The organism is Bradyrhizobium sp. BRP56, from assembly GCF_020194035.1.
Classification (GTDB): domain Bacteria; phylum Pseudomonadota; class Alphaproteobacteria; order Rhizobiales; family Xanthobacteraceae; genus Bradyrhizobium; species Bradyrhizobium australafricanum.
Genome location: NZ_JADYVV010000011.1, coordinates 111,166 through 156,275, shown reverse-complemented (window position 1 = coordinate 156,275; position 45,110 = coordinate 111,166). Strand labels below are relative to the sequence as shown.

General features: G+C 64.7%; 46 protein-coding genes, 1 tRNA gene, 1 pseudogene and 2 riboswitches (1 of these 50 running past the window's edge). Of the genes and pseudogenes, 21 read left to right on the top strand and 27 right to left on the bottom strand.

From position 1 onward, the window contains the following. Positions 1 to 112 precede the first annotated feature (112 nt). The gene (locus I6F38_RS10890; protein WP_225160296.1) at positions 113 to 1,531 is read right to left on the bottom strand and encodes a circularly permuted type 2 ATP-grasp protein; all 1,419 of its coding nucleotides are present in this window, start codon (positions 1,529 to 1,531) and stop codon (positions 113 to 115) included. 225 nt (positions 1,532 to 1,756) lie between these two features. Here I6F38_RS10890 and I6F38_RS10885 point away from each other — a divergent pair, with 225 nt between their 5' ends. From I6F38_RS10885 to I6F38_RS10875, 3 genes are all read left to right on the top strand, one after another. Further along, entirely contained in the window at positions 1,757 to 2,509 is a 753-nt protein-coding gene (locus tag I6F38_RS10885; RefSeq protein WP_028342907.1) for a molybdopterin-binding protein, read from the top strand. Positions 2,510 to 2,515: 6 nt separating this feature from the next. After that, entirely contained in the window at positions 2,516 to 3,043 is a 528-nt protein-coding gene (gene gpt / locus I6F38_RS10880; RefSeq protein ID WP_057019092.1) for a xanthine phosphoribosyltransferase, read from the top strand. A 153-nt stretch (positions 3,044 to 3,196) separates the two neighbouring features. Further along, positions 3,197 to 3,820, top strand: coding sequence for a hypothetical protein (locus I6F38_RS10875; protein ID WP_225160295.1), 624 nt, complete (start codon positions 3,197 to 3,199; stop codon positions 3,818 to 3,820). Between the two features lie 16 nt (positions 3,821 to 3,836). Here the strand turns inward: I6F38_RS10875 and I6F38_RS10870 are convergent, their stop codons facing one another. Continuing rightward, entirely contained in the window at positions 3,837 to 4,859 is a 1,023-nt protein-coding gene (locus I6F38_RS10870) for a methionine synthase (protein ID WP_225160294.1), read from the bottom strand. 99 nt (positions 4,860 to 4,958) lie between these two features. Here I6F38_RS10870 and I6F38_RS10865 point away from each other — a divergent pair, with 99 nt between their 5' ends. The 4 genes from I6F38_RS10865 (at position 4,959) to I6F38_RS10850 (ending at position 8,453) form a co-directional block, all read left to right on the top strand. Then, positions 4,959 to 5,663 carry a glutathione binding-like protein gene (locus I6F38_RS10865; RefSeq protein WP_225160293.1) on the top strand — a complete coding sequence of 235 codons (705 nt, stop codon included), beginning with the start codon at positions 4,959 to 4,961 and terminating at the stop codon, positions 5,661 to 5,663. 99 nt (positions 5,664 to 5,762) lie between these two features. After that, positions 5,763 to 6,374: a 2-hydroxychromene-2-carboxylate isomerase gene (locus tag I6F38_RS10860; RefSeq protein ID WP_168856778.1), complete on the top strand. Its 612-nt coding sequence runs from the start codon at positions 5,763 to 5,765 to the stop codon at positions 6,372 to 6,374. After that, complete coding sequence (locus I6F38_RS10855) at positions 6,374 to 7,351, top strand: NADPH:quinone oxidoreductase family protein (protein ID WP_225160292.1); 978 nt, start codon at positions 6,374 to 6,376, stop codon at positions 7,349 to 7,351. The genes I6F38_RS10860 and I6F38_RS10855 overlap by 1 nt, the downstream gene beginning before the upstream one ends. Before the next feature lie 175 nt (positions 7,352 to 7,526). Continuing rightward, a complete protein-coding gene (locus I6F38_RS10850) occupies positions 7,527 to 8,453 on the top strand; it encodes a 2-dehydropantoate 2-reductase (RefSeq protein WP_225160291.1) in 927 nt (308 codons plus the stop codon). On the opposite strand, the gene I6F38_RS10845 is transcribed toward I6F38_RS10850, so the two are convergent. The 10 genes from I6F38_RS10845 to I6F38_RS10800 all read right to left on the bottom strand — a co-directional run bounded on the left by I6F38_RS10845 (position 8,450) and on the right by I6F38_RS10800 (position 21,132). Then, the gene (locus I6F38_RS10845; RefSeq protein ID WP_225160290.1) at positions 8,450 to 9,136 is read right to left on the bottom strand and encodes an alpha/beta fold hydrolase; all 687 of its coding nucleotides are present in this window, start codon (positions 9,134 to 9,136) and stop codon (positions 8,450 to 8,452) included. The genes I6F38_RS10850 and I6F38_RS10845 overlap by 4 nt on opposite strands. Continuing rightward, entirely contained in the window at positions 9,133 to 10,023 is an 891-nt protein-coding gene (locus I6F38_RS10840; protein WP_018272348.1) for a crotonase/enoyl-CoA hydratase family protein, read from the bottom strand. Before I6F38_RS10840 ends, I6F38_RS10845 begins: the two co-directional genes overlap by 4 nt. A 122-nt stretch (positions 10,024 to 10,145) precedes the next feature. Then, positions 10,146 to 11,564: an amidase gene (locus tag I6F38_RS10835; RefSeq protein ID WP_225160289.1), complete on the bottom strand. Its 1,419-nt coding sequence runs from the start codon at positions 11,562 to 11,564 to the stop codon at positions 10,146 to 10,148. Next, positions 11,557 to 12,729, bottom strand: coding sequence for a M20 aminoacylase family protein (locus I6F38_RS10830; RefSeq protein ID WP_016846360.1), 1,173 nt, complete (start codon positions 12,727 to 12,729; stop codon positions 11,557 to 11,559). Before I6F38_RS10830 ends, I6F38_RS10835 begins: the two co-directional genes overlap by 8 nt. Before the next feature lie 6 nt (positions 12,730 to 12,735). Continuing rightward, positions 12,736 to 14,256: a M81 family metallopeptidase gene (locus tag I6F38_RS10825; protein WP_225160288.1), complete on the bottom strand. Its 1,521-nt coding sequence runs from the start codon at positions 14,254 to 14,256 to the stop codon at positions 12,736 to 12,738. A gap of 221 nt (positions 14,257 to 14,477) precedes the next feature. After that, the gene (locus I6F38_RS10820) at positions 14,478 to 16,127 is read right to left on the bottom strand and encodes an ABC transporter ATP-binding protein (protein WP_225160287.1); all 1,650 of its coding nucleotides are present in this window, start codon (positions 16,125 to 16,127) and stop codon (positions 14,478 to 14,480) included. Positions 16,128 to 16,268: 141 nt separating this feature from the next. Further along, positions 16,269 to 17,156: an ABC transporter permease gene (locus I6F38_RS10815; protein ID WP_225160286.1), complete on the bottom strand. Its 888-nt coding sequence runs from the start codon at positions 17,154 to 17,156 to the stop codon at positions 16,269 to 16,271. Between the two features lie 3 nt (positions 17,157 to 17,159). Continuing rightward, positions 17,160 to 18,101: an ABC transporter permease gene (locus I6F38_RS10810; RefSeq protein WP_028336105.1), complete on the bottom strand. Its 942-nt coding sequence runs from the start codon at positions 18,099 to 18,101 to the stop codon at positions 17,160 to 17,162. Positions 18,102 to 18,261: 160 nt separating this feature from the next. Further along, positions 18,262 to 19,620: a D-amino acid dehydrogenase gene (locus tag I6F38_RS10805; protein ID WP_225160285.1), complete on the bottom strand. Its 1,359-nt coding sequence runs from the start codon at positions 19,618 to 19,620 to the stop codon at positions 18,262 to 18,264. Positions 19,621 to 19,685: 65 nt separating this feature from the next. After that, a riboswitch (glycine riboswitch) is annotated at positions 19,686 to 19,800 on the bottom strand. Between the two features lie 3 nt (positions 19,801 to 19,803). Continuing rightward, a riboswitch (glycine riboswitch) is annotated at positions 19,804 to 19,910 on the bottom strand. A 91-nt stretch (positions 19,911 to 20,001) separates the two neighbouring features. Then, positions 20,002 to 21,132: a M20/M25/M40 family metallo-hydrolase gene (locus tag I6F38_RS10800; RefSeq protein WP_225160284.1), complete on the bottom strand. Its 1,131-nt coding sequence runs from the start codon at positions 21,130 to 21,132 to the stop codon at positions 20,002 to 20,004. 265 nt (positions 21,133 to 21,397) lie between these two features. Between I6F38_RS10800 and I6F38_RS10795 the strand changes: the two genes are divergently transcribed. Then, positions 21,398 to 23,017 (top strand): ABC transporter substrate-binding protein, encoded by a 1,620-nt coding sequence (locus tag I6F38_RS10795; protein WP_225160283.1) that lies wholly within the window; start codon positions 21,398 to 21,400, stop codon positions 23,015 to 23,017. Between the two features lie 276 nt (positions 23,018 to 23,293). Here I6F38_RS10795 and I6F38_RS10790 read toward each other — a convergent pair whose 3' ends face one another. Next, positions 23,294 to 23,596 (bottom strand): hypothetical protein, encoded by a 303-nt coding sequence (locus I6F38_RS10790; protein WP_225160282.1) that lies wholly within the window; start codon positions 23,594 to 23,596, stop codon positions 23,294 to 23,296. A gap of 194 nt (positions 23,597 to 23,790) precedes the next feature. Further along, positions 23,791 to 23,877: transfer RNA gene (locus I6F38_RS10785), tRNA-Leu, on the bottom strand. Between the two features lie 224 nt (positions 23,878 to 24,101). Between I6F38_RS10785 and I6F38_RS10780 the strand changes: the two genes are divergently transcribed. Next, on the top strand, positions 24,102 to 24,536 hold the full coding sequence (locus I6F38_RS10780; RefSeq protein WP_069279973.1) for a twin-arginine translocation pathway signal: 435 nt from the start codon (positions 24,102 to 24,104) through the stop codon (positions 24,534 to 24,536). A gap of 38 nt (positions 24,537 to 24,574) precedes the next feature. Here the strand turns inward: I6F38_RS10780 and I6F38_RS10775 are convergent, their stop codons facing one another. Next, positions 24,575 to 25,777, bottom strand: a complete 1,203-nt coding sequence (locus I6F38_RS10775; protein WP_225160281.1) for an FAD-dependent monooxygenase — start codon at positions 25,775 to 25,777, stop codon at positions 24,575 to 24,577. 7 nt (positions 25,778 to 25,784) lie between these two features. After that, positions 25,785 to 26,030 carry a zinc-finger domain-containing protein gene (locus I6F38_RS10770; RefSeq protein WP_018272338.1) on the bottom strand — a complete coding sequence of 82 codons (246 nt, stop codon included), beginning with the start codon at positions 26,028 to 26,030 and terminating at the stop codon, positions 25,785 to 25,787. A 234-nt stretch (positions 26,031 to 26,264) separates the two neighbouring features. Between I6F38_RS10770 and I6F38_RS10765 the strand changes: the two genes are divergently transcribed. Further along, entirely contained in the window at positions 26,265 to 27,398 is a 1,134-nt protein-coding gene (locus I6F38_RS10765) for a hypothetical protein (RefSeq protein ID WP_225160280.1), read from the top strand. A 57-nt stretch (positions 27,399 to 27,455) separates the two neighbouring features. Further along, a complete protein-coding gene (locus I6F38_RS10760) occupies positions 27,456 to 28,208 on the top strand; it encodes an alpha/beta fold hydrolase (protein WP_225160306.1) in 753 nt (250 codons plus the stop codon). 27 nt (positions 28,209 to 28,235) lie between these two features. On the opposite strand, the pseudogene I6F38_RS10755 reads toward I6F38_RS10760, so the two are convergent. Further along, a pseudogene (locus I6F38_RS10755) lies at positions 28,236 to 29,603 on the bottom strand (hypothetical protein); the annotation flags it as partial. Between the two features lie 182 nt (positions 29,604 to 29,785). On the opposite strand from I6F38_RS10755, the gene cysE reads away from it, so the two are divergent. Both cysE and I6F38_RS10745 read left to right on the top strand, forming a co-directional pair. After that, positions 29,786 to 30,613, top strand: a complete 828-nt coding sequence (gene cysE, locus I6F38_RS10750; protein WP_092089661.1) for a serine O-acetyltransferase — start codon at positions 29,786 to 29,788, stop codon at positions 30,611 to 30,613. 150 nt (positions 30,614 to 30,763) lie between these two features. Beyond that, on the top strand, positions 30,764 to 30,976 hold the full coding sequence (locus tag I6F38_RS10745) for a DUF3126 family protein (protein ID WP_021077729.1): 213 nt from the start codon (positions 30,764 to 30,766) through the stop codon (positions 30,974 to 30,976). A gap of 118 nt (positions 30,977 to 31,094) precedes the next feature. Here I6F38_RS10745 and I6F38_RS10740 read toward each other — a convergent pair whose 3' ends face one another. Next, positions 31,095 to 31,805: a hypothetical protein gene (locus tag I6F38_RS10740; protein ID WP_225160279.1), complete on the bottom strand. Its 711-nt coding sequence runs from the start codon at positions 31,803 to 31,805 to the stop codon at positions 31,095 to 31,097. A 219-nt stretch (positions 31,806 to 32,024) separates the two neighbouring features. On the opposite strand from I6F38_RS10740, the gene I6F38_RS10735 reads away from it, so the two are divergent. After that, a complete protein-coding gene (locus I6F38_RS10735; RefSeq protein WP_028336117.1) occupies positions 32,025 to 32,354 on the top strand; it encodes a hypothetical protein in 330 nt (109 codons plus the stop codon). A 192-nt stretch (positions 32,355 to 32,546) separates the two neighbouring features. Beyond that, positions 32,547 to 33,077: a gamma carbonic anhydrase family protein gene (locus I6F38_RS10730; protein ID WP_028336118.1), complete on the top strand. Its 531-nt coding sequence runs from the start codon at positions 32,547 to 32,549 to the stop codon at positions 33,075 to 33,077. Between the two features lie 4 nt (positions 33,078 to 33,081). On the opposite strand, the gene I6F38_RS10725 is transcribed toward I6F38_RS10730, so the two are convergent. Next, positions 33,082 to 33,336 (bottom strand): hypothetical protein, encoded by a 255-nt coding sequence (locus I6F38_RS10725; RefSeq protein WP_018272329.1) that lies wholly within the window; start codon positions 33,334 to 33,336, stop codon positions 33,082 to 33,084. Between the two features lie 87 nt (positions 33,337 to 33,423). On the opposite strand from I6F38_RS10725, the gene I6F38_RS10720 reads away from it, so the two are divergent. From I6F38_RS10720 to I6F38_RS10710, 3 genes are all read left to right on the top strand, one after another. Beyond that, on the top strand, positions 33,424 to 33,747 hold the full coding sequence (locus I6F38_RS10720; RefSeq protein WP_225160278.1) for a hypothetical protein: 324 nt from the start codon (positions 33,424 to 33,426) through the stop codon (positions 33,745 to 33,747). Positions 33,748 to 33,902: 155 nt separating this feature from the next. Beyond that, positions 33,903 to 34,415, top strand: coding sequence for a hypothetical protein (locus tag I6F38_RS10715; protein WP_225160277.1), 513 nt, complete (start codon positions 33,903 to 33,905; stop codon positions 34,413 to 34,415). Positions 34,416 to 34,623: 208 nt separating this feature from the next. Beyond that, positions 34,624 to 34,773, top strand: a complete 150-nt coding sequence (locus I6F38_RS10710) for a hypothetical protein (protein WP_225160276.1) — start codon at positions 34,624 to 34,626, stop codon at positions 34,771 to 34,773. A 459-nt stretch (positions 34,774 to 35,232) separates the two neighbouring features. Here the strand turns inward: I6F38_RS10710 and I6F38_RS10705 are convergent, their stop codons facing one another. From I6F38_RS10705 to I6F38_RS10695, 3 genes are all read right to left on the bottom strand, one after another. Beyond that, positions 35,233 to 35,724 (bottom strand): hypothetical protein, encoded by a 492-nt coding sequence (locus I6F38_RS10705; RefSeq protein WP_225160275.1) that lies wholly within the window; start codon positions 35,722 to 35,724, stop codon positions 35,233 to 35,235. A 178-nt stretch (positions 35,725 to 35,902) separates the two neighbouring features. Further along, positions 35,903 to 36,433, bottom strand: coding sequence for a bifunctional 3-hydroxydecanoyl-ACP dehydratase/trans-2-decenoyl-ACP isomerase (gene fabA, locus I6F38_RS10700; RefSeq protein ID WP_225160305.1), 531 nt, complete (start codon positions 36,431 to 36,433; stop codon positions 35,903 to 35,905). Between the two features lie 33 nt (positions 36,434 to 36,466). Next, on the bottom strand, positions 36,467 to 37,096 hold the full coding sequence (locus I6F38_RS10695; RefSeq protein WP_225160274.1) for a TetR/AcrR family transcriptional regulator: 630 nt from the start codon (positions 37,094 to 37,096) through the stop codon (positions 36,467 to 36,469). A 99-nt stretch (positions 37,097 to 37,195) separates the two neighbouring features. Here I6F38_RS10695 and I6F38_RS10690 point away from each other — a divergent pair, with 99 nt between their 5' ends. Then, positions 37,196 to 37,606: a hypothetical protein gene (locus I6F38_RS10690; protein WP_225160273.1), complete on the top strand. Its 411-nt coding sequence runs from the start codon at positions 37,196 to 37,198 to the stop codon at positions 37,604 to 37,606. 289 nt (positions 37,607 to 37,895) lie between these two features. Here the strand turns inward: I6F38_RS10690 and I6F38_RS10685 are convergent, their stop codons facing one another. The 5 genes from I6F38_RS10685 to I6F38_RS10665 all read right to left on the bottom strand — a co-directional run bounded on the left by I6F38_RS10685 (position 37,896) and on the right by I6F38_RS10665 (position 43,002). Further along, on the bottom strand, positions 37,896 to 38,510 hold the full coding sequence (locus I6F38_RS10685; protein ID WP_225160272.1) for a transglutaminase-like cysteine peptidase: 615 nt from the start codon (positions 38,508 to 38,510) through the stop codon (positions 37,896 to 37,898). Between the two features lie 333 nt (positions 38,511 to 38,843). Continuing rightward, positions 38,844 to 39,461 (bottom strand): PilZ domain-containing protein, encoded by a 618-nt coding sequence (locus I6F38_RS10680; protein WP_028336124.1) that lies wholly within the window; start codon positions 39,459 to 39,461, stop codon positions 38,844 to 38,846. A gap of 149 nt (positions 39,462 to 39,610) precedes the next feature. Next, positions 39,611 to 41,164 carry an FAD-dependent oxidoreductase gene (locus I6F38_RS10675; RefSeq protein WP_225160271.1) on the bottom strand — a complete coding sequence of 518 codons (1,554 nt, stop codon included), beginning with the start codon at positions 41,162 to 41,164 and terminating at the stop codon, positions 39,611 to 39,613. A gap of 273 nt (positions 41,165 to 41,437) precedes the next feature. Continuing rightward, on the bottom strand, positions 41,438 to 42,397 hold the full coding sequence (locus tag I6F38_RS10670) for an acyl-CoA desaturase (RefSeq protein ID WP_225160270.1): 960 nt from the start codon (positions 42,395 to 42,397) through the stop codon (positions 41,438 to 41,440). 161 nt (positions 42,398 to 42,558) lie between these two features. Continuing rightward, the gene (locus tag I6F38_RS10665) at positions 42,559 to 43,002 is read right to left on the bottom strand and encodes a hypothetical protein (RefSeq protein ID WP_225160269.1); all 444 of its coding nucleotides are present in this window, start codon (positions 43,000 to 43,002) and stop codon (positions 42,559 to 42,561) included. A gap of 321 nt (positions 43,003 to 43,323) precedes the next feature. Between I6F38_RS10665 and I6F38_RS10660 the strand changes: the two genes are divergently transcribed. Together I6F38_RS10660 and I6F38_RS10655 are read left to right on the top strand one after the other, a co-directional pair. Next, positions 43,324 to 44,475, top strand: a complete 1,152-nt coding sequence (locus I6F38_RS10660) for a zinc-binding dehydrogenase (RefSeq protein ID WP_225160268.1) — start codon at positions 43,324 to 43,326, stop codon at positions 44,473 to 44,475. 119 nt (positions 44,476 to 44,594) lie between these two features. Further along, positions 44,595 to 45,110, top strand: the start of a protein-coding gene (locus I6F38_RS10655) for a cyclic nucleotide-binding and patatin-like phospholipase domain-containing protein (RefSeq protein ID WP_225160267.1). Its footprint extends 1,428 nt past the window's final position; the window shows 516 of its 1,944 coding nt (coding positions 1-516); it begins with the start codon at positions 44,595 to 44,597; its stop codon lies off the right edge, out of view.

Below are 45,110 nucleotides of genomic sequence, written 5' to 3'. Positions count from 1 at the left end.
GCGCAGCGGCGGGTGGGGGTCTTCTCTCCATTCGGCGTATGCGGCCGACCCCCACCCCGACCCTCCCCCTTGCAGGGGGAGGGAGGGCTCGCGCAGCGCGTTTGGCTTCAAATCACTCACTCAGTATCCAGGTGTCTTTGGTGCCGCCGCCCTGGCTCGAATTGACGACGAGCGAGCCTTCCTTCAGCGCGACGCGGGTCAGCCCGCCGGGCACGATGGTGGTGTGGCTGGAGCCGGTCAGCACGAACGGGCGGAGGTCGACATGGCGCGGCGCCAGCCCCTTGTCGGTGCAGGTCGGGCAGGTCGACAGCGCCAGCGTCGGCTGGGCGATGAAGCCTTCCGGCTCGCGCTTGAGCTTGTCGCGGAATGCCTCGATCGTCGCCTTGGTTGCGGCAGGGCCGATCAGCATGCCGTAGCCGCCCGAGCCGTGCACCTCCTTGACGACGAGGTCGGCGAGGTTGTCGAGCACATAGGACAGATCCTGCGGTTCGCGGCAGCGCCAGGTCTGCACGTTCTTCAGGATCGGCTCCTCGCTGAGATAGAATTTTACAATGTCCGGCATGTAGGAATAGATCGCCTTGTCGTCGGCGATGCCGGTGCCGACCGCATTGGCGAGCGTGATGTTGCCGGCGGCGTAAGCAGACATCAGTCCGGGGACGCCGAGCGCGGAGTCCGGCCGGAAGGTGAGGGGATCGAGGAAATCGTCGTCGACGCGGCGGTAGATCACGTCGACCCGCTTCAGCCCCTCGGTGGTGCGCATGAACACCTCGTCGTTCTTGACGATGAGGTCGCGCCCCTCGACCAGCTCGATGCCGAGCTTGTCGGCGAGGAAGGAGTGCTCGTAATAGGCCGAGTTGTAGACGCCGGGCGTCATCAGCGCGACTGTCGGCTCGGCGGAGGCGCTGTGCGGCGCGACCGACCGCAGCGCCGACAGCAGCTCGTCCGGATAACGCTCCACCGGCGCGACGCGGTGCCGCGCGAACAGGTCCGGAAACAACCGCATCATGATCTCGCGGTTTTCCAGCATGTAGGACACGCCGGATGGCGTGCGCGCATTGTCCTCCAGCACGATGAAATTGTCGGGATCGGTACGGATGATGTCGATGCCGGCGATGTGGACGTAGATGTCGTGCGGCACGTCCTGGCCGTTCATCTCCGGCCGGAACACCGGGTTCTGGAAGATCAGGTCCTCGGGGATGACATTGGCGCGCAGGATGTCGCGGCCGTGATAGATGTCCTTCAAGAACATGTTGAGCGCGAGCACGCGCTGCTTGAGGCCCTTCTCCAGCAGCATCCACTCGGTCGCCGACATGATGCGGGGGATGACGTCGAACGGGATCAGCCGCTCCTGGGCCTCGGCATCGCCATAGACCGCGAAGGTGATGCCGATCCGGCGGAACAAGAGCTCCGCTTCCTGGCGTCGATATTCGAGCGCATCCGGCGGCGTCTCTTTGAGCCAGCGGGAGAGCTCCTGGTAGGCCGGGCGGAGATCCTCGCCGAGGCCATTCATCTCATCGAACGCGACTGCCATATAGCCCGACTGCCCTCCCAAGCCATGTGACACAGTGCATGACTTGATGGGATGGTAGCAAGGGCCGGGCCAGCGCGATATGCATTGGCTTGCGGCATTTGCTATGGGTGAGGTGGAAGGCCTGCCCGAAAAACCGGCTGAGGTCTGCTTAATTCGGCGGCAAAACCCCGTGACATCAAGGCATTGGATCGGCAATGTCAGGGGATCAAGTTAGGGAATGAGACCATGAGCGAGATCGTCACGGCGGGGATATTGGTGATCGGCGACGAGATCCTGTCCGGCCGGACCAAGGACAAGAACATCGGCTTCATCGCCGAATACCTGACCAACATCGGCATCGACCTGAAGGAGGTCCGCGTCGTCGCCGATGACGAGGCCGACATCGTCTCCGCCCTTGATGCGCTGCGGCATAGGTACACCTACGTGTTCACCACCGGCGGCATCGGGCCGACCCATGACGACATCACCGCCGACAGCGTGGCGAAGGCGTTCGGGGTCGATATCCATCATCACCCCGAGGTGGTGGCGCGGTTCAGGGAGCGCTGGAGCGAGCAGGACCTCAACGAGGCGCGGCTGCGGATGGCCCGGGTGCCTGACGGCGCCGAGCTGATCCAGAGCGCGACCATCCTGGCGCCGGGCTTCAAGCTCGGCAATGTCATCGTGATGGCCGGCATCCCCACCATCATGCAGGCGATGATGGACATCGTGGCGCCGACCCTGAAATCCGGCGTGCGGATGTTGTCGGACTCGGTCAGGGCCGACGCGCGGGAAGGCGACATCGGCGGCCCGCTGCGGGCGATCGCGGAAGCCAATCCCGACACCATCATCGGCAGCTATCCGTTCCAGGACGAGAACCAGAAGCCGAACACCAATCTCGTGGTCCGCTCGCGCGATCCGGAAAAGCTCGCCGCGGCGATGATCGCGGTGAAGGAGATGCTGAAGCAAGTGCAGGCCGCGCAGAAGAAGCCGGCGGGTTGAGACGATATGGCTGAACGAAATTCCGAACCGAGTGCACAGGAGCGAGCCGGCAGGCCGTTTCCGGTCTCGTGGGATCAATTCCATCGGGACTGCCGGGCGCTGACCTGGCGGCTCAATGAGGTCGGCCCGTTCCAAGCGGTGATCGCGATCACTCGCGGCGGGCTGGTGCCCGCGGCGATCGTGGCGCGCGAGCTCGGCTTGCGGGTGATCGACACCGTCTGCGTCGCCAGCTACGACCACGACAAGCAGGGCGATCTGAAAGTGCTCAAGGGCATTTCGGAGCAGACTGCCAAGCTCGGCGGCGGCACCGGCAAGGGGCTGTTGATCGTCGACGACCTCGTCGATACCGGCAAGACCGGCAGGCTGGTGCGCCAATTGCTGCCCGATGCGCATTTCGCGACCGTGTACGCCAAGCCCAAGGGCCGGCCGCTGGTCGACACCTACATCACCGAGGTGTCGCAGGACACCTGGATCTACTTTCCCTGGGACACCGCACTGTCGTTCCAGCCGCCGATCCGCGACGGGGCGGCGTGAGGAGTCACCTCGCCCCGCTTGCGGGGAGAGGTCGATCGCGGAGCGATCGGGTGAGGGGGAGTCACCGCGAGTTCATCTCTCACTATCTTTGCGGACAAGCCCCTCACCCCAACCCTCTCCCCGCAAGAGCGGGGCGAGGGGGAAGTAAGAAACATGCCCCTGCAAAACCGCGTCACGCCCACCGGCGACATCGTCGCCTCAGACCATCGCGGCACCTTCACCGGCAATCGCGGCATCATCCACGATCCCGCGACGCGCACGCTGCTGAACAAGCGCTGGTCGAGCCCGGCGTGGCTCACCTGCGTCTGCGAGTTCAGGGGACGGCGGCGCGAGGTGATGAGCCGGCAGAGCTGGACCGAGCTGTTCTTCCTCGATGAGGCCACCGCGTTCGCGGCCGGACACCGGCCCTGCTTCTACTGCCGCCGTGACGACGCCAAGCGATTTCGCGGCTGCTGGGAGCAGGGCAACGGCGTGAGCGATCTCAGCGCCAAGGCGATGGATGCGGTGCTGCACGCCGAGCGGCTCGACCGCGGCAAGAAGCGGCTGCATCCGCCGCCGACGCGATTGCGCGACTTGCCCGACGGGACGATGCTGCAGGCGAGCGGGGAGAGCTACCTCGTCGCCGACGGCGCCACGTTGCGCTGGTCGTTCGCCGGTTACAGCCGGGCCGACGTACCCGAGCCGGCCATGCTGCTGACGCCGCCATCGACGTTGCGCGCCTTCCAGGCCGGCTACCGGCCGGTGTTGCATCCGAGCGCGATGGCCGTTCTGGGTTGATCTGCCGGCGCAGTCGTTACGCCAGCCGCTGCCGCGCCAGCTTGGCCCCGGCGCCCAGCGCGATCAGCTTGGCTTCGGCGATGTCCCGCCGCATCGGCGCCATGCCGCAATTGGTGGTCGCGATGATGTTGCCCTTCGGCACGTGCTTCGCGACCGCCTCGATCACCTTGACGACGTCCTCGGCGGTCTCGATCTCGTCGCTGGCGACGTCGATCGCGCCGGCCTGCACGATCTTGCCGGGGAGCGCCGCCAGCAGTTCGATCGGCACCTTCGAGTTGCGGCATTCGATCGCGACCTGCTGGATCGTGCTCTTGTCGATGACGGGGAAGGTCTCCTCGTATTGCCGCCACTCGCCGCCAAGCGTCTGCTTCCAGTCGGTGTTGGCCTTGATGCCGTAGCCGTAGCAGATGTGCACGGCGGTGGCGCAGGTCAGGCCTTCGGCGGCACGCTCCAGCGCCTTGATGCCCCAGTCGCGCACTTGGTCCATGTAGACGTTGAAGGCGGGCTCGTCGAACTGGATCATGTCGACGCCGTCGGCCTGCAATGCCTTGGCTTCCTGGTTCAACAGCTCCGCGAAAGCGAAGGCCATCTTCACGCGGTCGCCGTAATATTTGTCGGCGATGGTATCGATGATCGTCATCGGGCCGGGCATGGTGAATTTCAGCCGGTTCCTGGTGTGCGCGCGGGCCGCACGGGCCTCGCTCTCGTGGACGCGTCCCTTGAGCTGCAGCGGTGCGACCACCTGCGGCACCATCGCTTTGTAGCGGTCCTTGCGGATGCCCATCTCGACCTTGTGCGCGAAATCGATGCCCTCGATCCGCTCCAGGAAGCCGTGCACGAAATGCTGGCGCGCCTGCTCGCCCTCGGTGACGATGTCGACGCCGGCATCTTCCTGCAGCTTGACCGCGAGCACCGTGGCATCGCGCTTGGCGCGGGCGAGTTCGGCGCCCTCCGACTTCCAGGGTGCCCACAACATGTTCGGCTCCGCCAGCCATTCCGGCTTCGGCAGCGAGCCAGCGATCGTGGTTGGAAACAGCATGGGTGCCTCCCGTTGGGTTCTGATTGAGGGCCTGTGTGCCATGTCCTAAGGTGGAGGTACAGAACAACAAAAGTCTTTGTGATGGGGAATAGAACGCCGATGATCGATCTGCACTACGCGCCGACGCCGAACGGCTGGAAGATCTCGATCATGCTGGAGGAACTGGGGCTGCCCTACAAGGTGATCCCGGTGAACATCCGCGCCGGCGAGCAGTTTCAGCCCGAATTCCTGGCGATCAGCCCGAACAACCGGATCCCCGCCATCGTCGACCATGCGCCCGCCGACGGCGGCGGGCCGTTCTCGGTGTTCGAGACCGGCGCGATCCTGATCTATCTCGCCGACAAGGCCGGCCGTTTCCTGTCGCGGGAGTTGCGTGCGCGGTCGAACGTCATCCAGTGGGTGATGTGGCAGATGGGCGGCCTCGGGCCGATGCTCGGCCAGCACGGCCATTTCGCGCTGTACGCGGCCGAGAAGATTCCCTACGCGATCGAGCGCTACCGCGACGAGACCGCGCGGCTCTACGGCGTGCTCGACCGCCAGCTCGGCAGGACCGGCGCCTATATCGCCGGCGACGACTATTCGATCGCCGACATCGCCTGCTTCCCCTGGACCATGACCCACAAGGCGCAGGGTTTTACCCTCGACGATTTCCCGAACATCAAGCGCTGGTACGCCACCGTGCGCGCCCGGCCGCAGGTGCAGGCGGGGCTTGCGATCGGAAAATTCGTCAAGGAGCCGTTTGACGAGGAATCACGCAAGAACATGTTCGGCCAGCGTGCGAAGGAATTGGTCGAGAAGAAATGATGCCCGTTATTCCGCGGCGCGACACAGTCGCGAGCCCTGCGCCTTGCGGTGCATCCCGGAATGACGAGAATGAATGTGGAAAAGACAAAGGGAAACGCCATGATCGAATTCTTCTTCGACTGCTCCAGCCCGTGGACCTATCTCGCCTGGCACAACATCCAGCCGCTCGCGAAGGAGTTCGACGCTCCGATCACCTGGCGGCCGATCCTGGTCGGCGGCATCTTCAACACCGTCAACCCGTCGGTCTACGCACAGCGCGAGAAGCCGGTGCCGCTGAAGGCGCGCTACATGAAGAAGGATCTCACCGACTGGGCGCGCTCGGCCGGCCTTGCGATCAAGATGCCGCCGACCGTGTTCCCGGTGAACAGCGTCAAGGCGATGCGCGGCTGCATCCTTCTCGGCAACGAGAAGATGGTGCCGTTCGCCCGCGCGGTGTTCGAGGCCTATTGGGGTGACGACAAGGACATTTCGCAGGATGCGGTGCTGACCGAGATCTGCACTAAACTCGGGATCGATCCGGCGCAATTCCTTGCCGGCATCGGCGACCAGGCGATCAAGGATCAACTCAAGGCCAACACCGAGGAGGTGATGGCGCGCGGCGGCTTCGGCTCGCCGACGATCTATCTCGACAAGACCGACATGTATTTCGGCAACGACCGCTTGCCGCTGATCCGCGAGGCGCTGGCACGTCTCAAGGCGCGGGCCGCCTGATGCCGAAAGCCGTCGTTTGCCGCGAGCTCGGGCCGCCCGAGCGCCTGCATCTCGAGAACTTTGCCTCGGTGCCCTTGCAGCCGGGCCAGGTGCGGGTTGCGATCCGCGCCGCCGGGATCAACTTTCCCGACATCCTGATGGCCGCGGGCGAGTACCAGCTCAAGCCGCCGCTGCCGTTCACGCCGGGTTCGGAAGCCGCCGGCGATGTCGTCGAGGTCAATGACGCTACCGGTGTCGCCATCGGCGATAAGGTGATCGTCAAGATGCGCTTCGGCGCCTATTGCGACGAGACGGTTGCAACGCCGTCGCAGCTCGTACCCGTGCCGTCGACCTTCGACTACGCGGAAGGCGCGACCTTCCTGGCCGCGCACGGCACCGCCTATCATGCGCTGATCGATCGCGGGCAGATCAAGCCGGGCGAGGTGCTGCTGGTGCATGGCGCCGGCGGCGGCGTCGGGCTTGCCGCGGTCGAGATCGGCAAGCTGCTCGGCGCCACCGTGATCGCCGCGGCTTCGAGCGAGGAGAAGCTTGCGATCGCCAAGGCGCGCGGCGCGGACCATCTCGTGCTCTATGCGCGCGAGCCGTTTCGCGATGCAGTCAAGCGCCTCACCGACGGCCGCGGTGCCGATGTCGTGTTCGATCCCGTCGGCGGCGAGGTGTTCGAGAACTCGATGCGCTGCATCAACTGGGGCGCGCGGATTCTCGTCGTCGGCTTCACCGGCGGCATCGGTCTTGCCCGCACCAATCTGTTGATGATCAAGGGCGCGAGCGTGCTCGGCGTTCGCGCCGGCGAGGCGGTGCGCAAGGATCCCGCGCTCGGCGAGGTCAGGTTCAAGGCGCTGAGCGAATGGGCCGAGGCCGGCCGGGTGCGGCCGAATATCTCGCACCGGCTGCCGCTGGAAGACTATGCGAAAGCGATGCGGCTGTTGATCGAGCGCAAGGCGATCGGGCGTGTGGCGCTGCTGACGAGGCCGTGAAGCCATAGATCCGTCGGGCAGGCGGCTTGCCAGCGTCCGCCATGAACCGATAGCAGACCAAATTCTGCAGTGCAGCCAAATGACGCGATGGGCCCGGCGTTCAAGGAATCGAACCCAGGTCCGTCGCGTGATATCCTTTGCCGGCTGAGTGTCGTTGCAGGGGGGAGGATATGACATGCGTATCGCTGTGATGGCGGCCGGTGCCCTCGGCGGTTATTTCGGAGCACGTATGGCCGCGGCAGGGCACGACGTGTTCTTTATCGCACGCGGCTCCAACCTCGAGGCGATCAGGAAAAACGGTCTCAAGGTCGAGAGTGTGCTCGGCAATCTTCATTTGCCCGAACCCAACGTGACCGATGATCCAGCCACGGTCGGCCCGGTCGATATCGTACTGTTCGCGGTCAAGCTTTGGGACAGCGAGACGGCAGCCAGGTTGTCTCTCCCCCTGGTCGGACCGCGCACCCGGGTGATCCCGCTGCAAAACGGGGTCGATAGCGCGGAGAGGATCGCCCCGATTCTCGGCGCCGACAATGTGGTCGCCGGAAGTGCCTACATTGCTACAGTGCTGTCCGCGCCTGGCGTCGTCACCCACACGAGCCAGTTCGCGCGCATGGTCTGCGGCAGAACCGACGGTAAGCCCGATGAGGGCCTCAAAGCCTTTGCCGACGCCGCTCATGCGGCCGGCATCGACATCTCGGTGTCCGACGGGATTGACCGCGAGCGCTGGCAGAAATTTGTATTCCTCGTCGGACTATCAGGCGCGACCGCAACGACTCGCCAGCCGCTAGGGCCGATCCTGGCCGACCCGGATACGCGAGCGTTCTTTTACAGCTTGATGAGCGAGGTGGTGGCGGTCGGCCGTGCCAGGGGCGTTCCCATTCCGGAGAATTTTGCCGAGGACAGAATGAAATTCGCGGAAGCCTCGCCGCCCACCTTCAAGGCTTCCATGCTGCACGATCTCGAACGCGGCAACCGGCTCGAACTCGACTGGCTCGCCGGAAAGGTGGTGGAGTTCGCCCGCCCGCTTGGCATTCCTACGCCAGCCAACAATGCGGTCTATGCCATGCTCAAGCTGCACAGGATGGGTAACGCCCGCGCCTAGTCCACCCAACGATTTGTGCTGAATTTCCCCTCTTGCAAGAACGCGATGGTCTGCGCGATCGCTTCCTTGTTGCGCACCAGCCAGGGATGCGAGGTGCGGATCACGATGTGATCGGCCATGCCCTCGAGCCCGGTGTTGGCGACCGACACCCGGCCGTCATGCGGCCGCGGCAGGGCCATGGAGGTGATCGGATAGACCGAACGGTTGCCGGCAATGATGCCGGCGGAATAATCGATCGGCGGCAGCAGCGCGCTGGTCGCGGCATCGCGGCGGGTGACGAGCTGCTGGCCGGCCGGACCGAAATAGGCGCGATAAGCTGCGAGGTTCTTCAGGCGGTCGGCGATCTCGCTGCCGCCGTTCGGTGTACCCAGCATTACGACGCGGCCGAGCCGCGCCGGGCGATGCCTCGCCAGATAGACGCGCGCCAGAAGACCGCCCATGGAATGGCAGACGAAGTTCACGGAGCCGTCGAGGCTCTGCGCGAACCGATCGAGCGAGGGGTGGATGTCCTCAGCCAGCACGTCGAGTGGCTTGCGCCGGCTGTCATAGTCGAGATTGAGGGTGGCAAAGCCGGCCGCCCTCAGCGCCAGCTCCATCCTGCGAAACGAGCGCGCCGTCCTGCTGATGCCATGCAACAGGACGACGCCGTCAAGTGTGGACGCCGCTTGACGCCATTCGTTCACTTATAGTCGCGCTCTTGCCACCACGGGAAATAGTCGGGCATGTCCGACGACACCTTATTCTTGAACTGCGCGGGGCGCTTTTCCAGGAACGACACCACGCCTTCCTTGACGTCGTCAGAGCGGCCGCGGGCATAGATGCCGCGGCTGTCGACCTTGTGCGCCTCCATCGGATCGTCGGCGCCCATCATGCGCCACATCATCTGGCGGATCAGCGCCACCGACACCGGCGCGGTCTTGGCTGCGAACTCCTTGGCGAGCGCACGCGCGGTGGGCAGCAGATCGTCCGGCGGCACCACCTTGCTGACGAGCCGGCCGGCGAGCGCTTCCTGCGCCGGGAAGACGCGGCCGGAATAGCACCATTCCAGCGCCTGCGAGATGCCGACGATGCGCGGCAGGAACCAGCTCGATGCGGCTTCCGGCACGATGCCGCGCTGGGAGAACACGAAGCCGAAGCGTGCGGCGTCGGAGGCGATGCGGATATCCATCGCAAGCTGCATGGTGACGCCGATGCCGACCGCCGGGCCGTTCACTGCAGCGATCACCGGCTTCAGGCACTTGAAGATCCGCAGCGTCACTTGCCCGCCGCCGTCACGCACCTGCGGATCGCTGTAGTCGACGCTGCCGTCGGCATTGCGCTTGACCGGACCGCGCCGCGCATCGCGGTCAAACGTGTTGGCGCCGGATGATAGATCGGCGCCGGCGCAGAATCCGCGGCCCGCACCTGTCACGATGATGGCCCTGACGTCGTCGTCCTTGTCGGCTTTGTCGAACGCGTCGATCAGCTCCTGCTGCATCGTGGCGTTGAAGGCGTTGAGCTTGTCGGGCCGGTTCAGCGTGATGGTCAGGATCTGCTCGGCGACCTCGTACTTGATCGTCTCATACGCCATGGGGATGATTTCCTTCCTTTTATTTGTCATTGCCGGGCTCGACCCGGCAATCCATCTCTTCTTTATGAAGAAGATGGATGCGCGGGTCGAGCCCGCGCATGACAATTTGGAAGGCCGAGGCGCTACTTCTTCGGCGGCGCGGGCCACGGCTTCTGCGGGCCGCGCAGGCCTTCGAACGCCTTGCCCATGCCGAGCACGCCGATGTCGTCGAAGCGGCGGCCGATGATCTGGACGCCGATCGGAAAGCCCTTCTTGTCGTAGCCGGCGTTGATCGACAGCGCCGGGTTCTCCGACATATTCCACGGCACGGTAAAGCAGATGTGCTCGAACGGCTTTGCGGGGTCATTGAGCGGCGCTGCGAACTCGGCCGGGAAGTTCACCACCGGCGATACCGGCGAGACCACGTAGTCGACCTCGCAGAACAATTTCGCGGCGGCCGCGCGGATCGCCATCGTCATGTTGAAGCCGCGCACCACATCGACGCCGGAGAGCTTTGCGCCGGCCTCGGCCCAGTTGAAGATGTAGGGCAGGGTCTTGCCGCGGTCGGCCTGCGACAGTTTCGACAGCTCATCCCAGGTCCTAGCGCGCCAGAAATTGTCGAGCCCTTCGAGCATCTCGGGCGTCAGGATGCCGTCGATCTCGGTGATGACGGCGCCGGCGGATTCGAACGCCTTCGCAGCCTTCACGACGACCTCGCGAACCTCCTTCTCGACCTTCTGGCCGGAGCCGGCGTCGAGCATCAGCCCGATGCGCAGCTTGCGCGGCGACTTCTCCAGCGCCTTCCAGTTCACCTCGAGCGCCGGCAGGCTCATGCCGTCGCGGCGGTCGGGACGCGACAGCACGCTCATCATCAGCGCGGCGTCGTCGACGGTGCGGGTCATCGGACCGGCGACGCGGCCGACATAGGGCGGGTCGATCGGCACGCGGCCGAGGCTCGGCTTCAATGCGACAAGGCCGCACCAGTTGGCCGGCAGTCGCACCGAGCCGCCGATATCGGTGCCGAGATGCAAGGGACCATAGCCGGCAGCACCTGCCGCGCCCGCGCCGGCGCTCGAGCCGCCGGGGTTCTTGCTGACATCCCAGGGATTGCGGGTCAGCGGATGGAACGACGACAAGCCCGACGACAGCATGCCGTAGTCCGGCATCGTGGTCTTGGAGAAGATCACGCAGCCGGCCTCGCGCAGCCGCGCCGCAGGCGGTGCATCCTTCTCCGCGGGCGCCAGCTTGACGCTCGCCGCGCCCAGCGGCACCGGCTGCCCCTTGGTCGCGACATTGTCCTTGATGGTGGCGGGAACGCCATCGAGCGTGCCGGCCGGCTCGGCTTGCTGCCAGCGCTCGGTCGAGGTCTTGGCGACCTTCCGCGCCCCTTCCGGGTCGTACAGATACAGCGCCTTGATGTGCGGCTCCCAGGTCGCGACCTGGGAGATGATTTCCTCCAGCACCTCGGACGGCGAGAACTGCTTGGCACGATAGCCGGCGAGCAGGTCGACGGCGGAGAGATCGTGCAGCGACGTGATGGCGTCCCCTTTGGGCTTATGCATGCGCACCTGCCGGCATGCGTTTCTCGATGATGCGGGCGAACATGCTGGCGCCGATCGGCAGGATCTTGTCGTCGAGAACGTAACCGGGATTGTGAACGGGCACGGAGCCGTCATGGCCGACCCAGAAATACGCGCCGGGAATGGCCTGCATCATGTCAGCGAAATCCTCGCTGCCCATCTTCGGCGTCGAGCGCGTGATCACCTTGGCGGGGTCGACGACGGTGCGCGCGACTTCCTCGACGACGCGGGACTGCTCTTCCTGATTCACCAGTACGCTGAAGCCGTCGCGGATCTCGACCGAGATTTCGGCGCCATATGCCGCCGCAAAGCCGGCGGAGATTTCGCGCATGCGCTTGCGGATCAACTCACGGATCTCGTCGGAGAAGCAGCGCACCGTGCCGCACATCCAGGCTTCGCCGGGAATGACGTTGTACGCCGACCCGGAATGGATCTGCGTGATCGACAGCACCGCAGCCTGCAGCGGATCGACGTTGCGGCTGACGATCGACTGCAACGCTTGTCCGAGCGTCATTGCGATCACGACCGCGTCCTTGGAACGCTCCGGCATCGCGCCATGCGCGCCGTAGCCCTGGATCCTGATGTCGAAGAAGTCGGCTGCGGCCATTGCCGGGCCCGGCAGGATCGCGATCTCGCCATGGTTGAGGTCGGGCGCGTTGTGCAGGCCATAGACCTCGTCGCAGGGGAACTGCTTGAACAGGCCGTCCTTGATCATGGCGCGGGCGCCGCCGAGGCCTTCCTCGGCCGGCTGGAAGATGAAATGCACGGTGCCGTCGAAATTGCGGGTCTCGGCGAGATAGCGCGCCGAGCCGAGCAGCATCGTGGTGTGGCCGTCATGGCCGCAGCCGTGGAAACGGCCCGGGATGGTCGAACGCCACTTCAGGTTGGTGTTCTCCTCCATCGGCAGCGCGTCCATGTCGGCGCGCAGGCCGATCTTCTTGGTGCCGTTGCCCTTGCCCTTGAGCACACCGACCACGCCGGTGCCGCCGAGGCCGCGATGCACCTCGATGCCCCAGCTCGTCAGCTTGTCGGCGACGATGCCCGAGGTGCGGACCTCCTCGAAGCCGATCTCGGGATGCGCATGCAGATCCCGTCTGATGGCGGTGAGTTCGTCGGCAAAACTGTCGATGCGCTCAATGGTCGGCATGGCTCTCTATCCGTTTGTGCGTGATGGGGAGGTGGGTGTGAAAGTAGGGCCGTTCGGCTTGATACGAATGCCGGGACGCAAATGTTTCCACGGCAGCGTGGCGGTATCGGCGGGCATCGCGCCGGGGGCGGCGCAGATCAAGAGCTTCTCGGCGATCGGCTCGAAATCGGCGCGGAAGTGCACCGAGCTCTTGTTGACCAAAATCTTCTGCGCCGTCGGCTCGATGCCGACATAGCGGTACATCGCCTGGTCGGCAAGCTGGGCCTTGTAAGAGCCGACCACGACGCGGACGTCGCCGACCCGCAGGCAGGCCGAGGGGCCCATATCCATGTCGCGGCCGCCGAAATAGGGACCGGGAGCCACGAATTTTCCATCCGAGAGTTGTTCGACGACAAAAGTCTCCCGGTATGGCGCGTCGCCGGGAATGCCGGACTTGCCGCCGAGCTCGAGCGTGACTGATGCCCCGACACCGGCGGCGTGCGCGGCCTTCGCGGATTGCGGGTCGTAGATCACGCCGGTTGCGGCACTCGCCTTGTTGTGCACCAGCGCGCGCAGCATGCCGGTGGTGTCGGAATCGCCGCCGGCGCCGGGATTGTCCTGGGTGTCGGCGATGATGATCGGCTTGCTGGCCGATTTCGCCAGTTCCATCGCCAGCCGCACGCCTTCGTCGGGCGAATAGATCCGGCCGTCGAAATCGTCCTCATGGCTCTCGACCAGGGCGACGACCTTGTCGGCGGCGGCATCCGCATCGGCCTGGGTCCGGCCGTACGCGAATACGCTCGGCCCGCAATCCCTGAAATCGGCGGCCGGGAAACCGGGGGCAAACGACAGCGTCGGCACCGCGTCGCTCTCGAGGGCGGCGAGCTTTTGATAGATGCCCTTGGTCGGCTGGTCGTTGGTGCATTGCCAGCTGATCGGGATCAGGAACGGCAGTTGCCGGAATGCCTTTGCGAAGCGCTGCCTGGACTTGAGCATCAGCGCCAGATGCCGGGCGCAGGCGCGGCCGGTTTCGGCCATGTCGACATGCGGATAGGTGCGGTAGGCAATCAGCGCATCGGCATGCTCGATCATCTTTGGCGAGACGTTCGCATGCAGATCGAGGCTCGCCACCAGCGGCAGGTCGTTGCCGATCGCCTTGCGCACGCGGGCCAGGGTTTCGCCTTCACCGTCGTCATAATGCTCGGTGACCATGGCGCCGTGCAGGTCGAGATAGACGGCATCGATCGGTCCGGCCGCGGCGATACCGTCGACCATTTCCGTCACGATCCGCTCGAACGCATCCTTGCTGACATGCGCCGACGGGCTCGCCGCGGCGAAGATCGTCGGCACCAGCTCCCAGCCATTGGCTTCCGCCGCCTCGACAAAGCCGGCGAGGCCGACATTGATCTTGCGCATGACCTTGAGCACGTCGGCGCCATGCGTCATCGACGGCCAGCCGCCGCCATGCACGAAATCGTCATAGGTTGCCTTCGTCGGTGCGAAGGTATTGGTCTCGTGCAGGAAACCGCCAACGGCAATGCGGGTCATCAAGTCGGTCTCGATACGTTTCTTCGATCATGATGCGATCAGGACGACGCGCGTCATGATCTCATCTCGTTGGTTGGAGCGTGATCTCCGGGGAAGACCGGCGTCACCTTCAGGGCCGCGCTCTAGCGCGCGACGTTAAGCGTGTCGTCGCGCCCAGCGCAAGCCGGGGAGCACCAGCGGATTTGCATGCCCTGTGGGCGGAAAGGCTTGAGGCGAAAGACCTAGGCCGTCGCCACAATGCCTTCCGCAACGGGGCGGAAGTTGGCGAAGTCCCAGCCGCGCCCGGGCGCCGCATCGAGCAGCGCGCGGGTATAGGCTTGCTGCGGATTGGTCAGCACCTCGGCGGCCGGTCCCTGTTCCACGACGCGGCCATGCTGCATCACGGCGACGTCGTCGCAGATTTGTGCGGCGACGCGCAAATCATGCGTGATGAACAGCAACGCGATCCCAAGCCGGCGCTGGATCTCGTCAAGCAGATCCAGCACCTGCGCCTGCACCGAGACGTCAAGTGCGGATACCGCTTCGTCCGCGACGAGCACGTCGGGATCGAGCGCCAGCGCGCGCGCGATCGCGATGCGCTGGCGTTGGCCGCCGGAGAACTGGTGCGGATATCGCGAGATCGCGTCGGGCGGCAAATGGACGAGCTCGAGCAGCTCGCGCGCCCGCGCCAGCGCATCCTTGCGCGGCATGCCGTAATTGACCGGGCCTTCCGCGATGCTCTCGCCGACGGTGACGCGCGGATTGAGCGAGCGGTAGGGATCCTGGAAGATGATCTGGATCTTCTGGCGATGCGGTTGCAACAGCCGGCGCGACAGGTCGGAAATCTCGCGGCCGGCGAGGCGTACCCCGCCCGAGGTCGGATCGATCAGGCGCACGATGCAGCGCGCGACCGTCGACTTGCCGGAACCGCTTTCGCCGACGATGCCGAGCGTGCGGCCCTTGCGCAGAGTGAGCGTGACGTTGCTGGCGGCGGCGACCTCGCGGGCTTTGCCGTACAGCGACCGCTCCCGGTAGACCTTGCTGAGCTCGTTGGCTTCCAGCACCACGGGCTCGGTCGTCTCCGGGCGCGGCGCGCGCGGCACCAGGCTCGGCACCGAGGACAAGAGGTTGCGGGTGTACTCCATCTTCGGATTGCGCAGCACATCCTGCAGCGGGCCGGTTTCGACAAGGCGGCCGTGTCGCATCACCGCGACGCGGTCGGCGATCTCGGCCACCACGCCCATGTCGTGGGTGATGAACAGAACCGCGGTGCCGTGATCACGTTGCAGGTCGCGGATCAAGGTGAGGATCTGCTTTTGGGTGGTGACGTCGAGCGCGGTGGTCGGCTCGTCCGCGATCAGGAGCTTCGGCTCCAGCACCAGCGCCATCGCGATCATGATGCGCTGGCGCTGACCGCCCGAGAGGCGGTGCGGGTAGGAGGAGAAGATGCGCTCCACGTCCGGCAGCCGCACATGCTCCATCATCGCCAAAATCTTCTGGCGCCGTGCGCGGGCATCGAGATCTGTGTGGGCGCGCAGCACCTCGTCGATCTGGCGGCCGACCGGCACCACGGGATTGAGCGCGGTCATCGGCTCCTGGAAGATCATCGCCATCCGCGTGGCGCGGAGTTGCCGCAGCCGCCGGTCGCTGGCGGTGAGCAGTTCCTCGCCGACCAGTTTGACGCTGCCGCCGGACGGCACCAGCGTGCCCTTCTGCTGCAGGCCCATCACGGTGAGCGAGGTCACCGACTTGCCCGAGCCGCTTTCGCCGACCAGGCACAGCGTCTCGCCTTCACGTACCTGTAGCGAGAGGTCGTCGATGATGCGATGCGCATCCGCCTTGCGGCCGAGGCCGACGACGAGATTGCTGATGTCGAGGACGACGTTGGTCATGTCAGGGTCTCTTGGCGCTGCGAAGGAATTTACCCACTGTCATTCCGGGATGGTGCGCCAGCACCAGACCCGGAATCTCGAGATTCCGGGTTCGATGCTTCGCATCGCCCCGGAATGACGGCTTCAGAAGAGCTGAAGCCATCACTTGCCCTCACGCTGCTTCATGCGGGGATCGAGCGCGTCGCGCGCGGCGTCGCCGATCAGGTTGACGCTGAGAATGGCGATCGAGAGCAGCAGCCCCGGCCAGAAGATCAGCGACGGCTTGACCTGGAAATAGGCGCGGCCCTCGGCCATGATGTTGCCCCAGGTCGGCGTTTCCGGCGAGATGCCGGCGCCGAGGAACGACAGGATCGCCTCGGTCAGGATCGCGGACGCGCAGACATAGGTGCCTTGCACGATCAGCGGCGCGATGGTGTTCGGCATCAAATGCCGCCACATGATCTTCGGCAGGCTGCTGCCGAGCGAGATCGCGGCCTCGACATAAGGCTCCTCGCGTGCGGTCAGCACCACCGAGCGCACCAGCCGCGCCACGCGCGGGATCTCGGGGATGGTGATCGCGACCATCACGGTCCAGATGCTGGCCCCCGACAGCGACACCACGGCGATCGCGAGCAGGATGGCGGGGATCGCCATCAAGCCGTCCATCACGCGCATCAGCACCGCATCGACCCAGCGGAAGAAGCCGGCGACGAGGCCGATCAGAAGGCCGATGGCGATCGAGCAGACGGCGGCGCCGAGCCCGATCACCAGCGAGATCCGTGCGCCGTAGATGATGCGCGACAACAGGTCGCGGCCATAGGCGTCGGTGCCGAGCAGATATTGCGCGCTCGACGGCTTCAGCCGCTGTGACGGCGTCAGCAGCAGAGGATCATGCGGCGCAAGCAGCGGCGCGAAGATCGCCATCAGGATGATGAGGGCGAGGCTGATCGTCGCAATCGCGATGATCGGCGTCGACGTCAGGAAGCCGAACTTGACGCGGAACGGCCGGGTGACGGGAAGCGAGGATTCGGGAAGGGTTTCGATCGCCATTGCTCAGTACCGGATACGAGGATCGAGCAGGGTGTAGGCGAGGTCGATCAACAGATTGACCGCGACGTAGATACCCGACGTCAACAGGATCATCGCCTGGATCACCGGATAGTCGCGCGCCAGCACCGCATCGACGGTGAGGCGGCCGATGCCGGGCAGGTTGAACACGCTTTCGGTGACGACGACGCCGGAGATCAGCAGCGCGAAGCCGGAACCGATCACCGTGATGACCGGCACGGCGGCGTTGCGCAGCGCATGGCGCAGCAGCACGCCGGTCTCGCCGATGCCCTTGGCCCGCGCCGTGCGCACGTAATCCTCGCCGAGCACATCGAGCATCGAGGCCCGCGTCATGCGTGCGATCAGCGCGACATAGATGAAGGAGAGCGTGCAGGTCGGCAGGATGAGGCGCTGGAAGAATGGACCGAACCCGGCCGAGATGCTCTTGAAGCCCTGTACCGGAACCCAGCGCAGATCAATCGCAAAGATCTGGATCAGCACATAGCCGATCACGAACACCGGCACCGAGAAGCCGAGCACGGAAAGTCCCATCACGAAGCGGTCGATCCAGGTGCCGTGCTTCCACGCCGCGATCACGCCGAGCGGCACCGCCACCAGGATCGAGAGGATGATGGTGGCCAGCGCGACCGAGATCGAGGGCTCGAGGCGCGGGACGATCATTTCGAGGATCGGCTTGTTCGAGATCAGGGAGACGCCGAGGTCGCCGTGCAGCAGCTTGGCGATCCAGGTGTAGAACTGGATGTAGATCGGCTCGTTCAGACCAAGCGAGGTCCGAATGCGTTCGAGCTGTTCAGGCGTCGCATTGTCGCCGGCGAGGATGGCGGCCGGGTCGCCCGGCGTCAGCCGCAGCAACAGGAACACGAACAGAGCCACCACGCCCATCACGGGAATGGCGGCGAGGATGCGGCGAAGCAGATATCCGAGCAAATTTGATCCGTTGGGTTGTGGTCGATGAAGTCCCCAGCGGGACCGTTGCACACCAGACCGTAGCACAGATGGTAGCAGACTCACGGTAGAACTTGAGCAAGTCCCATGCCATCGGTGCTGCGGATTTTGCGGTGCAGCTAATCAGTCCTGTTGGCCGCGATTATTCCTCCGGTGAAGTTCGAAGCAGTCCACTGGAAGGTGGATTGATTTCAGCTTTGCGCGCGTTGGCAGGCACGTCGAGCCCGGCACCGAACGACGGCGCCATCGGCGGCGTATCGAGGTCGCGCCAATCGTCGATCGCCTGGGCCACCATCTGCGCCGTCGCGGCCGACAGCGTCCAGCCGAGATGACCGTGGCCCGTATTGTAGAACACGCCCGGAATCCGTCCGGCGCGAACCACCGGCATCATGTTCGGCATCATCGGGCGCAAGCCCGCCCATGGCACGACTTTCGACGTATCGATCTCCGGGAAATGATGCCGCACCCAGTCCACCAGCGGTTGAATGCGATCGGCGCGAATGTCGCGGTTGAAGCCGTTGAACTCGGCAGTGCCGGCGACGCGGAAGCGGTCGGCGCCGAGCCGGCTGGTGACGATCTTCGCGGCTTCATCGAGCAGGCTGACGGTTGGGGCGGCATTCCGGCTTTGCGGCGCATCGAGCTGCACCGTGATCGAATAGCCCTTCACCGGATAGACATTGACGCGGTCGTTGAGCAGGCTGGCGAAGTGGCGGCTCGCCACGCCGGCGCAAATCGCGATCCCGTCCGCCTGTAGCTGCTGTCGCGTCGCGACCGCAGCATCATGTGAAGCAGCTTCGTTCCAGCCGATGCGGAAGCCGTCATCGCCGTGTGCGATCGTGTCGACGTCGGCTTCATGGATGAAGCTCGCGCCACGGCGGATGCAGGCGTCGGCAAGCCCACGCGTGAATTTGTGAATATCGCCGGTCGCGTCCGACGGCGTGAAGAAGCCGCCATAGCAGGTTGTCTGCAGCGCGGGTTCGATGACGCGGATCTCGTCCGGGGTCACCGGCCGGCGGTCGAGCCCGCCTTGCTGCAGCAACGTGTTGACCTTGAGGCCGGCTTCGAAGCCGGCCCTGTCGTGATAGACGTGCAGGATGCCGCGGCGCTCGAGATCGAAGGCGATGTTCTCGCGCTCTGCGATCGAGTACAGATGCTTGCGCGCTTCGATGGCGAGCTTCGTGGTCTCGATGGTGTTGCCGCGATAGCGCGTGATGTGGCCTATGAACTCGCCGATCCAGGAATATTTGTGCCAGCTCGGCTTCGGGTTCATCAGCAGCGGCGCGTCGCTTCTCAGCATCCAGCGCAGCCCCTTGAGGATGGTCGCGGCGCTGTTCCACACCTCGGCATTGCTGGCGGAGAGTTGTCCGCCATTGGCGAACGAGGTTTCCATCGCGGCGTAGCGATGCCTGTCGAGGACAGTCACCTTGTAGCCTCGTTCAAGCAGGGCATAGGCCGTCGTTACGCCGGTGATGCCGGCGCCGATGATCGCGATGTGTGGCATGGTAGTCGTCAGGCTCCCGTGGGTTAGAGTCGCCGAACCACCGGTGAAACCGGCATCGGCGCCCCATCTGTCACGGTACCTGAGAGCTTGATCCGCATCGGGCCGGGGCCGGATGCGAACTATCCCCTTCGGTGGACGTCATGGCCCTTGATGTGCGGCCATGTTCGTCTCTCTCCAGATCGTCCTGACGATACAGTCCTTTTGCCTGAGAGTTTCCGGGGCGGTTGCTCCGTCGGCGCCGAAGGCAACAACACGAATGTTGTCGCTTCGATCTCTCCCGCATCGTCGCGTTGGACGGCCGGACCGTAGGCGAAGCCTTAAAAATGGACAAGGCTAAATTTCGATCCGGCAGTGCCAACGTGTTGTGCAGTGCAATCGATGTCAGTCCAGCGTCGCCAGCAGTGCCGCCATCAGGCGGCCGCGTTCGGCGAGGCTGTCGACCTCGATATGTTCGTTGAGCGTATGTGCATCGGCGCCGCGAACGCCGAGGCCGTCGAGCGTGGGGATGCCCATCGCGCCGGTGAAGTTGCCGTCCGAGCCGCCGCCGGCGCTGCCGTGCGGCAGATCGAGACCTATCGCTGCCGCAAGGCCTTTTGCCTTTTCATAGAGCGCCATGGTGCCCGCATCGGGCTCCCACACCGGGCGGGTGACGCCGCGCGTCACCTTGAAGGTCACGTCGTTGGCGGTGCCCGACAGTGCCAGCATGCGCTCGACGCCGCGGTCGAGATCGGCCTGGCGCTTGGCCATGCTCAGCGCTTCGCCGGTGCAGGTCGTCGCGACGCAATTGACCCACTGGCCGCCATGCACGATGCCGACCGAGAAGGTGCAGTCCTCGGTGGTCATGCCGTCGATGGCGATGATCTGTCGCGCCATCTCGCGGATCGCGGAGCGGCCGGAAGACAGCGTTGCGCCGGCATGGCTGGGCTTGCCGGTGGCTTCCAGATTGAAGCGCGCGATCGCGTAGCGGCCGGTGACGACGCCGTTGTTCGGACGGCCGGGCTCCGGCACCAGCACATATTTGTTGCGCGCGGCTTCCGCCTCGATGATGTCGCGCGTCGACGGCGTGCCGACCTCTTCGTCGGGGGTGAACAGCACGGTGATCGGCAGCGGAGTCGTAAAGGAGGCGCGCGCCAATTGCCTGATCGCCTCGATCGACAGGTAGTTGCCGCCCTTCATGTCGAAGATGCCCGGCCCGAAGCACTTGTTGCCTTCGCGCCGCCACTTCAGCTTCTCGATGGTGCCGACGGGGTGAACGGTGTCCAGATGGCCGGCGATCAGGATGCCGGGCTGGCCTTGTTTCGGATGGGGAAAACGGGCGCGGACGCAGCCCGCGAAGCCCTGGCGTCCGGCGATGCGCTCGATCGTCGCACCCATGATCGCCATCTCGCGGGCGGCGAGATCGAGCATGCGTTCGACCGCGGCGGCGTCCCAGGTCGGGCTTTCGCATTCCACCCAGCTGCGCAGGCCCTGCAGCATCGTTTCGGAATCAAAGGGGAGATTGGCGGGGTTCATCGTTGTTCTCTCTTGTTGTTCTGACGGCGCCGGCATCGCGCGCGCGTTACGAAAATCTCAGCCGACGATTTTGTAAAGCCAAAATCTGGCGCGCGGCCTCATTCGTTTGTGTACGTCCGATGCGACCTGAAACCGATTGACGCGCTTGGCGCTTGGTGCAAGTCTCGATTTCACAAGCCATACAGCATGTTAGTTCGCCTAAATAACGAACCGCATGCATAACGAATAAGCCGGCTTTGACCAGTTACACGTCAGGAGAGATTGCATGTTCCCTATCTCGCGTTGGAAACACCGCACGCTAGCGGCCGCGTTGACGGCGCTCGCGCTGTCGTTCGCGCCGCAGGAATTGTCATTCGCACCGCAGGCGATGGCCGCGGGCAAGACCATCACCGCGGTGATGCACTCGGATCTGCGCGTCATCGATCCGATCATGACCACGGCCTACATCACCCGCGATCATGGCTACATGATCTATGACACGCTGCTGGCGACGGATTCCAATTTCAAGATCCAGCCGCAGATGGCGGACTGGAAGGTTTCCGACGACAAGCTGACCTACACGTTCACGCTGCGCGACGGCCTGAAGTGGCACGACGGCGCGCCGGTCACCGCGGAAGACTGCGTCGCCTCGCTGCAGCGTTGGGGCAAGGTCGACGGCATGGGCCAGAAGCTGATGGACTTCGTCGCGAGCCTGGAGGCGACCGACGCCAAGACCATCACGCTGAAGCTGAAGGAACCCTACGGCCTCGTGCTGGAATCGATCGGCAAGCCGTCGTCGCGCGTGCCGTTCATGATGCCGAAGCGTCTTGCCGAGACGCCGCCGGACAAGCCGATCCCGGAACAGATCGGCTCCGGACCGTTCAAATTCGTGCAGGCGGAATTCCAGCCGGGCGTGAAGGCGGTCTATGAGAAGAACAAGGACTACGTGCCGCGCAAGGAGCCGGCGAGCTGGACCGCGGGCGGCAAGGTCGTCAAGGTCGACCGCGTCGAGTGGGTCACGATGGCCGATGCGCAGACCGCGGTGAACGCACTGCAATCCGGCGACATCGATTTCATGGAGAACCTTCCGTTCGACATGCTGCCGGTGCTCGAAGCCAATCCGGATCTCAAGATCGACGTCCTGAACAAGTTCGGTTTCCAGACTCTCGGACGCATGAACTTCCTCTATCCGCCGTTCGACAATCCGAAGGTGCGCCGGGCTGCGTTCCTGGCGATGAACCAGAAGGACGTGCTCGACGCGCTGGTCGGCAACGCCAAGTACCAGAGGATCTGCGGCGCCTTCTTCGTCTGCGGCACGCCGCTCGAGACCGACGTCGGGGCCGAAACGCTGGTGAAGGGCAACGGCCTGGCGGAAGCCAAGAAGGCGCTTGCCGCATCCGGCTATGACGGCACCCCCGTGGTGATCATGGCGCCGGGCGACGTCACGACGTTGAAGGCCCAGCCGGTCGTGGCTGCGCAGCAGTTGCGCGAGGCCGGCTTCAAGGTCGACCTGCAGGCCACCGACTGGCAGACCGTGGTGACCCGCCGCGCCAGCCAGAAGCCGCCCAAGGAAGGCGGCTGGAACATGTTCTTCACCAACTGGGTCGCGGCCGACGTTTCCGATCCGATCGTCAACGCGTCGATCACCGGTCGCGGCAAGAATGGCGGCTGGTTCGGCTGGGCCGAAGACCCGAAGATCGAGGAGCTGCGTGACAAGTTCGCACGCGCCGGCTCGGCTGAGGAAAAGAAGAAGATCGCCACGGAAATCCAGACCGAGGCCTACGATCAGGTGATCTACGTTCCGCTCGGCCAGTACACCATTCCGAGCGCGTGGCGGAAGTCGCTGACCGGCGTGCTCGACGGCCCGGCAACGCCGATCTTCTGGAACATCGACAAGTCCGAGTAAGCTTGCGGCTTGACGCAAAACAAATGGCCGGGACTTGTCCCGGCCATTTTCTTTTCGCGCCGTCGCTTGTCAGGTGTGGCTGTCGCGGAGCTGCTCCAGTCCATCGCTGAGCGGTGGTCCGCCTTGTGGTGCGTGCTGCGGCGGGGAGGGGCGCTCCTTGCGCTGATCGGGTTGGTCGGTTGCGCGCTGCGCGGATGGATCGTCGTTCGGCATCATCATGCTCCAATTGCGGCATGACAACGAATACGCAGTGCACGGGTTCCGAACCGGCGACCGCTAATCGCCGTGGTCTGGTCTCATGCTGGTCGGGCTCGACAGGCTCGTGAGCTGCGTCGGTCCGATACCGGTTCCGTTCATCCAGGCCACCGCTCCAGCGGCAAACGCGAGCAGTCCGTACAGCATGATCGCGCCGCGGATCCATCGCCGGTAGATCGCGCGGTCGTCGGGCACAGCATTGCGGAAATTCTGTGCATTGAGCCCGTTGCTGCAATGAGCCGCATCGTCGCCGTGCTGGAGAGTAAAGGCACCATGATCGCGCGCCGTTTCGCGGGCAATCCGATTGCGCTTCGCAATCTCCATCGCCGATCTCCGACCAAAATTGATTTCGAAATGCAACAGCCGCGAAAATGCGCGGCCGGAATTTCCAAATGCGGGCAAGACTACGACAGTCAGCGATTGCGGCGTGTGAACCACGCCACAGCCGGAAAACACGAGGCGGCGAGCATCGCGACGCTGGCCCTCCCGGGTGGTGGGTGCGCGTGGCCTGCGAAGGTTGGTGCGGGCGGTGGGACTCGAACCCACACGACGTTGCCATCGAGGGATTTTAAGTCCCTTGCGTCTACCAGTTCCGCCACGTCCGCGTTGCGCCAGGCGCGCCGATTTCTAGCGCGTTTGGGCGCGGAGTGGAATTGTCATTATCCGGTGCTAACAGGTGAGCTTTCAAAGGCTTAAGCGGCGGCCCGCAATTCCATTTGCCTCGACGGCCGGGCATTGGGATAAGCAGCGCGCCGCCGCGATTGAGCCTCAATCCGGACACCGGTGGCTGCTTTAGGCAATCTCAACACTGTCCGGTTAAGAAAGCTGAATGTCTGTTCGTTTCCCACGCCGCCTGAAGCTGTCGCGCGCGGCGGCCGTCATCGCGCTGCTCGCCTCGGCCGCGGGCGTTTCCGGCTGCGCGCAGATCGGCGACACCGTACCGTCGGCATTCGCCGATCCCGCCAAGTACGAGCTTTATGATTGCAAGCAGCTCGAGAACGAGCGCAGCAATCTCAAGACCCGCGCGGCGGATCAGGAAAAATTGATGGCCAAGGCGGAGACCGGCGTCGGCGGTACTGTCGTCTCCGAGATGGTCTATCGCAACGAGCTGATCTCGATCCACTCCCAGCAGAAGCTGGCGGATGAGGCCTGGCGCAAAGGCAGGTGCCATGAAAGCCCGCCGGACACGCCTGCGGCCGCTGCCCCCGCTGCTCCCACGCCGGCGGCGAAGGGCCCGCGCGCACCACGGGGCCTCGTCCACTAAGCCTGCGTTTCCGGACGAGTCGGTCGTGATCGCCGAGTTCAGGCGCGCCAGTCGTAGATCCAGTCCTGCCGCGCCAGCATGCGCTCCGGACCGATGGCGCGGATCGCCAGATCGCGCGCGATCGCCGCCGGCCCGCGCAGATGATAGATGCGGCCCTGCTGTCGCGCCAGGCGCTGCACTTTCAGCACGCGTCCGCGCCGCGCCCGTGCGTAGCGCGTCAACGCGGCGGGAATGCCCGCGGTGTTTTCCCCGGTGCTGTCGCTCAAGGCCTTGGCGAGCACGGCCGCATCCTCGATCGCCATGCCGGCGCCTTGCGCGGCGAACGGCAGCATCGCATGCGCGGCATCGCCGAGCAGCGTCACCGCGCCTTCGCTCCAGCGGCCGATGTCGGGCAGGGTGAACAGCGCCCATTTGCGCCAGCCGTCGACCGCGCCGATCAGCATCCGCGCCGTCGCGGGCCAGCGCGCGGTGGCGAATGCGCCCTTGATCTCGTTGATGTCGCCGGGCTCGCTCCAGCCCGGCCGGTTCCAGGTGCCCGATACGATCGCGACCACGTTGATCTGGCGTCCGGCCGAGATGGGATAGGCGACGAGATGCGCGTCCGGTCCCATCCAGAGCTGCACGCGCGGTGCGGTGTATTCACGCGGCAGGGCGGTGGCGTCCAGCGTGCCGCGCCAGGCGATCAGGCCGGAGAATTGCGGCTGCACATCCGGAAACAAATGCCCGCGCACCGACGACCAGATGCCGTCGGCGCCGATCAGCGCAACGGCCAATTCCTCCTGCCGTGAATTGCCGCGGCGTTGGACGACGGTGAGGCCTCGCGCATGCTTGGTCACGTCCTCGAACTGGCAGCCGAGCCGCAGATCGATATCGGGATGGTCGCTCGCGGCGGCCTGCAGCGCGGCCTGCAAATCGGCGCGGTGGACCACCCAATAGGGTGCACCGGCGCGGAACTCGGCGGCCTGGCCAAGCGGCATCCGTGCGATCTCGCCACCGGCCCGCGCGCTCAGGATGTTGACGGATTCAGGCGTGACCGCGTGCCGCGCAAGCGGTTCCTTGAGCCCGAGCTCGACCAGGATGCGGCTGGCATTGGGAGAGAGCTGGATGCCGGCGCCGGCTTCCTCGAGCCGTTCGGCCTTCTCCAGCACGACGACGCGAAAGCCCTGTGCCGCCAGTGTCAGCGACGCCGTCAGTCCTCCGATCCCGGCGCCTGCAACGATGACGGTTCGCGTCAGCGCCACGGAGCGGTCAGGCGACCTTGTCTTTCAGCACGCATTCCGGCGGCCGCGCTTCGCCGGCCGCGAGGTCGGACGCGAAGCGATAGAGCGTCGAGCAGTACGGGCAGATAATCTCGTTGTCATTGCCGAGGTCGAGGAACACGTGCGGATGGTCGAACGGCGGGTTGGCGCCGACGCACATGAACTCCTGCGATCCGATTTCGATCACCGAGACACCGGCATCGTTATGGAAGTGCGGGACGACGTGGTCGGACATATTCTCACCTTGATGGCAACGATGGGCAGACGCAATCAACAGCATGCGGCATCGCGAAATGCCGCGCACCATACTGGCGGGAACAGTTGATTCCTAGAGCCCCGATGGCTCATTTGCTCATGCAAATTCGACACAATCTTGTCGTCCCAGAGAAGCCCTCCTTTGGTCGGAGCCGTTGTGTCGCAAAAACGGCACACTATCTCCAAGGCGAATAAAACTAGAGGTTTTATCGGGATGAATCGGGTGCGCGTCAGCTTGGCGGTGGTCGGTGTGGCAGCAAGTGCTGCCGTGGGCGCGGCTATTTGGCCGCACGCCCGTGACGCCGGCACCGTGCTGGCGGCGCGGGACGATCCCGCTGCGCTCGCCGACATCAGGCTCAATTCCGTGCTGCGCAACAACTCGGCGTTGATCGCGGACAATATCGAGGCGGCGCTGGCTTCCGGCGATGCCGACCTTGCGGCCAGCTTTGTCGCGCTCGCCGGCGAGAAGAGCATCGCACTTAGTGATGATCTCACCAAGCGCGTCGATGACGCGCGCGCCGAGCAATCATCCAGCATGCATTACGCCAAGGGGTTCGCCACCGGCCTGGTGACCGGCAATGCCGACGATGTCGCAAGCCTGTCCGGCACGGTCGCCGGCGACCTGTTCGTGTTCGGTGATGTCAGGGACATCGTGCGCGAGGGCAAGCACCTCGTGATGGGCGAGGACACCGACCAGCTGGTGCTCGGCCTCGCGGCCGCCGGGCTCGCGGTGACCGCGGCCACCTATGTGTCGGTCGGCGGCGCCGGGCCGCTGCGCGCCGGGCTGACGCTGGTCAAGGATACGCGCAAGGCCGGGCGGCTGAGCGAGGGGATGATCGAATGGGCCGGACGCTCGAGCCGCGAGGTCGTCGACCAGCCGGCGCTGCGCGAGGCGGTCGCATCCGGCTCGGTGCTGCGGCCGGTGCAAACCGCAACCGCGATCCACGCGGCCTTCCGCGCCGAGAAGGCCGGCGCGCTGGTGCGCGTCGCCAAGGACGTCGGGCGCATCGGCGAGGCGGCCGGGGTTCGCGCTGCGCGGGATACGCTCAAGGTCGCCGAGAACCCGAAGGAGATCGCGCGGGCGGCGCGGATCGCCGAGGTCAAGGGCGGCCAGACCCGCGCGATCCTGAAGCTGCTCGGCCGCGGCGCGCTGCTGCTGGCCGCCGGCGCATTCAATCTCACCATGTGGCTGTTCGGCGCGCTGCTGGCGCTGTTCGGCTTCCTGTCGTCGATCAAGGCCACCACCGAACGGGCCACCGCCTGGTGGCTCAGACGAAGCAAGGCGCTGCGCCTGAAGCGGCAGATGGCCGCTCAGGCTACCTTGGCGAGTATGCCCGCCCAGGGTTAGGCTTGCGGTCGCCGGTCGATCGCCAATCGCAAATCCCTAGAACAAACGGAATGGATGATGCCGAGTTTCCATCACGGCGATGTTGAAATTGCCTTTATCGACGAAGGCGCGGGCGAACCGATCGTGCTGGTGCACGGCTTTGCCTCGAGCAAGAACGTCAACTGGATCTACCCGACCTGGGTGTCCGATCTCGTCAAGGCCGGCCGTCGGGTGATCGCGCTCGACAATCGCGGCCACGGCGAATCCGCCAAGCTCTACGATGCCGCGCAGTACGAGATCGCGACCATGGCCGGCGACGTGATTGCGCTGATGGACCATCTCGGAATCACGCGCGCCGACATCATGGGCTATTCGCTGGGCTCGCGGATGACGGCGATCCTGGCGCGAGAGAATTCCGATCGGGTGCGCTCGGCGATCCTTGGCGGGATCGGCATCGGGCTGATCGAGGGCGGCGGCCCCGGCGAGGCGGTCGCGCTGGCGCTGGAGGCGCCGTCGCTCGACGATGTCACCGACCCGGTCGGCCGTACCTTCCGCGCCTTTGCCGATCAGACCCGCTCCGACCGCCGCGCACTCGCCGCCTGCCTGCGCGGCTCGCGCCGCCTGATGACGCGCGAGGAGGCGGCCGGCATCCGCGTGCCGGTTTTGATCGCGGTCGGCAGCAAGGACGAGATCGCGGGCTCGGCGTCAGCGCTCGGCCGGATCATTCCGGGTTCGGAGGTGCTCGACATTCCGAACCGCGATCACATGCGGGCGGTCGGCGACAAGGTCTACAAGACCGGGGTCATCGACTTCCTGTCGCGGCGAAAATAGATCGTCGGCTTCATCCCTGGCGAAGGCGCGCGCGGCCGCGATCAGCACCACGAAGGTCGCGACCCACACCATGCGCGCGCCGTAGCGGTCGTGCGGTCCCGAGATCACGCCGCAGACGAAGGCATTGCCGAGCAAGGCAAGCGTGACGGTGCCCGCCAGCAGCGTCAGATCGTCGAGCCGCCGCTGCCATAGGCCGCGGCCGAACAGGATCACGACCAGGAGCATCGAGCCCAGCGCGACCGGCACGTGGATGCGGTTGATCGCAGTGAAGTCGAGGTGCCAGCGTTGCTGCCGCGCCGCGCGCATCGGCGCGACCTGTTTGGGAATGTAGCGCTCGATGATGCCGTAGGTGTGCGGGATCCAGCCCGAGGTGCCTTCACCGGTCGCGACATGCATGAGCTGGTCTGCGGTTGCCGTCAGCGCTGCCTTGGCCTGCCATTCCGGATATTCGGCCAGCGAGCGCAGCACGATGTAGCCCATCTCGTCATTCAGTCCCTTGAAGCGGCCGAGCGTGTTGAACATGCTGTGGCCCCACAGGAAGTCGTCGGCGGTCGGCGGCAACTCGTCGCGATAGGGGCAGAGCTTCAGCTTCTCCGTCACGCAATGATCGCGCAGATATTGCGCGACGATGCCATCCTGCAGCATGCGGCCGAAGGCGACGCCATAGCCGCCGGGCGTCCAGGCCAGCTGTCCGGACAGCGCAAAGTTCGCCGCCAGCAGCATCGCCGCGCCGGCGACGGTGGTCAGGCTGCCTTGTACCAGGCCCGCGATCGGGATGCGCCGGCCGAGCCACGGACGCAGCATCCAGCCGACGCAGCACAGGCCGAGCAGCACCGCCAGCGTCGCGCTGTGCGTGGCGGCCGAAAACGCGATGAACCCGAACAGCACCGCCTTCTCGAGCGTCGAGATCCGTTCGCCGTGCAGGATGAGGATGAAGAGTGCGAGCACCGAAAGGCCGGCGAAGATGTCGGTCAGCAGCATGCTGGCCAGCCAGGGCAAAGCGGTGGTTGCGATCAGCGCGAGGCTGATCGCGATCAGCCGGACTGGCCGGGCGAGGCCGAGCACGCGCAGCGTCAGCTGCAGGATCCACAGCGTCGCCAGGGTCTGGATGCCGAGGTTGAGCCAGAAATCCGATGTCTCCCCGACATGGAGGTAGATCCCGAATACCGTGGACCGGCTCGGCACCAGGTAGCCCTCATACCAGCGCGCCAGATAGCCGCCGGTATCCCATTGGAGCAGCGGATAGCCGTTCCAGAAGGCAGGGGCGAGCAGCAGGAGGGGGATGGCAATGGTCGCGATCCAGACCGACCGCGCATCGGTCAGGCGGGCACCTAAACTCCGGGTATTGATGATGTTTCCCCCTTTTATTGGGGCCGACCATGCCCAAAACCACACGGGCGACGAAATCCGCCAATAGTTGCAGAAGCACGGCTTGATTTCGGCAAAATCCCGACCAATTCCCCTAGACGCCGGCCCGGGGGTGTTCGGCTGGGGTTTACCGTACTGAGCCATCCCGGGACGCGCTGGGTCCATCGTGCTATAACGCACATCAGAACAACCGAATTGCGAGAGCAGCTATGGCAGTTCATCAGGTCAATCCGCAGGGAGGCAAGCTTGCGGCGCTCGATCCGATCTGGGATCGAATCCGCGGCGAGGCTGAGGACATCCTGCGGCGCGAGCCGGAACTCGCATCCTTCATCTATGCGACCGTGCTGCATCATGAGCGGCTGGAAGATTCTGTAGTCCATCGCATTGCCGAGCGGCTCGATCACGCCGCGCTGTCGGGCGATTTGATCCGCCAGACCTATGGCGAGGCACTGCGCGACGAGCCCGATATCGGCAACGCGTTCCGCGCCGACCTCGTCGCCGTCTATGACCGCGATCCGGCGACTTCGCGCTTCATCGATCCCTTGCTCTACTTCAAGGGCTTTCACGCGCTGCAGACCCACCGTCTCGCGCACTGGCTCTATCAGAAGGGCCGCAAGGATTTTGCCTTCTACCTGCAGAGCCGCTCCTCGGCGGTGTTCCAGACCGACATCAACCCGGCCGCCAGGATCGGCCGCGGCATCTTCCTCGATCATGCCACCGGTTTCGTCTGCGGCGAGACGGCGGTCATCGAGGACGATGTCTCGATCCTGCATGGCGTCACGCTCGGCGGCACCGGCAAGGAGAACGAGGATCGGCATCCGAAGATCCGCCACGGTGTGCTGATCGGCGCCGGCGCCAAGATCCTCGGCAATATCGAGATCGGTCATTGCGCGCGCATCGCGGCCGGCTCGGTCGTGGTCAAGCCGGTGCCGCACAACGTCACGGTCGCGGGCGTGCCGGCGAAAATCGTCGGCGAGGCCGGCTGTGCCGAGCCGTCGCGCACCATGGACCAGATGCTCAGCGCGATCGGGCTTTGATTTCACTCGCTTTCTGATCGCGGCGAAAACGCGACAAGACAAAAGTCGTGTGCGCAACATCACGTCGCCAAAGCCTGAAAAGGCTCTGGCGATCTTTGCCGTCTCGTCCTAAAACTCCCCCGAAAATCATCGACCCGATTGGAGACGGCCGTGGACGTTCAGGAAGTCAGGAAGCTCGACGCGTATCTCAAACGCGTGTTCAGCAATCCCAAGATCCGCGTGGTGCCGCGGCCCAAGAAAGACGACTCGGCCGAGGTCTATATCGGCGAGGAGTTCATCGGCGTGTTGTTCGTCGACGACGAGGACGATGATCGCTCGTTCCAGTTCCAGATGGCGATCCTGGAAGAGGATCTGGCCGAGTAAGGCGGAACAGCCTCGCCTTCACACGTCGTTACGACGAACTCGCGACAAAATTGAAGAGCGATCTTGCGCTGGAGCGACCATCCTTCGCGGACACGTCGCTCCGCTCGCAATGACAGTGTCATCCCTTCGCGCTGTGCATCTGCGCGGAGAGACGGTTCATCGCGGTGGCGATGTCGCGCCACTGCGCGAGCCAGCTGCGCGGAAAGCGAAAGATCAGGTCGGCGCCGTCGATGCGCCGCTCACTCAGGCACATGCCGGGCGTCGAGGTGTCGCGCGTGCAGCGCGCGGTCAGCTGCGGCTCGCTCGCCGTGAACAGGTCCTCGCCGCCATAGGGCGTGCCGTCGCGGAACGCGCGCGCCGTCAGGCCGTCATCAATGTTTGCGCGCTCGTCGAGATAGCGCGGATAGATCGTGCGCAGGCGCATGTCCGGCGCGAGTGAATCGTGGTGCGCCGCGATCGACACGAAGATCCTGTCGATCGGCTGCACCTTGTCCTCGACTGTATCGGCGCTGTAGTGCTTCGGCGCGGCGGGCGCGTCCAGCGACGGATAGAGGAAGCTCAAATCGACGCGCTCCTGCGGTCCGGAGTGACGCTGGATCTTCATGCGCACGGCCATGGTCGGCACGTTGAACAGCGTGCCGCCGACGCTCACCGGCAGCCGCGACGGATCGCTCGGCGGAATGGTCGTGTAGGTCGGCCACAGCAGATAGGCGACGAGCGCGACCGCGCCGGCCGCGATCACCGCCGAGGCGATGATCGGAACGAGATGCGCGCGCGGGTTGCGGCGGGTGTCGCGGGCGAGATGCTGGGCGGTCGAGAGAAGCGTCATGAGCGAGGCTGAGATCAGGTCGGGAGTGGCCGAATCATCTGCCGAATATGCCACGTGGCGGGGAATTTCCGTACGATTCCAATGGAATCCGGGACCGAATGGCCATGCGCAAACGCCGCGCCTGACGTGTCCGGTTAACCTTTCCTTAAGGATGATGTGGCGGCAGGCTGCCAATTCTGCGAAGCAGGGCAGGTGGCCTGTTGCGTAGCGGAAGTTCCGATGTCGCCCGATACCTTGAATTCCCTGTTCTCGCTCTTGATCGGTTTCGCGCTCGCGGGCGCGCTGGCCAACGGTTACCAGGCGATGGCGGAGCGCCCGGCCGGTTTCGGCCTGCTGCAGGAGGGCGCGGCGCCGAAGACCTTCGCCGCGGTCCCGTTCCTCGTCTTCGCCGCACCGTTCATCATCATGCGCAACACGCTGCGCGGGGCGCGCATCGAGCGCCGCCGCTTCGAATTCGTGATGATGGCAACCGTCATCTCCGGCTTCTGGAGCCTGATGTCGGGCACCTTCTTCGTGATGACGCTGCGCGCTGCGGGCGTGCTGGCCTGATCCGATCATGATCCGCGGCCGATCACGGTCGCGCTTGCTTGAAACCATGTCGGCCGTCGTGCCAAGGTCTCCTGCGATCAGGGCTTCGGTTCTGATTGAATCAGAAACCGAAGCTCTGGATTTTCGTTTCGACGCGTTTTCTTCACGCGAACCGGTGTCCACTTCGCTCGAGAACGCTCCAGGGAGACCTCAATGGCGATCTACGAACTCGACGGGCAGGCGCCCGATCTTCCCGCCGACGGCAGCTACTTCATCGCCGACAATGCCGTGGTGATCGGCAAGGTCCGCCTCAAGTCCGCCGCGAGCGTTTGGTTCGGCGCCGTGCTGCGCGGCGACAATGAGTGGATCGAGATCGGCGAGGGCTCCAACGTCCAGGACAATTCCACCCTGCACGTCGATCCCGGCTTTCCCCTCAGCATCGGCAACAACGTCACCATCGGCCACAATGCGATCGTGCACGGCTGCACGCTGGAAGACGGCGTGCTGATCGGGATGGGATCGATCGTGATGAACGGTGCGCGGATCCGGCGCGGCAGCGTGGTCGGTGCCGGCTCCGTCATCACCGAGGGCAAGGAGTTTCCGGAAAATTCCCTGATCATCGGTGCGCCCGCCCGCGTGGTGCGTACGCTTGACGCTGCGCAGGCCGAGGCGTTGTCGCGGCCGGCGAAGTCCTACGCGATCAGGGGTCCGCAATACAAAGCGGGACTGAAGAAGATCGGCTGAAGCCTCAGCGCTTGCGGCCGCGCTTGCGCGCAGCGTTCGCTGCAGTGGTGCGAGGCTTCGCTGCGTCTTGCGGTCTCGTTGCCTCCTGAAGTCTTGCGCTCTTGCGGAGCGCATCCTTCAGGTCGATCGGAATGCCGTGCTTCTTGAGCAGGTCGGCGAAAGCCTCGTCGGCGAGCTCCTGCAAGGTCGCCATCCGGTCGCGCCCGAGCTGCTTCAGCTTGTCGAAAGTGTCGTCGTCAAACTCGATCAGCTTGCGCAAATTGCATTGCTCCCAAACTGTATTGCTCCAACGCCTGTCGGAACCGGCGTTTTGCGGACTCGTTGACGTCCGCAAGGGAGAATTGTCATGCGTAAATTATCTAAATTATCTGTCACCACCGCGCTCGCGACAATCGCGATTGTGCTGACGCCCGCGGTTACCGTCGCCCAAGGTACCGGGAGCGGCGCCGGGACCGGCAGCCCTTCGTCAGCCAGCCCGACATCGCCGCAAGCCGCTTCACCGCCGGCCGGGACCAACAGCGCCGGGACCGCGCAATCCTCCGGCGGCCCCAATACCGGTAGAGGCGTTACCACCGGATCGGCAACGACGACCGAGAGCGTCGACAAGGCCATCGCCGACGAGAACGAAAAAGTCGAGCGCCGTACGAAAGGCATCTGCCGCGGCTGTTAAGCTCTGACGGCCGTGCTTTGATGAACGCGGGTCGCGCAGATGTGAGCGCGACATAGGCGCGCGGTAGAAGCTGCGGTCCTAGATTGAGCTAGCATGCGCAGGACGCGGCGGAGGAGGCTTGAAAACAAAGCCTTTGAAAAAAGGAGTAACGGGTGATGTTGCGTAAAACGATGATTGCCTTGCTGGCGACGGCCTCGGTCGGTCTGTTCACCATCGATGCTGCGTCGGCACGCGGTGGCTTCGGTGGCGGCGGCTTTCATGGTGGCGGCGGCTTCCGCGGCGGTGGCGGATTTGGCGGCTTCCACGGCGGCGGCGCTGCATTCCGGGCGATGGGCGGAGGCGGTGGCTTCCGGTCGGCTGCGATCGGCGGTGGTTGGGCAGGCCGCGGCTGGCACGGCGGAGGCTGGCGTGGTGGCGGCTGGAACGGTGGTTACTATCGGCGCGGCTGGGGCGGCGGCTGGGGCTATCCGCTCGCGGCGGCTGCGGTCGGCTTCGGGCTGGGCTATGGCGCCTACGATTACTATGACGGCTATTACGGCAATCCATACTACGCCGGCTACGGCTATGACGATGGCTACGGCTACGGTTACGGCGGTTGTTACGTCGTGCGCCGCGGCGTGATGACACCGTATGGCTGGCGCGTTCGGCCGGTGCAGGTTTGCAATTGAGCCATTCGCTCATGCATGGCCGGTCCATTCGCTCGCCATGCTGATGGTCTTGCAATGATCGGCGCGGCCGGCGTTTCGATGCCCGGCCGCCGCGCTGGGTCGCGCACTGGTATGCAGCTTGCACCGCCTTGCAGAAGTCCGTGCGTGAGCGCGCCGCGAAAACAAATGGTCCGGCTGCGATTGGAGCCGGGCCCAGAGGACATCCAAGATGCTGACCATTCCTGACCTGACATTGCTGCTCATGGTGGTTGTTGCGAGCCTCGCCGTTGCGCTGATCTACATGCTGCGCGAGCTCGAGCCGAAGCTTGCGCGGCTGCGGCTGCGAGGTGATCGCGCCTTACGCGATCGCACCGAATAGGGCGGCAATTCCGTTCGCCGCGGCTTTGGCCGCGGTGGTGCTGCGCATCCAGAGTCGTCAGCCGAGCACGCCGTATTTCTTAAAGGCGGTCTGCGTCTTTCGCGCGGCGAGGGCCGCCTTCGGGATCTCGAGCCGGAGCTTTCCTGCCGGGCGGTCCCGAGCGGGATTCAAGGACCCCAAAAAACAAGGCCGTCGACGTAGTATACCGTCAACGACCTTGCCAGCCCCGGATATTGAAATCGGCTCACGCCATCCGGTCATTCGAAGATGACTCGGATTCGAAGGCCGATATGTGAACCAGTTCACAAAGTCAGGATTAATTCACGGTAACGGGCACTCATGATCGGCCGCCGCCGGCAGCCCTCGAGCGCGAAAGTTCCCCGTTAGATGATGATCTTGCTGGGGATTTGGCGCATTTTTATGGCTGGTCACCTGAGTGGGGCGGGGTCTCCGTAGGCCTCAACCGCGCGACCTGTGGCGCTTCCGGTTGGCGCTACGGGTGGCCTTCGAGCGCTTGCGCGGCGCGGGCTCGGCGGCCGGCTCGTTGGCCTGCGCGCTCGCCAGCGACTGGCGCAAACCCTCGACCTGTTCGGTCAGCGCGGCGACCTGGTCGGAGAGCCTCTTGGCATCGGCCGCCTGCAAGGCGAACTGCTTGCGCATGGTCTGCAGCTGGTCCTGCACCTCCTGCAGCTGGTCGATGGATTCCTGCTGGGTCGCCTCCATGCCCTTGGTCTTTTCCACCAGAGCCTCGGAGACCTGCGCGGTCCGCGCCTGCAACTGCCGCGCGGCGACCATGCGGTCGGTCTCCGGCACGTTGCCGGTGTAGGCACGCCACAGCGCGATCGAGCCGATTCCGAACAGCACGAGCACCAGCGCCACGGCGCCGATCGCGATCGGCTGCACGCCAATCAGGCTGCTGGCTTGTGAATTCCGGGGGGCAAGTTCGACCATGCGACCAACAACCGGACATCAATTGAAAGGTTCGAAATAGCACAAACCCCGGCGCGGGCAAAACCGGGGGGTGTGTAGACCACTGCGGCAGCAGCGAAATTTGTATCATATGTTAGTTTTCGGCCGTGCTGCCCGGCCTGCTCGGCCTCTGGCCGACCCGAACTCAAGGTCCCCGAATTCAGCCTCTGGGCGCGATCAGGCCGACCCGCATGTCCTTTGCCAGATAGACGCAAGCGCCATCGGCGAGCAGCCGGCCGTCGGCGATGCCGAGCACCAGCCGGCCGCGCCTGGCCTGGCGTATGCCGACCTCATATCGCACCAGCCTGACATCCGGCGTGATGTGCCCCCTGAACTTGACCTCGCCGACCCCGAGCGCGCGGCCCTTGCCCGGCGAGCCCGACCAGCCGAGCCAGAAGCCGATGATCTGCCACATGGCGTCGAGGCCGAGGCATCCGGGCATCACGGGGTCGGCGGCAAAGTGACAGGCGAAGAACCAGTGGTCCGGCGCAATCTCGAGTTCGCCGACGACGTGGCGTTTGCCGAACGCGCCGCCGTCCAGGCTGATCTCGGTGATGCGGTCCATCATCAGCATCGGCGGTGCCGGCAGCTGCGCATTGCCCGGGCCGAAATAGCCGCCTTCGCTCGAGCGCAGCAGATCCGGCTTGCTGTAGGACGATTGCGGTGCGTGAAAATCGTGCGGATTGAACAAGATGGCCACCGATGTTCGGGTTCTGGCTGAAGCTTAGCTGCGGTTGCGCCGCGTGGCCCTTGGCCGCGCGGACAGGGGTTTGGCAGGCAAGCCCAGCGCGGCGGCCATGAAGGCCCAGATGTCGCCGGTCAGCCTTGCCGGATCAGGCCGTCTTTCGCTCATGAGCGCGCCGATCAGCGCCTGGCGGATGCCGCCGATCATCAGCGCAATGGTGAGGTGAGGGTCGATGCCGCCGGGCACGATCCCGTCGCGCTGGGCCGCTTCGATCATGCGGGCGCCGGCGTCAAGCTGCCGGCCGGTGAAGGCGGTCTCGACATCGAGCACCTCGGGCGCGCGGCTGAGCGGTCCGATCACGAGGGGCGCAAACGGGTGGTCATAGTGAAAGGCGACATAGGCGCCGATCCGCTCCTTTTCCCGGTCCGCCCAGTCCGCGGCGGACAGCTTGGCGCCGCCGAATGCCGTCGCATCAAGTTGTTCATAGAAGCCTTCGACCACGGCGGCGATCAGGCCGGCCTTAGATCCGAAGTGATGGTAGGCGAGCCCGACCGAGACCTGCGCCCGCCTTGCGACGGCCTGCATCTCGAGGTGCCCATGGCCCTCGATGAGCTCGGCCTGCGCTGCCGAGAGCAGCCGTTCCCGTGTCCCCAGGCTCGTCGCGTCCATCGTGGCCCCATTCGCTGAATTGAATTCAATTCAATATCGCCGATGCTAGGATGTCAAGCCGCCGACGCGGATGGCAAAGCGAGCCGGTGAAGGGATGCGATGGCGTTTGCGATCAAGACCGAGATCCGAAATCCGCGGGCGAAGGTGTTCACCTTCACCGCGCAGAAGACCATGTATGGCGGCAAGCACATCGCGGCCGATGACATCGTGTTCGTGTTCGCGAGCGAGAACGAGGGCGGCAACGGCCTGATCGCCCGCGCGATCGTCGCGTCGGCCGACGCGACACCGCGCAAGGTCGGCGTCATCAGGCAGACGCCGCGCGTCAGCATCACGGTCAGACGCACCGCATCCGCGGCGCGGCTGCTCGGGCGCGACCAACTCAAGCGCTTCAAGGATTGGGGCGACGGCCGGCCCGAGACCGAGCTGAATTTCAAATTCTATCGCCAGGCCACCAACAAGATCGTCGGCATCTCAGACGAGACCGCGGCGTTTCTCAAGCGGTTCTTCTAGTGTCCCGAATCCGAAGTTCGCATCATTTGCCGCACCTTCGGAGCGAACTTCGGATTCGATAAGGACACTAGCAAACTTATGATTCTAGTGTGCTTTATGAATGCGAAGTTCGTGAAAGTGGCTGCCGCGAAATCGCACGAACTTCGCATTCAGCACACTAGGCGTCGATCGCGCCGCTCAAAAAAGGTGCGGCCACCCTTTGGGGGAAGGGTGGCCGCGCGCGAACCGGTCTGGGACGGGGAGTGGTGGGGATGTGACCGGGTCGCGAACTCGAAATTTCCTGTTCTGCTCAGCGCGAGCTTGCCGTTGCAACTGCCGGGCGGTTGTCACCGAGCGAGACCCACACATTGGGATCGCCCTGCGACTGCCGCTTGACGAAGCGGTAGCCAGTGTCGGTCCAGGCGACGATGCTCTCGTTCTGGTTATCGAGCACGAACTCGCCCTTGTCGGTCTTCACCGTCAGCACCGCGTGGCCTTCGCCCTTCTTGTCGCGGACCACCGTGATCAACAGCGCCTCGCGGGGCCAGCCGGCGTCCATCAGCATCTTGCGCTTCAGGAGCACGTAGTCCTCGCAGTCGCCGTAACCGTCTGATGGCAACGACCATTTCTCGATCACGCCCCAATGATCCAGGTCGGTCATCGGCTTGATGGATTCGTTGACCCACTTGTTGACCCGTACGAGGTCCCGCCAAGCGGTCTGCGACAACACGATGTCGCGTGGTTGCGTCGCGCCGCCGCGGCATTCGCCCGGATTGTCGGCACAGAATTCGACCCAGCCGATCGGCGAACGCGCTACGTCACCCAGGCTGGCGTAGACCACGTCGCCGGCCTTGGCCGACACGCACGTCGCAAACAGAATGGCGGCAACCGCCAAACCTTTCCCCTGTCCCCTGAACCCAAACATCGTGGCCCCCGTTCTTCTTGTTGGGACCACGTTTCGCACAAAGCTTTTGCGCCGCCGCTAAGTACGCAAAGTAGATTTGACGCGAATACTGCTAAAACCTGCGGCGAATTCGAACTGTACTTGAATCGAATTCGCGTAAAATTTGAAACAACTGCAATTGATTCAAATTTTATGCATTAACGCGGCAAGCGCTGCGCCAGCGCGGTTTGTTGCGTCAAACGCTGCGGCCGTTAACCGCCGATTTTCACCGGGCCAAACGCGCCGAAGGCAGCCACCGGTGCACCGGTGGCTGCCTTCGCGGGCAAAAACAGGGGTCTTGAGCGGTTTTTCGCTTTACCTCGCGGTAACGCTCTCTTCGAGCGTTTCCGCCGATTGCTCGTGAACGAACTCGAGGGCGAAGCCTTCCTCGAGATTTCGCACCACACGGGCCTGTACCCGCCCGAGCATCACGAGCGATTTCAGCGGCGGGCGGTTCTCGGCGGCAATCGCAGCACCGGACAAGGAAAGGTCGATGATGCGGCAGGTCATCCGCGTGCCGTCTTCCTGGGTCAACAGGGCGATCGGGTTGCGCGGCACGATACGGTCGTGGCGGCGATCCTCGGGCAGATTGAGGATGTCGCGGTTGGCGAGCCAGGTCAGCTGCGCGGCGAGCTTGTCGCGCTTGCGCGCAGTGGCGCCGATCGTCATCGCAAAGCCGTTGTCGATGATGCGGGTGATGCGTCCTTCGACCCGGCCGATATGGTCGAGATAGGCGATCACACGGTCGCCGACATTGCCGATGCCCGGCGCCAGCAAAGCGAGGCCGCCCGGCGACATGTTGATAATCTGGCAGGGAAACTCGCGCCGGTCGGGCAGCATGTAGCGGCCGAGCAGGTGCACCTTGACGCGCTGGAAGCGCCGCCGCTCCTCGGCTACGGGGACGACGGTAGTTTTCTTCTGTGCAAACGACATCACGACAAACCCGGCCACCGTCCATTCGGAGCCCCGACGACCCTAAGGCTGATAGGGTTAACGGGGCGTTACGGTTGTGAAAGGGAACTCGGACACGGAGCGAGAGAGACGGGCGACGAACACGTGCACCGTATCCGAGGACGTCAGGCTCATTCATGTGCCGCGTCAGGTTCTCCGAACCATCGCGACGCGGCTTGAGCAGTCTCCTCCAGATCCGGCTCAATGTCTGTGGCCCAAGCCACAAACCCGTCGGGTCGCACCAGCACCGCCCGCAAGCCCAGCCGATCGCCGGCCTCGCTTGCGACGTAGCGGACCCGCCCGTGCCAGCGATCGGCAAGCGTTTGCAGGGGCGCGCGCCGATCAAAATCCAGCAGCAGGCCGCGACCATCTCTGAGCAGCTCGCTGAGCTTAGCCCCGCAAGCGAGCTCGAAATCGGGGGCGCTGCGGCCCGCCAGCGGATGGTTGCTGCCAAGATCGTAGCGCAGCGTAACGCCCCACACGCGCTCGGCAAAGTAGGTCGCGCCGTCTGATGTCGCGATCAGGTCGCGGATGATGGCTTCGAGCGCGCGCGAACTTCGGCTTGGCCGCATCAGCGCGACCTGGGCGCGCGACCAGTCCAGCACCTGCGCGCCCACCGGATGCCGCTCACGCGAGTAGCTGTCGAGCAGGTCCACCGGTGTGTCGCCGCGGATCGTGGCCGCGAGCTTCCAGCCGAGGTTCATCGCATCGCCAAGCCCGAGATTGAGCCCCTGGCCGCCGAGCGGAGAATGAATGTGCGCGGCATCGCCCGCGAGCAGCACGCGCCCCTTGCGGTAATCCGTCGCCTGACAGGCGCGATCGGTCCAGGTGGTGGCAAGCCGGAGCGCCGTCAACGTGACGTCTGTGTCGGAGACGCGGCGCAGCACCGCCTGCACGTGCTCGCGCGTGATCGGCCGGGTTCGGTGGAAGACGCCGCCGTCGAACTCCACCATCGCGATCGTGCCGGGCCGTGCGTAGGTATACATGCCCGTCGGCGTGTAGTGACGGCCGGTGCGGAGCTTGTCCGGATCTGATATCTCGACCTCGACCGAATAGCCGGTGAACTCGGGATCGGTGCCGACGAATTCAAGGCCGGCGGCCTTGCGCACCATGCTGCGGCCGCCGTCACAGCCGACCAGCCAGCGCGCGCGGAAAGTCGCGTCCCCGGCGCGAACGGTGACGCCGTCGTCCGACTGATCGAACGCATCGACACGCAGGCCGCGCCTGATCTCAACCCCCATCGCGGTTGCGCGCGCGGCGAGGGCGGATTCGAGCGCCTCCATCTCGACCGCCATGCTGGTGCCTGCCGGGCTCGGCAGTCGAAACGGCCACTTCGACGTCTCGACATCATCGTGAAAGAACTGGATGCCGGCAAAATGGCCGGCTGGGCGCGGCCGTTGCATCCAACGCGCGCCATTCGATGCGCTGCTGCCCGAGCCATCTCTTGTGTGCTGTCGTGCCGCGATGTCATCCAGCATCCCGCGACGATAGAACGCCTCGATGCTGGGCGCCGAAAGGCCGCGCATGCCGAAGGGCAGCCGCTTCAATGGCGAGTGCGCCTCCGCGGCCTGCTCCAGCACCAGCACCGAGCACCCTGCTAGCCGCAGCTCGCAGGCAAGCAGCAGGCCGACCGGGCCGGCACCGGCAATCACGACATCATGGGGAAGGAGGCGGCTGACGTGCATGAACTGCTCCTTTGTCGGTGTTCGACCGGAGCGGTTCGTCGGGTTGAGAACCACACGGACGAACATTGGGCGCCTGGACTGCGTCCGGTGTTCGTCGTGGGGATCTCATGCATGAGGCAGGAGACCAGAGCTTTCGTTTTCGAAGGACTTCGTTTCCGAAAGGACCTTCGTTTTCGAAAGGACTTGGGCTTACCAAACCAAGTCTGCCTTTTCCGACGCGGCGTATATAGCTGCGTGGCGTTCGATCCGCAACGGAAGATGCGCGGCTGCGGATTACTGGAACAATGCGCGGCCGCGATGTCGCGGCGCGACTGCATCGGCGTTGCCTGGTTCGTCGACGCGGCGCGCGCCCGGGCGGGGCGCAAGATTGTCCGGCGTCTTGATGTTGCTCGCGAGTCCTGCGGCTTCGAATGCCTTGATCAACCACCAGCCGAGGTCGATCTGACCCGGCAGCAGCCCGAGCTTCGCGGAGCCGGGATAGGCGTGGTGATTGTTGTGCCAGCTTTCGCCCATGCTGATCAGGCCCGCGATGCCGACATTGTAGCCCTGGGCCGCGACGCCTTCGATGATCCAGGTCTGTCCGCCCTTGCGATGCGAGTAATGACCGATCAGCCAGTGACCGGTAACGCAGACGGCGACGCGGACGCAGATGCCCCAGACCAGCCAGCTCCACGAGCCGATCGCGAGGAACAGGATCGCCCAGGGCAATTGCTGCCACATCCAGGTTCGCTCGACGAAGGCGTAGAAGGGGTCATCGGCGAGCCGCCGTTCGAGCCGGAATTCGGGCGGGTGTTTCAGCACCAGCGTGCAGTGCAGTTGCCACCACGCGTCGCGCCAGAAACCGGCGCGGTGGCAGGAGTAGTCGTGGCACGCCGTCTGGCGCTGCGCCCAGTCGCGGAAATCGTGCAGCCGCACCATGCCGTAGGGGCCGGCCATCCCGACCAGCGTGCCGAGATAGACGCAGAGCCGCTCCAGCCACAGCGGACAGTCGAAGCTCGCATGGATCAGGCGGCGGTGCATGCCGACCGAATGCCCGAAGCACAGCGTGATCGCGCTGGTGACGATGAACAATGCGAACGCGCTCCACGTGAACAGCAGCGGCCCGAGGATGATCGCGACCGCGGTCATGCTGCCAAGCCACAGCGATTTCGCCGGCGCCCATCGCACGCGCCCGTCCAGTGGATCGGTGCTGGCGTCCACGAAGATTCGCTCCGAGCCGGGTTGCGGCTTCATTCCGTCACCTGAGGTTGCATCGCAGGTTGCGGTGAAGCGATCGTCGCTGTCAATCGCCCGCGCACGTCCGTCATGTCGCAGCCCGTATTGGCGTCTGCGGCGGATTCACCTAGGTGACGGCGCCCGGCGGATACGGGGTGTGCGGAAGCGGCGCGGTGAGGTTATTTGGCCTCGGCGTCCATTTCCGGTTCGACAGCCGTTTCCGGTTCGACAGCCGCCACTGGTTGTTCAACAGTCACGGCTTTCAGCACCTTTCGCTTCGCCGCGCGGACCTCAATCTGCAGCGGCGGCTGATAGGATCCGCTTGGCGGCACGAAGACGAAGGCGTGGTGTCCATCGCCCTCGTTGAGCTTGAGAAGATCGTTGCGGAACTCATCGGCGACGACTTCGCCAACGAGGTTGCCGTTGAAGTAGATATCGATCGCGACCCTTTTGTCGGGGTGTTGGTTGTACAGCGCCCAGCCGGCAATCCTTTTTTCGTTGACGACGTCGACATGCCAGTGATCTCGCCATACAGGCTCTCGATGCCCGCCTCGATCACCTCGAGGTCGCTCCTGTAGATCGATCTCGTCACATCGAAGCTGAAATTCGCGGTATCGACGCATTGGTCGAGCAAGCCCTGTCGATGCTCCTTCATCCGTTGCAGCGTGTCCAGTTCGCCCAACTTGACGTACATGCCGACGATACCTTCGATACCAGGATTCATGGTGTCGTTCCCCGCAATGCTACCAGCCAATTCACCCTCGGCTGCTTTCACAATCAATGCCTCCTTGCGGAAAATACTCCGCCAGGACGAGAAGCGCCTCGTTCCGCCAAGGTCTGTCATCAAGACCTTCATGACAGGCCTTCATGACATCCCAAACGTCCTGACTTAAAGTCGGCCCGGCCGAACCCGGCCCAACGACAAGGACAGGGAGAGCGAACCGATGGAGCAGATCCGCGTCTGCACGCATGATGGACCTGGAGCCAAGCCGGTAATACGGACAGTGCCATGGCCGGAAATCGGCAAAAAGGCGGCCTTGATCAAGGTGGGCGCCTGTGGCGTTTGCGGAACCGATCTGCACATCCTGAAGGGACATTGGCCGAAGCCGTTGCCGTGGCCGTTCACGCTCGGCCATGAGCTCGGCGGCGTGATCGTGGAATGCGGCGCGGAGTTCACCGAGGATTTCATGAGCAAGCCGCTGCAGGTGGGATCGAAGGTGATGATCCCGCCCTTGATGCCGTGCGGCCGCTGCTACTACTGCATCCATTATCCCGAGAGCGCCAACAAATGCCTGACGCCGGTCTATTACGGCCGCTATCTCGGCTTCGACAAGGCGCCGCACATGTGGGGCGGCTGGGCTGAATATGTCTATGTCGATCTCGACATGCTGCCCGGCACCAAGATCTACAAATTGCCTGACGACATGTCGCTGCGGCTCGGCGCGCTCTCCGAGCCTCTGACCTCCTGCATCCGCGCCTTCAACCGCGCCACCCGCGCCGGCGGCTTCAGCTGGGGCGACACGGTGGTGATCCAGGGCTCGGGGCCGATCGGTATCCTCGCGGTCGCCGCCGCGCAGGAAATGGGCGCGGGGCGCGTGATCTGCGTCGGCGCGCCGGAGGCGCCGCGCCTTGCGCTGGCGCGCAAGTTCGGCGCCGAGGCGACCGTCGATATCGAGCAGCTCAAGACGCCGGAGCAGCGCATCAAGGCGGTGCGTGACATCGTCGGCGGTTTCGGCGCCGACCTCGTCATGGACTGCTCGGGCCATCCGACCGCCGGCCCCGAGGGCATCGAGATGCTGCGCGACGGCGGCACCTATGTCGAGATGGGGCAGTTCACCGATGCCGGCTCGATCAACACGTCGTGGCACCGCATCTGCACCAAGGATCTCAACGTGCTCGGCTCCTGGGGCTTTACCGGCAACGACCTGCCGCTCGGCGTCGACATGCTCTACCGCACGCGCAACAAATATCCCTGGCTCGACATGCAGACGATCTATCCGTTCACCGAGGACGGCGTCGCCCGCGCGGTTGCCGACGCAATGGCGATGAAGACGGTGAAGTCGACCATCGTGCCGTGGCCGGAATTGGTCGGGTGAAGCAGATCGCGGATGCTGCAAATCCTGCTGCAGTGCTCCCAAGGATTTGTGTCCAGGGTGCGGCCGATTGGGCCCTGATATCGCTCGCCGGGACGACGGCCCGGCGCTAACATCGGATCATGCATTCGAACCGTGTGCCGCCGAGCGCGACGTTTGCGTGGGGAAACGTGTCCGAGGACTTCGCGCTGTTCAGAACCCTCAGCGCGGAGCAGCGGCTGATCGCCTTTGGCGCAATGACCCGGCGCGACCTCGTGCGCGGCGAGCTGCTGGTCGAGCAGGGCGGCGCCTCCGACGCGCTGTTCCTGGTGCTGCATGGCGCGCTCGCGGTGTACCGGACCAGTCATCCCGAACCGATCGCGGAACTTCGCGCCGGCGAGCTGGTCGGCGAGATCGGGTTCTTTGCCAACATCCCGCGCACCGCCAATGTGATTGCGATCCGCGACACCAGCGTGCTGGTGTTGACGCGCGCCGCCTATACGACGCTGGCGCGGGAAACGCCCGAGATCGTCGAGGCGCTGCTGGCTGCGCTCGCGCGGCGGTTTGCCACCGAGACCGCGCGTCTGTTGCCGCTCCGGGCGTCGCCGAAGGCGCGCACTGTCGCGCTGATCCCGGGCGGACGGGAACCGGTGCCTGCC

What these genes read in the sequence shown, in the direction of transcription:
- I6F38_RS10890 (WP_225160296.1), bottom strand. Translation starts at nt 1,531, where the DNA reads ATGGCAGTCGCGTTCGATGAGATGAATGGCCTCGGCGAGGATCTCCGC.
- I6F38_RS10885 (WP_028342907.1), top strand. Translation starts at nt 1,757, where the DNA reads ATGAGCGAGATCGTCACGGCGGGGATATTGGTGATCGGCGACGAGATC.
- gpt (WP_057019092.1), top strand. Translation starts at nt 2,516, where the DNA reads ATGGCTGAACGAAATTCCGAACCGAGTGCACAGGAGCGAGCCGGCAGG.
- I6F38_RS10875 (WP_225160295.1), top strand. Translation starts at nt 3,197, where the DNA reads ATGCCCCTGCAAAACCGCGTCACGCCCACCGGCGACATCGTCGCCTCA.
- I6F38_RS10870 (WP_225160294.1), bottom strand. Translation starts at nt 4,859, where the DNA reads ATGCTGTTTCCAACCACGATCGCTGGCTCGCTGCCGAAGCCGGAATGG.
- I6F38_RS10865 (WP_225160293.1), top strand. Translation starts at nt 4,959, where the DNA reads ATGATCGATCTGCACTACGCGCCGACGCCGAACGGCTGGAAGATCTCG.
- I6F38_RS10860 (WP_168856778.1), top strand. Translation starts at nt 5,763, where the DNA reads ATGATCGAATTCTTCTTCGACTGCTCCAGCCCGTGGACCTATCTCGCC.
- I6F38_RS10855 (WP_225160292.1), top strand. Translation starts at nt 6,374, where the DNA reads ATGCCGAAAGCCGTCGTTTGCCGCGAGCTCGGGCCGCCCGAGCGCCTG.
- I6F38_RS10850 (WP_225160291.1), top strand. Translation starts at nt 7,527, where the DNA reads ATGCGTATCGCTGTGATGGCGGCCGGTGCCCTCGGCGGTTATTTCGGA.
- I6F38_RS10840 (WP_018272348.1), bottom strand. Translation starts at nt 10,023, where the DNA reads ATGGCGTATGAGACGATCAAGTACGAGGTCGCCGAGCAGATCCTGACC.
- I6F38_RS10835 (WP_225160289.1), bottom strand. Translation starts at nt 11,564, where the DNA reads ATGCATAAGCCCAAAGGGGACGCCATCACGTCGCTGCACGATCTCTCC.
- I6F38_RS10830 (WP_016846360.1), bottom strand. Translation starts at nt 12,729, where the DNA reads ATGCCGACCATTGAGCGCATCGACAGTTTTGCCGACGAACTCACCGCC.
- I6F38_RS10825 (WP_225160288.1), bottom strand. Translation starts at nt 14,256, where the DNA reads ATGACCCGCATTGCCGTTGGCGGTTTCCTGCACGAGACCAATACCTTC.
- I6F38_RS10820 (WP_225160287.1), bottom strand. Translation starts at nt 16,127, where the DNA reads ATGACCAACGTCGTCCTCGACATCAGCAATCTCGTCGTCGGCCTCGGC.
- I6F38_RS10815 (WP_225160286.1), bottom strand. Translation starts at nt 17,156, where the DNA reads ATGGCGATCGAAACCCTTCCCGAATCCTCGCTTCCCGTCACCCGGCCG.
- I6F38_RS10805 (WP_225160285.1), bottom strand. Translation starts at nt 19,620, where the DNA reads ATGCCACACATCGCGATCATCGGCGCCGGCATCACCGGCGTAACGACG.
- I6F38_RS10800 (WP_225160284.1), bottom strand. Translation starts at nt 21,132, where the DNA reads ATGAACCCCGCCAATCTCCCCTTTGATTCCGAAACGATGCTGCAGGGC.
- I6F38_RS10795 (WP_225160283.1), top strand. Translation starts at nt 21,398, where the DNA reads ATGTTCCCTATCTCGCGTTGGAAACACCGCACGCTAGCGGCCGCGTTG.
- I6F38_RS10790 (WP_225160282.1), bottom strand. Translation starts at nt 23,596, where the DNA reads ATGGAGATTGCGAAGCGCAATCGGATTGCCCGCGAAACGGCGCGCGAT.
- I6F38_RS10780 (WP_069279973.1), top strand. Translation starts at nt 24,102, where the DNA reads ATGTCTGTTCGTTTCCCACGCCGCCTGAAGCTGTCGCGCGCGGCGGCC.
- I6F38_RS10770 (WP_018272338.1), bottom strand. Translation starts at nt 26,030, where the DNA reads ATGTCCGACCACGTCGTCCCGCACTTCCATAACGATGCCGGTGTCTCG.
- I6F38_RS10765 (WP_225160280.1), top strand. Translation starts at nt 26,265, where the DNA reads ATGAATCGGGTGCGCGTCAGCTTGGCGGTGGTCGGTGTGGCAGCAAGT.
- I6F38_RS10760 (WP_225160306.1), top strand. Translation starts at nt 27,456, where the DNA reads ATGCCGAGTTTCCATCACGGCGATGTTGAAATTGCCTTTATCGACGAA.
- cysE (WP_092089661.1), top strand. Translation starts at nt 29,786, where the DNA reads ATGGCAGTTCATCAGGTCAATCCGCAGGGAGGCAAGCTTGCGGCGCTC.
- I6F38_RS10740 (WP_225160279.1), bottom strand. Translation starts at nt 31,805, where the DNA reads ATGACGCTTCTCTCGACCGCCCAGCATCTCGCCCGCGACACCCGCCGC.
- I6F38_RS10735 (WP_028336117.1), top strand. Translation starts at nt 32,025, where the DNA reads ATGTCGCCCGATACCTTGAATTCCCTGTTCTCGCTCTTGATCGGTTTC.
- I6F38_RS10730 (WP_028336118.1), top strand. Translation starts at nt 32,547, where the DNA reads ATGGCGATCTACGAACTCGACGGGCAGGCGCCCGATCTTCCCGCCGAC.
- I6F38_RS10720 (WP_225160278.1), top strand. Translation starts at nt 33,424, where the DNA reads ATGCGTAAATTATCTAAATTATCTGTCACCACCGCGCTCGCGACAATC.
- I6F38_RS10715 (WP_225160277.1), top strand. Translation starts at nt 33,903, where the DNA reads ATGTTGCGTAAAACGATGATTGCCTTGCTGGCGACGGCCTCGGTCGGT.
- I6F38_RS10710 (WP_225160276.1), top strand. Translation starts at nt 34,624, where the DNA reads ATGCTGACCATTCCTGACCTGACATTGCTGCTCATGGTGGTTGTTGCG.
- I6F38_RS10705 (WP_225160275.1), bottom strand. Translation starts at nt 35,724, where the DNA reads ATGGTCGAACTTGCCCCCCGGAATTCACAAGCCAGCAGCCTGATTGGC.
- I6F38_RS10695 (WP_225160274.1), bottom strand. Translation starts at nt 37,096, where the DNA reads ATGGACGCGACGAGCCTGGGGACACGGGAACGGCTGCTCTCGGCAGCG.
- I6F38_RS10690 (WP_225160273.1), top strand. Translation starts at nt 37,196, where the DNA reads ATGGCGTTTGCGATCAAGACCGAGATCCGAAATCCGCGGGCGAAGGTG.
- I6F38_RS10685 (WP_225160272.1), bottom strand. Translation starts at nt 38,510, where the DNA reads ATGTTTGGGTTCAGGGGACAGGGGAAAGGTTTGGCGGTTGCCGCCATT.
- I6F38_RS10680 (WP_028336124.1), bottom strand. Translation starts at nt 39,461, where the DNA reads ATGTCGTTTGCACAGAAGAAAACTACCGTCGTCCCCGTAGCCGAGGAG.
- I6F38_RS10675 (WP_225160271.1), bottom strand. Translation starts at nt 41,164, where the DNA reads ATGCACGTCAGCCGCCTCCTTCCCCATGATGTCGTGATTGCCGGTGCC.
- I6F38_RS10670 (WP_225160270.1), bottom strand. Translation starts at nt 42,397, where the DNA reads ATGAAGCCGCAACCCGGCTCGGAGCGAATCTTCGTGGACGCCAGCACC.
- I6F38_RS10665 (WP_225160269.1), bottom strand. Translation starts at nt 43,002, where the DNA reads ATGCGTCGATACCGCGAATTTCAGCTTCGATGTGACGAGATCGATCTA.
- I6F38_RS10660 (WP_225160268.1), top strand. Translation starts at nt 43,324, where the DNA reads ATGGAGCAGATCCGCGTCTGCACGCATGATGGACCTGGAGCCAAGCCG.